The following is a 57,671-nucleotide window of genomic DNA, read 5'->3' on the forward strand; positions in this document are numbered from 1 at the left end:
TCAAAAGTGTTTGACTTGCTCATTTAGAAAAACTGACGAGAAAATTAATTCTCATTTTAATACTCACTCGTTGTTCAGTTTTCAAAGATCAACTTTCTTCATTTCGTCGCAATTTTGTTTCAGCAGCGACCTTTATAATATATCAAACGCTTACCTCTAAAGTCAAGACTTTTTTCATTCAATTTCTTTCGATTAAATTTGAAAGACTTGTCCGTCGAAGAAGCGATTTATAATGTACCATATAAGACAAAGCGCCGTCAACTGTCATATCATGGTTAGTTTTAATCCCAACAATAACCCCACACCCGGTAGTCCAAGTACAAGCACTGTAGAGATAGTCACCGGATTTAACGGAATATAAACTTCCGTCATCAACCCGGAGAAATTGACCACATAAATGCCGAGAGCCGCCAGAACGACATGAAGTCCAAAACGCGTAAGCCATGCAAAACCGAGCCGCCTGGAGACTGCAATGTACAGCAACAATAGTAATGAGACTACCAGTATGCCTATCAGCACCATTTTCATCTTATGCCCCCCGTTCGATTATCCGGTTAAAAATACGACCCATATTTAAAAATATCCCATTGCACTTTCGCCTGCTTGGCCAATTTCAATTGAATCTGGTACCTTCGTTCCGCCGCCTCGAGCGTGTAGATCGCCACGTCAACCTCATCCTCCCCAAACGCCTCTTGAAAAGCCCACCAGGCCCTTTCCCACTCCGCACGGGCTTTGCAAACTTCTCTATAAAGGTGCTCCTTATACTCCATCTCCTGGTCTGGCCACCGGGATTCCTTTTGCGGTTCGGCCCGGGTTCCCCATAGCTTCATATCTGTTCGCCCCCTCCATCCGGTATATTTATGTGTATCAGGGAACGGACAAACTTAGAACCGAAGGCTACTGAAATAAAAAAAGAACTTGACCCCGCATTCTCGCGGTTCAAGTTCTTTAATTACAATTTCTATTTAATGAAGTTCGCGCCGTCCTTCGAGCGCCTTGGAGAGCGTCACTTCATCCGCATACTCCAGATCCCCGCCGACTGGCAGGCCGTGGGCTATCCGGGTCACAAGCAGATCAAACGGCTTTACCAGGCGCGAAATATACATGGCTGTCGCTTCTCCCTCTATGTTCGGGTTCGTGGCCAAAATGAGCTCTTTTACCCGCTCATCACTTAAACGGTTCAACAATTCCTTCAGCCGGATATCATCCGGACCAAGACCTTCCATGGGAGAAATCGCTCCCTGCAGCACATGATAATAGCCATCGAATTCCTTCGTCCGCTCCATCGCAACCAGATCTTTCGACTCCTGCACTACGCAAATAACGGAAGGATCACGGGTTTTGTCCTGACAAATCCGGCAAGGATCCGTATCCGTAATATTGCAGCAGACGGAGCAATAGTGAAGATTGCGTTTCACGCTGACCAAGGCCTTGGCAAAATCAATGACATCATCCTCTTTCATGCGCAGCACATGAAACGCCAGCCTGGCGGCCGTCTTCGGACCGATGCCGGGCAAGCGGGTAAATGCGTCGATCAGCTTTGCGATCGGTTCGGGATAATACAATGGGAGTGTTCTCCTTCAGTCTAAAATTAGAACAGGCCCGGGATTTTCATTCCGCCTGTAAATTTGCCCATATCCTGGTTGGCGAGTTCTTCCGCTTTATTGAGCGCGTCGTTGACAGCGGTCAGCACCAGATCCTGCAGCATTTCAACGTCCTCCGGATCAACGGCTTCCGGTTTAATCGTCAGGGACAACAATTTTTTGTGGCCATTGACTTGAACCGTTACGACACCGCCGCCGGCGCTGCCTTCGATCCTCTTGTCGCCCAGTTCCTCCTGTGCTTTGAGCATTTGCTCCTGCATCTTCTTCACTTGTTTCATCATTTGGTTCATATTGTTCACTAGGCCCACATCTCCTTCATTAGTATCCATTTTAATTATAATAGTTGCACATCAAATCAAAAAGCCTCTCTATTCCTTGATGACTACGAGTTCTTCGCCGAACAGCTGTATAGCCTCGTCAACCCAAGGTTCTTTGCCTCCACCGTTCGCATCATCGGGAGGCGGCTCCAACTCAAAGGGCTCACTCGGCGAATTCGCCGCCCCTTGAATTGCCTCGTTCCAATCTTTCAGCATCATCGTAACCAGGCGGCAAGGGCGTCCCAATTGACGCTCCATCACCTGCTCGATCAGCTGTTTGTTGGCCGGCTTTTCGGTCGTTTCGCGATGGATATCGTTCTTGAAAGCAACCAATACCGCATCCTCCGATACGGAAACAGGCTCCCCGTTCACGAACCAGGCATGGATGGTCACTTTCGCATCCTTGACCGCCTGCAAGATCTGGTTCCATTTCCCTTGGACCGCCATAAACTCCTGGTTGTTCCGCTGGGCAACGTACCGATCCATCCCCGAGGGGAGCTTGGCTGGAGAAGAGATGCGCGGCGCCGGACTTCTCGTCGCGGAGCGACCGCCGGAAGCGGCTGCCCGATCGCCTCCTCCGGCTCCCGCCGCCAATCCGCCCTGTAGCGCCTGCTCTAGCTTACGCTCCAGCTCAGCGAGCTGTCCTTTAAGCTGCTGCACTTCGGAGGCGGAGGCTCCCGGCATAGCGGCAGCCCCTTCCTGATTCTGTAAGGATGGCTCTTGCACCAAGCCATCCCCCTTCGGAAGGCTGCACAACTTCAGCAGCGCTACTTCGAACAGCATTTGAGGCTGTGCCGCGTATTTCATCTCCGTCTGGTAATGATTCAACGTATCGATAATCCGAAACAAGTGCGAACGTGAAAAAGCCAAGGCCATTTCCTTGAAATCCTGCACCTCCAGCACCCGTTCCGTCAGCTTGTCCGCCTGCGGTACCATTTTGATCATGAGCAGGTCACGGAAATAATACAGCAGGTTCTCCATGCATTTATCGGCGCTCTTACCTTCCTGCATGAAACCCTCGATCATCTGCAACATGCCGCCGATGTCATCTTCAAGTATGGTCTTGGCAAGCGCTGCAAATTGCCGGGATGGAATTCCTCCCGTCATATCCAGCACCTGCTGATAGGAGACCTGGCCGTCCGAAAACGAAGCGATCTGGTCCAAAATACTGAGCGCGTCGCGCATTCCACCGTCGGAGAGCCTTGCGATATACTCGATCGCTTCGTCCTCGGCCGCAATTCCCTCCTGCTCGCAAATGACCTTGAGCCGCTGGCTTTGCTCCTCCAGCGATACCCGCCGGAAGTCAAAGCGCTGGCATCGAGAGATTACCGTTGCCGGAAGACGATGCGGTTCCGTCGTCGCCAAAATGAACATCACATGCGGCGGCGGTTCTTCCAAAGTCTTGAGTAGCGCATTGAACGCTTCCGTAGTCAGCATATGAACTTCGTCGATAATATACACTTTTTGCCGCACTTCCGTTGGGGCATACTTCACTTTCTCGCGGAGATCGCGAATTTCGTCGACCCCCCGGTTGGAAGCGGCGTCAATTTCAAGGACGTCCATGACAGTACCCGCGGTAATCCGCCGGCATGCATCGCATTCATTACACGGCTCCGGGGCAGGTCCGTTTTCGCAGTTAACTGCTTTGGCCAACAGCTTCGCCGCCGTGGTCTTCCCGGTTCCGCGCGGTCCGCTGAAGAGATAAGCGTGTGATAACCGCTGTTCGCGGATCGCATTCTGCAACGTACGGATGATATGCTGTTGCCCTACCATATCTTGAAACGACTGCGGCCGCCAAGCACGGTACAGTGCGATATGCTCCATTTGCGGCACCTTCTTTCTATCCATAAGCGGCTTTCGCCGCTTTCTTATTATACTATACTCGTCGCGTCAGAAAAACTCATTCTCAGGAAATAAAAAGCATCTCTGCCCGAGAGCAGAGATGCGTTCTCATTCATTGTAATACCGTGCACCTGTTATTGATCATTGCGATCCAAGCGGCACCTCTACGGCGCAACTCGGGACAGGCTCCCCTCCGGCACAAGAGTGGGACTGCTTATGGCTGCTTCCTTCCGGACCTGACCAGGTTCACAATTACTCATTGCGGAGGACCCGTCCGTCAACGTCTGCCGTAAAGACCGGACCTCACATCGGCAAGACCGCTAACAGGACTTCAACCTCGCTACAGCGGATTGCGAGTTACAGGGCACCGCTACCTCCCCATCTAGCACGGTGAAATTAAGTATAGCCCATGCCTGGACAAAATGCAACCTGGGGCAAAACTTGGCTCTATCACCAGTTCGAACCCTCTTATATAATACTGCAGTCGAACAACGCTATTCGGTTACGGCCTTCTCTCCATCCTCATTATCGTTTTTGCTTGATATCATCGAATAGCCTATGCCCGAATAGGTTCTGATAACCTCAAGATAATGGTCGCACCCGGCTTGCTTCAGCTTTTTGCGAATGCGGGCAACCGCCACTCTTAAATATTCGATTTCATTGGAATAATCCAGCCCCCAGACCGTCGTCAAAATTTGATCATGGCTAATAATTTTGTTCATATGCATCCCCAAAAGTTCCAGGATCAAATATTCGATATTGGTCAGCTTCACTTCTTTGCCTTTGACATAAACGCGCTTCTGGGCAATGTTGATCTCGAGATTATACGTTGTTATCCGGCTCTCCTCGCGGCTAAGCTCATAATGGACCTTCGTTCTCCGCAATACGGCCTTCACCCGTGCAAACAGTTCATCCAGGGAAAACGGCTTTGTCAAATAATCATCCGCCTCCAGATCGAAGGCCTGCAGCATATCATCCGAAGCACTGCGCGCGGTCAAGAAGATGACCGGAACCTTGCTGAACTTCCGAAGCTGCTTCAACACCGTGAAACCATCCATATTGGGCATCATGACGTCCAAAAGCACCAAATCGGGCTCATGCAAATCAAATTGCTCCAAGAACTGCTCTCCGTTTGAAAAGGTACAAACTTGATAGTTGAAGGACAACAGGTTCGCTTTAATGAAACGAACGATCTTAGGTTCATCGTCTACTATAGCAATTTTATAGTTATTTCTCATCTTGCCTCCTATGGAGCTGGTATGATCGGCAATTTTACGGTGAAAGTGCTCCCTACATTCAGTTGGCTTTGTACATAGATATCCCCGCTATGCTCGCGGATCAATCCCTGGCTGATCGATAAACCAAGGCCGGAGCCTCCGCTCTTTCTTGCCGCCGAAATATCGACCCGGTAGAAGCGTTCAAATATTTTCTTCTGATTTTTTTCTGAAATACCAATACCGTTATCATTAACTTCTATAATAATAAACTGATCGTCATGGTGAATATTGACGATAATTTTCTTTTCCTCAGCAACATTATAGGTGAGTCCGTTGATGATCAAATTGATCAGGACCTGTCTGAGCCGGGCTTCGTCTCCATATAGTAACGGAAAATTCGAAGTCGTATCGTAATTAAATACAATCTCTCCTTGGCACATCACTTTCTCTGGCAGTTGATTGAGCGTTCCCTTGATCAGGCGGAATAACGGAAAAAAATCCTGATGCAACAGCAAAGTGCCGGTCTCAATCTTCTTTACATCCATCCAAACATCAATCAGTTCTTGCAAATGCAGCACATCCTCATGAATCCCTAACAATAAATCATTGGAAAAAGATTCGTCCCACTTATTGGATATGCCCCTCAGAAGGGTTTCGACGCTTCCCCTGATATTCGTTAGCGGGGTCTTGAATTCATGGCTGGCGATCGAAATCAGATTGCTTTTGATTTGATCGATCTCATATTCCTTGGTGATATCCCTGATACTATACACATTGCCCAATGACTCACTATTCTCGTATACAACAAATTTTTTGATTTCAAAATAGAATATTTTCCCCGGACCCTGCACTTTGATCCTGATTTGAGCATCGTCTCTCGCGGCAAATTCTTCAATGTCCGCCGATTCAAGCTCATTGATCTGTACGAACATCTTGATTAATTGGTTTTCATTAATGACCATCTTCCCGTCATTATAAGCTTTAATAAAATTAACGAATGCCTCATTCTGATGGATCACATTCTTCCGCATATTCAACAAGACGATCCCGTCGGACATGCTATTGAGCAAATTATCCAGTTTATACAGCCAATCCCGGTATCGATCGGAATTGAACTTTGCCTGATAGAGAGAGCTGAACAGATTGGCAAGAGAAACCAATCGCTCGGGCGGCAAACTTTCGATGTCGTTCCTCCCGCCATCGTCAAATACTATTTTTCCGTTCTCTACCTCGTGGATATGGATCGAATGAATCACCGGACTCGGGTTCGGGATGCGATTTCGTAGAAATTCATCCCATTCTTCCCCTTCATGAACGGCACCGTCGGAAGTTATTGAATAATTGGGAAACCAACAGCTGATCCGATAACGGGTCGAACTCTGCAATTCTCTCAGGCACTCCTTCAGAAACAGCTCCTTCCCGATATAGTTCTGCGCATTGGAGTTGAATCGATCATCGGTGTCGCCAAATTCGCTGAAAGCGCTCTTTTTTTGAATCATCATCCGGTCTCCTCTTAAAGCAATTTGATTCATATCCATATTAAAGCATCCGGAGTCATTCTGTTAAGTATAAGAGAAATGGAAAAACTCCATATTCCGACTTACAGAATATGGAGTGCCAGGTTTGCCCTAAGCGTTAATTTTTACGTTTTTTACCGTTTCGACGGTTACTTTGCCGTTCTTGACGACAAACAATCTGGCCGGCATATCGATAATCGCATTCGTAACCGTATGCGTATCCAACAAGACAAGGTCCGCCTTATTCCCAACCTGGATCCCGTAACCCTTCAAATCGAGGGCCTTGGCAGGGTTTGTCGTAATCATCGGCAGAACCGTATGCAGATCGTCTGCGCCGCCCAAATGGGCCGCCGGAATTGCGATCATCGCTGTCAGCATCAAATCTCCGTTGCCATAAGGCGTGAATGCGTTACGGATATTATTGGTTGCGATACACATGTTTACGCCGCCGTCGCGAAGCAGACGAATCGGAGTTACGGTACGGCGCACATTGTAGGGATCGTTTCTCGCCCCAAGATGCAGGTCCGTACACGGAAGGCTCATTACGCTGATCTGGGCTTGTTGCATTTTCTCGATGATCGGCATCAATTGTTCGCGCGGCATCGCGGCGATGCTGGTCAAGTGACCTACCGATACTTTGCCTACGAACCCTTCTGCAATCGTCTTCTCCGCCACATAATCAATGGTCGTGCCTTCGGCATTATCCTTGAAATCCTGATGGAGATCAATCGGCTTATTGTATTTCTTGGCAAGCTCGAATACAAAATCGATATGCTCCTTGGCATCACGATCATTATACGGAACTCCGCCGACGATATCGCAGCCCATTTCCATGGCTTCATGCATCATTTTGTCCGTACCCGGCGCCTTGAAGATTCCCTCCTGCGGGAACGCAACAACCTGGATATCCAGCAGATTCTTGTACTCCTCGCGAAGCTCCAGAATAACCTCAAGTCCGGCAAAGCCCTGGGACGGGTCGAATTCGGAGTGCGTCCGCAAATGCGTCGTTCCGTTCTTGACCAGCATGTCCAAGGTTCTGCGGGCCCGGTCACGGATGTCGTCTTTGGTGAACGTAGGTTTTAATTGAGCCGTAACGCTGATGGCCTCTTGCAATGTACCCGATTTATTCGGCAAGCGGTCAGCGATCAGCGCCTTATCCAAATGAAGATGGCTTTCTACCAAGCCCGGGATCAGCACTTTCCCGTCGGCTTCGATCACCCGGCCGGCTTCGCCTTCGATATTGGCCTCAATTCCGATAATCTTCCCATTCTCGATCGCAATGTCGCGGAGTTCCGCACCATCATTTATTCTTGCTTTTTTAATCAAGATATCCATAGTTTGCCCCTCCTGCTTGAATGTCTGAATGATTGCTTATCCAAAAATCAATGAGAGAATCAAGAGAATTCCCATCGCGAGACCGACCCATTTCCCATTGCCTTTAACAACTTGAAGAATCGGAATTTGGAAACCGGAGGAAAGGGCCTGCATCGTAATATTAATAAAGCTCAGCTGGCTTCCCAGACCAACCCCCATCGCAACGAAACCGAAGGCCATAGGCGAAAATCCCAGAGTAACTGCTATTGGCAATACCAGAGTCAGGATGGAGCCAACATAAGCCCCTGCCGGAATACCGACCAGAATACCCGCCAGTACGGCTACGGGAACCACGATGGCCGATGGAGCCTGTCCTGCTACGCTTGAGATCGCTGCAAACGCACCTGTTTGACCGATCATATTGATGAATGCCAAGAAGATCCCTACACTGAACAACCGGGTCAAAATATACGTAGATCCGTCTACCATCGATTCAAGCGACTTATTAAGCGTAAACTTGGTGCACAAGAAAATCAAACCAACCGTAAGCATTGTATATACAAGCGGCGTAAACAAACTGTAGCCGATCATTTTGTTAATCATCGGTCCCAGGATAACGGAACCCAGCAGGAAAATCGCTGGAATTGTCATCTTGAACAATTGCTTATTGGTCATTCCCGCAAACTCACTGCTCTCTTCACCGACGAATAGGGCCTTTCTCCGCTTGGCTCCCCAGAACGCTATCGCGATTCCAAGGATGACGAAGCCCAAGGTGAACAAGCGCATTTCCGCAACATAATCCGCTACCGGGATCCCCGAGAGCTTGGAAACAATCCCCGATTCAAGCGATGCAGGAGATGTTGTAAAGCTGACTGCCGATACGATAGACATCGCGGCAATGACCTCCGGAATCGCTCCCAGAGCCGCAAACGCAAGCGGTGCAATAACCATCGCGCTTCCGCCGCCGATTCCCGACATATAGGTTGCTGCTGCTTGCAGCAAGACGATGAATGCCGCGAAGTATTCCACGCGTCCCTTGATTCCTCTTCGAACCAAGGTCAGGGCCGAGGTATAGCCCCCGGATTTAAATACGGCCATCGCTACAGCCGAGTTAATAATCGGTACGGTGATCGAAAGCATACCGGGAATCGAATCCAGGAAATGCTGGTTAGCTTCCTGAAGCGATATACCGCCGATAATCATCGCCATGACACCGCCGACCAAACCGGCTGCGATCATGTCTACCTTTAAGAAGAGCAGTACCAGAATAACGATCAAAGGTACAATGGTTAATAAGGCATACCATCCGGTTGGGGTTGCAACTTCCGCGCTGACGGCGTCTGCCGCAAAAACTTGTAGAGGCAGCATTAGCAACAGGAATGCTGTAAAGATTAAGGCTGGGAAACGAAATTTTTTCGTCTTCATAGTTCGCACCTTTCTATGCCAGTTTATGATTCATTGAATCTGCATTTGGAACTATCAAGGTACCTGATTTTCCTTCCAGTGCATCAGTCAATTTATCGATTGAAGTAATGATGACATTCTTGCCGCCGTTCTTCAGGAAGAGAATTGCCGCTTCAATCTTGGGGCCCATGCTGCCTTTCGGGAACTGTCCCTCATTCAAATAACCGACAGCCTCGTCCAGCGTCATTTTGTCCAGATTTCTCTGATCCGGTTTCCCGAAGTTAACGGCGACCTGGGCGACACCGGTTAGAATGAACAGATAATCTGCGCCAATCTCTGCGGCGAGTAAAGCGCTAGCAAAATCTTTGTCGACGACAGCCTCTACTCCCTTAAGCTGTCCGTCATGGTTGACTACGGGAATACCGCCTCCGCCTACCGTGACGACCGTCAGATTCTTGGACAACAACGCTTCTATCGCATCCTTCTCAATAATCTGGGATGGGATCGGCGATGGAACAACATGTCTGTAGCCTCTGCCGCTATCCTCCACGTAAGGGAAAGATTCTCCTTCGGCGAAGGCCTTGTCCAGCATTTCCTTAGTATAGAACGGACCGATCGGCTTGGTTGGCTGGTTGAAGGCAGGGTCATCTTCAGACACTTGCACTTGCGTAACCAACGAAACCGCTTTCTTGTCCAATCCTCGGCTAGCCAGCATATTTGTAATCGTTTGCTGAATTAAATAACCTAAATTTCCTTGCGATTCAGCTCCATATACATCAAGAGGAAACATGGGAAGAACATCCGAGGACATTCTTGCTTTGACGATGGAATTACCTACTTGCGGACCATTGCCATGCGTGACGACGACCTGATGGCCTTGCTCGATCAAATCGACAATCGGGGCACAGCTCTGTTCAATATTCGCTTTCTGCTCCGCAATCGTTCCTTTTTGACCCTCTTGAATAATGGCGTTTCCGCCAATTGCAATAAGCATTTTACTCATAATAAACCTCTCCATTTGAAACTAAATAAGATAGCTATCTATACCTTTATCATACGGACCGAATACCCTGAAATCTAATCAAAAGTTCATTAAAATAATCGCCTTTTCCGGTTCAAAAAAATAAAATAAACATAACAAAACTTGATGCCAAACGGACGACAGTTTACTATATAAGATTAATGACAAACACAGCATTTAAAGCAGGTTCCGGGGTTTTCTGATGCGCAACAGAAATTGACCCCCGGATAACCCGCTCATTATGCGTATTAAAAACCTATAACATTTCGCAAGACAAAATCGCAAACAGGAGACCGTAATACGTATCGATTCCGGAACGGCTGCCTACATTCAACAACGCTTCCGCACATACTTCAAAATTAAATTCCGTTTCATTCAGTAGTGCAGCAAGCATATCCAATATAACTGTGCTGAAATAACCCTCGGTTGCATTGTAATAATAATTGGCACTAACCTGTGTCGTTAAGCTGGGCAGTTCTCTCGAAATCACCCTTATGGCTTGGGAAACACCGGAGCCGGCTTTGCCTAACAAATGTTCAACCGCCATAATGCCGACGAGGAAATCATCTCCGCTTGGCGTCAGACCTTGTCCCCGTCCTATAAAATATTTGATCAAATTGCTATCCATCGCTTGTTGCGGATCCTTCAGCGCATTCGATAGAGTCAATAAATTCCGCTCCAACACGGAACCTCCCTCGCGCCCGTCCGTCAGCGACAGTGCATCCGTCAAAGATAAACCTAAACCCGGCTCTTTATCCATCCGTAAAGCTAACTCGCGCATTCGGGGAGCCCAACCGGCTAAATGATGATCCGGCCCGGCCCGCAGCTCCAGACGGCAATTAAACTCGTGCATCAACAAAATATGGATATGAACATTACAGTTAGCGAAGGAGAGCAATTTCCTGTCACTGCTCCATTCGACCTCTTCACCGATAAATGTTTCGGCAACCAAACGATCATATAAATAGGATTCGATATGAATGCCGAACGGTACTCCATTGCCATATTCCGTTCCTACGAATACAAGATACTTGCCGAAAGAAATATTAAGCCCGTTCGCAAAAATACTCTGAACAACTCCGAAGCTCCTGGCCTGATTCAGGAAAATGACCGATGAGCTATATCTCCCTCTGGATATGAATGTCGCAGGATAAAGCATTAAGCTTCAATTCCCAACTTTTCCGCATAAGCAATCAATGCCTGTTCAAAGCATCCGAACGGTACCCGGACGGTACCCGCGCCTACTTGGCCAACGCCGGCTTGCTTATGGGCGATGCCTGTATTAATGATCGGCGTGATTCCCGTCTCTACGACCTTACGAATGTCGATCCCGAGACAGGTGCCTTGGAAGTTCCATGTAGGGATAGCATAATTGGAGTTGTAGGCGATGCAAATTTCGCTCATCTCATTGCTGATCGCAAGAGCATTATCAAAACCGCCGGCACCGATGAAGCGGGTAACCCCAGGCGCAGCAACCATGGCCATCCCGCCGACGCCGAAGGTTTCGGTGATTGCGGAGTCGCCCATATCCGGATTGGCATCATCCTGCGAATAGCCGGTGAAGAATAAGCCCTCAGGCGTATTCACCGGAGCGGTAAACCACCGGTCGCCAAGCCCCGAGACACGGATGCCGAATTCGTGGCCATTACGGGTCATCGCAGTTACGATTGTGCCGTACTCTACAGAACGGGCGGCATCCATCGCCGCTTTGGACGAAGCCATCATGATATTCAGGAAAAACTGATCCGTATCGGCAAGGAACTTCATAACATCGTACTTGGTTTTCTCATCCAAATCGGCAACCGTCAAGTGTGGGGCAATCTCCTTCAGGAATACAAGCGAAGCCGCAATGTTACGCTGATGAAATTCATCACCCATCGTAATCGCTTTGCCGATAATCACGTTAACGTTCAATCCGCCATCCATGGATTTAAGAACCTTGGACAATGAAGGTCCGAGAACATCTCTCATCCAGTTCAAACGGTTAATAACCTCTTCGCTATAGGCGCCAAAGCGGAGTACCTTACCGATGCCTTCGTTCATCGTGCAATAAGCCCGGTTGCCATGTTCCTTGTTCTCGACGACCAGCACGGGCATATTCCCCGACGTGATTCCGCCCATCGGACCTACGGCCGAAACATGATGGCACGGAATGAACTGAATCTCTCCTCCCTCCAACATTTGCCGCGCCTTGGCCTCGTTATCGGCCCAACCTTCAAACAATACGGCGCCGACGCAGGAACCCCTCATCGGATCTGTCATCTGTCCCCACTCCATCGGCGGACCTGCATGCAGGAGAACCTTGCCGTTCAGCTCGGAAATGACCGATTTCGCCGGTACAATGTCCAGCAGAAAGGGCTGCGAATTTTTTACCTTCTCAATGACCGCTTGATTTGCCTCATCAATTTTAGAAAACACTCTCATCACCCCGTATGTTGTATTTACATTTTATTGAGTATGCTCAAAATTTTTCTCAGCTTTTCGTTACCGCCTGCCACCGGTCTCCAATCGAACTGTACGACTCTGCTGCCCTCCGTTTCCAAATTGTCGGCAAAGCTGCTTAAGCCGATATTGATGACTTTTGGCTTGGAATCGAGCAATTGCTTGACCGCATCTGACGGAGGAGTAACAACCGTGCTCGGCATAGCCTCTTCTTGGACCGGAAACTCCCTGGAACCCACTTGAACTTCATGACCGATCATGCGCAGTGCGGTGCGGACAGCGCTGAAATTGCTGTCTGTCATAATGGCTCCCGCTTCAAGCATTAATTTAAGCTGCGAATCATAATTCTGGGGATCCTTCTTCGTACCGCAGATCGAGCCGACGAAATACAATTTACGCCCTTCGCTCGCCGCTCCGGAAATTGCCTTTTTAATAGCTTTCGATAAAGATGCCGCCATATCCTCATGCGCTCCGTAACCGAGCACCAGGTCGAACAGTACTACCGCTACCTCCGGCTGCTTGGACGTTTCTTCGATGAACTGAAAACGGGTAGTACCGTCGATCATCGGGTGCGGACGGCCTTGCGTATACATATCATCGCCGAGGTCGATGACCTCATGCCCGTCATATTGAAGCAAATAGCCTTCATCGTATTTCTTGAGCTTATCAACCTGCAGCGCTTCTTTCATTAAAGTCGCAGCTTCATAAGCCAGCGTTCCGCCCGTATAGAGACCACGGATTTTAGTCTGACTTGCGGTGAAGCCCAAATCGAGCGGAAGTTTAGCCTCAGGAGCCGGTTCCAGTTTCGTCCCTTGCGCCAGTTCAACTGCCAGAATCGCCGCTTCTTCCAGCGTATGAGCGAATTTAACGGACGGCAAATAGGATTCAGGCTTTTCTCCCATGAAAATGGCAACCACCGGCTTCCCGATATTGGCCAATAAAGTTACAACCTGCTCTCTTACTTTTGGTGCCGGCGGTTTGGAAATTACGACTACAACCTCTGTATCCGCGTTATCAGCTAGAGCCCGAATACCATCCAACATCGTAACTGCCTCAATGCTCTCCGACAGATCCCGTCCACCCGTTCCGATGGCATGGCTGATGCCAGCGCCCAGCTTATCGATCAGCGTGATCACTTCCTGGATGCCTGTGCCTGATGCACCGACTACGCCGATATTCCCTTTACTAACGATATTGGAAAACGCAATCGGTACTCCGCCGATTACTGCGGTTCCACAATCCGGGCCCATCACGAGAAGACCCTTCTCTTTTGCAAAATCCTTAACCCGTTTCTCTTCTTCAATCGCTACGTTGTCACTGAACATAAATACATGGAGCCCGTTCTCAAGCGCGCTCATCGCCTCATCCGCAGCATATTTCCCCGGGATGGAAATGACGGCCAAATTCGCCTCGGGCATAGCTTGCATTGCGCGATCCCATGTTCTGACTTTCTCGACTTTTTTACCGGCGGAAGCCGTAGCCTGATTCTTCAAAAATTGCTCGACTTCTTCAAGAACGGTGCCGACGATTTCTTCGCTCTCCGCATCGATTGCGATACACAAATCACTAGGGGCTGCCTTGTCCAGATCCGTCGTATACATCCCCGTATTTTTCATAATGTCAATGTTGGCAGGGGTTCCCATCATGACAGAAACTTGATTCACACCGTCAATATCGGACAGCTTATTGGACATAAGCATCAGACTTACCGAGTCTTGATATAAGTTTGGCTTAATGATAATGTGCAGCAAGCCAAATCCCTCCTAATTTCATGTAGTTAGCGTTTACAGAACAATTGTACTTGGAGAACCATAACATTCGCATAAATTCTATGAGCAGGACATTAAAAATAGATAACAATGGAGGGGAAATCTTCGAAACTACCCCATACAGGGAATCTTTGCTATATTTATAGAATGGAATATTTCATAGGTTGGAATATTTCATAGAATAGATAGGGGAGGTTCTCGTTTAATTATGAAAAAGCTAGGAGCGCTCGTATTGGGGATTTCCATATTTGCTGGAGCCTTGTCGGGTTCGTATCCAAACAGAGCCGAGGCAGCATCACCTGTGCAAATTTTACTCGACGGCTACCCGCTGTCCTTCTCAGGCGATCCCGTCGTTATCAAAGGGACGACTATGGTTCCTTTTCGTTCTATTTCCGAAGCGTTAGGAATACCGGTCACCTGGAATCAGGCACAAAAAACAATTACGGCCGTGAAAGGCGAAGGGGATGCGGCGGTACGCGTTAAGCTGACCCTGAACAATCCCACGGCTACCGTGAACGGATCCTCCGTTAAACTGGCCGTCGCGCCTAAATCGCAAAACGGTAACACCTTGATTCCACTCAGCTTCTTTAGCCAGCAATTCGGGGCAAAGGTCAATTGGAATCAAGCCAATCAAACCGTTTCCATTACATCGCCAAAAGAAAAAATGTATACGCTCGGCTTCTACGCCATCTCGGCTTTCTCTGAAGTATCCCGGGTACAAAGTCTGGATTCGGTCGCTTTCGGCTGGAGCCGGATCGACGAGAGCGGAGTCTTCTCGACTTCGACCAAGCCTTTCAGATGGCCGCAGGCTGCCGGTGACGTCACCCCGGACAGCCTTGTAACCGATGCGGTCAATTCCGGTACCACTCCTTATTTAATGGTTTACTCCAGTGACGTTAAAGGCGAGCTCACCAAAATCGTCGAGAATCCGGAATCCCGAAAGAAGGCTATCGCCGATATTATTACGGCCGCTACCGGAACTCCCTTCGAAGGTATTATGCTGGATTTCGAAGGGCTCGGCCTGACTACGGACAAAGCAAGTACCCGGGCTGCCTTTAACTCCTTTGTTAAGGAACTCGGTGCCGAAGCCAAAGGTGCCGGCCTAAAGCTCGGCCTCGCCCTGCATCCATTGAACTCTTCCTATCAAGGCTATGATTATAAAGCGCTTGGAAATATCGCCGACGAAATCGTCATCATGGCCTACGATTACCGGACAGGCACCGGATTCAGCGAAGAAGGCGGAAAGCAGCCGGAACCCGTCTCCAAGGTAGACGAGGCCATTCGTCTGGCCATTAAAGAGACAAGCAAAGACAAACTTATACTGGGCTTGAACATGGATAACGAAAATGCGAACTCGGTTAGCCTATTAACGGGCCTCGCGAAACGCTATGACTTGAAAGGTATCGCTCTCTGGCGTCTTGGCATTATTAAGGAAGACGAGTGGAAAAGCCTGGAGCAAAGCATAGAATTTAAACAGTAACAAAAAAATCCCCCGCTTAAAAAAGCGGGGGATTTCGCATTTATCCGAGATGCTGCGGGGCAGCATGTCTCATTAGATGCCGTATTTTTTCTTGAATTTATCCACACGACCACCAGCATCCAGGAATTTCTGTTTCCCTGTGAAGAAAGGATGGCAGTTGGAGCAAATTTCGACGCGCAGATCTTGTTTCACGGAACCCGTTTCGAACGTGTTTCCGCAAGCGCAAGAAATCGTAGTCACGTGATATTTGGGTTGAATGGCTTCTTTCATGACTTTCACCTCTTTCCGCCCTGAGCCTCATGCGTGCACAGAGTTATAATGACACATAAAAACATTATAGCACGGGTGTTGTAACTGCGCAATTGTATACTTCAGGGTATCAGGTTGTCCCTCTCATCTGTAAATGATTCGGCATACCCTTGAAGTTACAGTTTCTTTTCCAACTCCTAATGGTATAATCAGGAATATATCCATTCTATTTTTTGAGTGAAGCACACTCGCGAAGCATTTGTTTTTGCTCGCAGTGTGCTTTTTTGTTGTTTTTAAATAACTTAGAAAAGGGGCCTACGATGGAACGGACCACTCCGCATGATGAAGCTTTTAAGAAGTTACTGCAAACCTTTTTCGCGGAATTTATCGCTTTATTTTTCCCCGAGCTGGACAAACTCCTGGATCATCGGCACACCCGATTCCTTATGCAAGAGCAGCTTGTAGATATCATCGGCGAGGAAAAACGTACGTTGGATCTGCTGCTGGAAACAAAATATAAGACACTAAACGCCTACATTCTCATTCACCTGGAACCCCAATCCTATCACCAAAAGGAATTCCACGAGCGAATGTTCATTTATTTCAGCCGGCTATATGAAAGACACCGGAAAGAGCATAAATTGATTATTCCGATCGCCATCTTCACAGAACCCCATCTTATAGGTGAAACAGATACCTTATCCATGTCTGTTCCCGGACACACCATCCTTCGATTTCAGTTTTTGAAGGTCGAGATTTTTAACAACCACTGGCGAAAATTCATAGATTCCGACAACCCCGTTGCCGCTGCTCTTTTAGCAAAAATGGGTTATAATAAAGGAGAAGAAAGAGAAATACGATTTGCTTTTCTACACATGATGCTAAAGCTAAGAAAGAAACTAGATGACGCTCGAATCGCGCTTATTATGTCTATCGCAGACTTGTACTTCGTACCCGATCAGAAACAGGACGAAGCTATATTATATGAACTAACCCGAATATATCCGAAGGAAGGTGAAGCCATTATGGAGTTGATGCCGGCTTGGAAGCGCTGGGGATATGAAGAAGGCTTGGAAAAAGGAATTGAGAAGGGGATTGAGGAGGGAATGGAAACCGCTCGGCTAAAAGTCGCCCATAAATTGCTCGTTAAGGGATTCTCCTTCGAAGAGATCGGTGAAACCCTCGACCTCCCCGCCGAAGAAGTACGGAAGATGATAAAATAAATCTCAACAGGACCAATGATTCTATATTGTTAAAAGTCCCTCAAGCCATGGCTTGAGGGACTTCTTCGTTTTAGATCAAAACTTCTTTACTGCCGCACTTTTACTCGCGCCAGTTCGGCAGGAGGGACATGGGTATAAGAACCAATGACCACATCCGGCAGCTCTTCCTGGAAAATTTCAATCATTTGTTTCATGCCGAGCACATCTCCCTTGGCTTTGGGAATCAGCTCCAAATAGCTTTCGGGATCGATATTGAGGTTACGGAATTGAATCAGCTTCAATTTGGTCCGGCGGACAAATTCCACCATCGCCTCGATCTCTTCCTCCCGGTCGGTTACCCCGGGGAAGATCAAATAATTGATCGAGGTATAGACGCCTTGTTCGCCAGCATATTTCAAGGATTTCTCCACGTTTGCCAAAGTATAACCGCGCGGCTTGTAATATGCATTGTAATGATCATCCAGGGCGCTAATCGTACTGACTCGCATCAGGTCAAGTCCGGCATCGACGATTCCGCGGATATGATCGCTGAGGCCGGCATTCGTATTGATATTGATATATCCCATAGCGGTTTTCCGGCGAACCTCACGGATCGATTCAATAATCAACTTGGCCTGAGTAGACGGCTCCCCTTCACAACCTTGCCCGAAGCTAATGATGGAGTCCGGTGTCTTCAGATGCTCGAGCATAATCTCGACCAATTCTTCCACGCGCGGCCGAAAGTCCATCCGCGTCTGCGGCGATACAAAGCCGCTGTCATCCGGTTGTTCCGAAATACAGCCGAAACATCCCGCATTACAGGAATAAGAAACCGGTACGGCTCCTTCCCAGCGGTTCAAGAACGTATTCGAAGCGGTCAAGCATTCGTAACCGAGCGCACAGTTGGAAAGATGGTCATAGAGCCGGTTCTCCGGATAACGTGATTTCAAAGTTTTTACCTGATTTTTCAGTTCGAGCGGATCACAATTCAGCGGATTCCACTTCTCCGGATCATCCGACAGACGGGCAGTCACAAAAAACTGTCCGTCCTTCCATACAACCGCTGAATAGCCAAACAACGGGAGCTTATAATCCTTGTCCGTCTTAACATAACCGGGCAGGCAAAGCCGCGTAAACCCCTGGGGCAGCAAAGCCCCCACAGCCTGTACGTTGCCGGGCAGCGGCTTCATTTCCCCGGTATCGGGATCCATGCCGATCGGACGGGTGCAAGGCAATCCGACCAGCGTCGCTCCTTCCGGCAGCGGAATCAGCTCATCTTCCATGATCTCAACGATCATATCCGCACTACGGGCCAACCCATATAGCGAAGGATGATCGTACACTTGTCCTTGCTCATCTGCGTATACTAAATACATGGTGTACTCCTTTTCAAGTGTTCGGGTCTTTAAACGCCCGAACCGTTTCCAGATCCGGAGGTCGATGATACGGTCCGGGCCGGACGCCGCGCACCGGTGCCACTACTGGAGCTTCCGTTGCCCGAAGCGGCATTTCCGGCGGCATCGAACGAAGCCAAAAACTCGGCGTTATTCTTACTGCCCCGCAGCTTTTTCAAGAACCCTTCCACAAAATCGTAGGAATCATTCATGTTTTTGCGGATCGACCAGATCGTATCGAGTTCTTCCTTCGTCAACAGAACTTCTTCGCGACGCGTTCCTGAACGGCGGATATCGATCGCCGGGAAAATGCGGCGTTCCGCCAGCTTGCGATCCAAATGAAGCTCCATATTCCCGGTTCCCTTGAATTCCTCATAGATGATATCATCCATCCGCGAGCCCGTATCCACAAGTGCAGTAGCCAAAATCGTCAAACTGCCACCCTCCTCCACATTCCGGGCCGAACCGAAAAAGCGTTTTGGCCGGTGGAATGCGGCCGGGTCAATCCCCCCGCTAAGCGTACGTCCGGACGGCGGAACTACCAGGTTGTATGCACGGGCAAGCCGGGTAATACTGTCCATCAGAATAACGACATCTTTCTTATGTTCAACCAAACGCAGCGCGCGCTGAAGGACAAGCTCCGCCACCTTGATATGATTCTCCGGCAATTCGTCAAACGTGGAAGCGATCACTTCGCCTTTGACGGAACGCTGCATATCGGTTACTTCCTCGGGACGTTCATCGATTAACAGTACGAATAACTCGATATCGGGGCGATTGGTAGAAATGCTATTGGCAATCTCTTTAAGCAGCAGCGTTTTCCCTGCCTTTGGCGGCGCTACGATCAAACCGCGCTGCCCCAGGCCGACGGGAGCGAGTACATCCATAATGCGGGTGGATAAATGGGTTGGGGATGTTTCAAGCACGAGCTTTTCCTGCGGATATAGAGGAGTTAATGCCGGGAAATGCAGACGTTCGGCGGCAATCGTAGGATTCTCGCCGTTTACCGCATTAACCTGCAGTAAGCCGAAATACCGCTCATTCTCTTTAGGAGTCCGACACTTGCCGGAGACCAAATCGCCGGTTCTAAGATCGAACTTGCGGATTTGCGAGGCGGAGATGTAGATATCCTCCGTACTCGGCAAATAGTTGATCGGTCTAAGGAAGCCGTATCCTTCCGGCAGAATCTCCAGCACGCCTTCCATGAACATTAATCCGCTTTGCTCTGCCTGAGCTCTCAAAATGGCGAAAATTAATTCTTTCTTTTTTAACTGGCCGTAATAAGGAATTTGATGCTGCTTCGCGAGCTTGTACAGCTCAGTCAGCTTCAGCTCTTCCAAATCGGCAATTTGCAGATCCATGTAAAAACCACCTATTCAATTTGATCGTTTCGAATAATGCAATACCCTATCATTTTCAAGAATGAATCTATGAAGAATTAAGATTGCTAGAACTAGACTTATTATCATAGTATTACCCGTTCTCTGGGAACTTATGCCGAAAGAAGCGGGCTTATTCCACCTGACGCCATACGTCCGCACCCAACGCGCGAAGATTCGTAACCAGGTTGTCGTATCCGCGGTCGATCAATTCTACGCCGGATACTTCGGTTACACCGCCATCCACGGTCAGACCGGCAATGACCAGCGCAGCTCCGGCACGCAAGTCGGCGGCCTTTACCTTTGCAGCGTTGAGCGGTCCGCCCTCTATGACAGCCGAGCGTCCTTCGACGCGAATTTTCGCGCCCATTCTAACCAGTTCCGGCACGTGTTTGAACCGGTTGCTGTAGACAAAATCGCTGAGAATACTCACACCGTCAGCCTGGGTCAGCAAACTGGTCATCGGCGACTGCATATCGGTCGGGAAACCGGGATAAACCAGCGCCTTTACATCCACATGTTCATATTTTGCCGCGCCAATAACACGAATTGATTCGTCCAACTCTTCAACACTGACGCCCATTTCCAGCAATTTCGCCGTAAGGGCCTCCAGGTGCTTCGGAATGACTCCGTCAATGATAACGTCCCCGCGCGTCGCTGCCGCAGCAATCATATAAGTTCCCGCCTGAATGCGGTCCGGGATAATCGAATGTCGGCAGCCCTTCAGTTTGGCTACTCCCTCAATGCGGATCGTTTCGGTACCGGCGCCTTTTATGCTCGCGCCCATGGAGTTCAATAAAGTTGCTACATCTATAATCTCAGGCTCTTTGGCCGCATTTTCGATAATTGTTAAGCCTTTGGCTCGCGTTGCAGCCAGCATGATATTAATAGTCGCCCCTACGCTGCAAACATCAAGATAAATCTTCGCGCCGCGTAGTTCCTTGGCATGCAAATGAATCGCCCCGTGTTCATTACTTACGGTAGCGCCTAAAGCTTCAAAGCCTTTGATATGCTGATCGATCGGCCGTGGTTCAAAATTGCAACCGCCAGGCAATCCGATCGTCGCTTCGTTAAAACGTCCCAGCAGTGCCCCCATCATATAGTAGGAAGCACGCAGCTTCTTGACGGGCCCGTTCGGCATAGGAATCGATTTTATATCGGAAGGGTCAATTTTCATCTGACTGTCTTCCCAAGATACGCGGGCACCCAGCTCTTCCAGAATCACCGAATACACGGCGACATCGCTGAGATGGGGCAGGTTATCAAGCACTACTTCGGATTCAGCCAAAATTGCGGCAGGTATGAGCGCGATCGCACTATTCTTTGCACCGCTGATCGATACTGTGCCGTGCAGCGGCCGTCCGCCGCTGATCATTAATTTCTCCATAAGCTCAAGGGTCCCCCTACGTATAATGCAGCCGAAAATCGGCAAGTGACTCTTTACAATCTAGAGATAATTCAAAATTAGGACAAGTGGAAACTTTTAGCTGTGAAAATGGAAAGACACCGTCTAGGCGGTGTGCTCTCCAAAATCACCCTATTTAACTGGAATATTCAGCAGTAAAATTACGCTTTGTTGTTGGAACCAAACTCGCGAATTTTACCGACAACGGTCGCTTTGATAGCATCGCGGCCTGGAACGATAAATTTACGCGGATCATAAGCATCCGGCTTAGCAGCCAATACTTCGCGAACTGCTTTAGTGAATGCAATTTGGTTCTCGGTATTTACGTTAATTTTGGAAGTACCGAGCGAAATGGATTTTTGGATATCATGCGTAGGAATGCCTGTACCACCATGAAGAACGAGCGGAAGCTTAACAGCATCGCGAATTTCTTCCATTTCTTTAAAGCCCAGGTTTGGTTCGCCAAGGTAAGGACCATGAACGGAACCCAGAGCCGGAGCCAATGTATCGATACCTGTTTCCTTCACGATGCGAACGCATTCTTGCAAGTCGGCATATTGGATACCACCGATTACGTCGTCTTCCTGTCCGCCAACCGTACCTACTTCAGCTTCAACGGAAACCCCTTTGGCATGAGCATAATCAACGACTTTTTTCGTCATTTCGATGTTCTCGTCAATCGGATGATGGGAACCGTCGATCATAACGGAAGTAAAGCCTGCGTCAATCGCCTCTTTACATTTGTCGAAGCTGGAACCATGGTCAAGGTGAATTGCAACAGGAACTGTGATTTTCATGTCATGCAACAAGCCTTCCACCATTTTAACAACGGTATAGAACCCGCCCATATGGCGTGCTGCGCCTTCGGAAACACCGAGAATTACAGGCGATTTTTCTTCTTCTGCTGCAGCAAGGATCGCTTGCGTCCACTCGAGGTTGTTAATATTGTATTGACCTACTGCGTATTTCCCCTCAAGCGCTTTGTTCAACATGTCTGTCATAGATACTAATGGCATGGGTTTCAATCCTCCTAAGGATGTTGGATTATCTTTCTTAGCCGACATTCACACATTTTTTATTATACCACACCTTGACAAAATTACTAATAGAGGTTGGCCAAAAGTCATCTTTTGATCACTAGGGAAATTCAAGTCGAATATTCTCTCTTTCTTAATAGAACTTTTATTGCAAATAAGGGTCCGCTAATGAAAAAAAGAACCCCGATAAAGGGGTTCTCATAAATTTCTAGAGCACAGAGCCGCTCTTCAACTGCATATTTACCGCCACTCGCATTTCATCAATATCAAATGGTTTGGTAAAGTGCATTAACGCTCCGAGTTCGGTGGCTTCCTTGATCATATCCAGCTCTCCGTATGCCGTCATCATAATCACCTTGATAGCCGGGTTGACCTCCTTGATGTGCTTGAGAATTTCAAGCCCGTCCATGCCCGGGATTTTCATGTCGAGCAGCACCAGATCAGGCGAATCGCTGCGGACAATTTCCAGGGCAAGCTTGCCGTTGGCCGCTTGGTAAGTCTTATACCCCTCACTGCTGAATACTTCCATCAACAAAATACGGATACCGTTTTGATCATCGACAATCAACACCTTCTTCTCTTCCACAGAAAACCCTCCTACGAGTTCCACCCTTGTAATTCTTATATTGTAATAATTCGCCTTCATTTTGGAAATCCCTTCTAAATTGGAAAAAAGAGACTCAAAAAACATATCAACGTTATTTACAACTAAAAATTACATCGTTTTAAGGAAGAGAACGTACTGCGGCATTAGGACAAATGCGCGATCGATGCTTTTACGAACTCTCTGAACAGCGGTTGCGGACGGTTCGGTCGGGACGTGAATTCCGGATGGAATTGAACCGCAAGGAACCAAGGGTGCCCAGGCAGTTCGACTATTTCAACAAGGCGTCCATCCGGCGAAGTACCGGAAATGCGCAGACCCGCCGCTTCGATCGTTTCGCGGAAAGCATTATTAAATTCATAACGGTGCCGGTGTCTTTCATATACCAGTTCGTCATCATAGCATTGCATGGCGAGCGAGTCCGGCTGAAGTTTGCACGGATACAGGCCAAGACGCATCGTCCCGCCCAAATCCTCAATATCCTTCTGCTCGGGAAGCAGGTCGATGACCGGGTATTCGGTGGAAGGATTGATCTCCGAACTGTTCGCACCTTGAAGTCCGGCCAGGGAACGTGCATATTCGATAACCGCTACTTGCATGCCAAGGCAGATGCCGAAGAAAGGAATGTTATTCTCGCGGGCAAACCGGATCGTCGTAATTTTGCCTTCAATACCGCGATCTCCAAATCCTCCCGGCACGAGAATGCCGCCAACGCCTTTCAGGCGTTCGTTCACATTATCACCCGTAACTTCTTCCGCGTTGACCCAACGGATTTTGACATCCGCATTTGTATCGAAACCGGCATGAGAAAGGGATTCTACAACGCTCAAATAAGCATCGTGAAGTGCGACGTATTTGCCGACAATAGCGATTTCCACCGTTTTGTCCAGCTTGTTGATCCGTTCTACAAGGTTTTCCCATTCGCTCATGTCCGGAGCCGGCGTAGTCAGCTTCAGATGGTTTACGACGATTTCGTCGAGGCCCTCGTCACGTAAATTCAAAGGCACTTCGTACAAAGTGTCCGCATCGCGGCATTCTACTACCGCGTTCGGATCGATATCGCAGAAGAGCGCAATTTTCGCCTTCATGTCATCCGAAAGTTCATGCTCCGTACGGCATACGATTACATTCGGCTGGATGCCGATACTGCGGAGCTCCTTGACACTGTGCTGGGTCGGCTTCGTTTTCACTTCACCGGCTGCTTTGATATAAGGAATCAAGGTAACGTGGATGTACATCACATTCTCACGGCCGATATCGCTCTTGATCTGACGAATGGCTTCCAGGAAAGGAAGACTCTCGATATCGCCGACGGTCCCCCCGATTTCCGTAATGACTACATCGGAACCCGCTTCGCGTCCGGCACGGAATACACGCTCTTTGATTTCGTTAGTAATATGCGGAATGACTTGAACTGTTCCACCTAAATATTCTCCGCGGCGTTCCTTGCCGATGACGGAGGAATAAATTTTACCGGTCGTTACGTTGCTGTTCTTGGACAGGTTAATATCGATAAACCGCTCATAGTGGCCCAAATCCAGGTCCGTCTCCGCTCCGTCGTCGGTAACGAATACCTCCCCATGCTGGTAAGGGCTCATCGTGCCCGGATCCACATTCAGGTAGGGATCGAATTTCTGGATGGTTACCTTGAGACCTCTGTTCTTAAGCAGTCTGCCGAGCGATGCGGCCGTAATCCCTTTTCCCAATGAGGATACGACCCCGCCTGTCACGAAAATATATTTTGCCACAGTTCAAAAACCTCCTAAATTAGTACGGGTTCCTTCAAAAATGTCTTGCTGCCCGAATGCCCCCGGCAAAGCCTCAGGCAATTCGGATTTCAGGCGACTTTAGATCAATATAGCGTAACCCATTCTGCAAAAAAACATAGCGAAATGGGCATAAAAAAACAAAAAAGTGACACCCGAACAGGTCGGGGCACTTTTGAATGAATACATATTTATTGGTTTGAATCATAAGCCCATGCAATAGTTTACCCGTTACCCACCCCTCTGTCAAGTGAAGGGCGGGGTGCAAAATGGTGAACATTTGACCGGGCCTCTTATTTATTTGTTTTCTTCGTCCTCGGCAAATTCTTCTTCCTCTTCGGCGTCGTCCGAGTCTTCTTCTTCCTCGTCCAACTCCTCATCACCAAGAATCGTATCTTCCTCTACTTCTTCAACGTCATCATCGTCGTCGTCGGAGAACAAATCGTCGTCCGAATCTTCGTCAACAGCGTCGTAATCATCATCTTCCTCGTCAGAAGTAAATGTATCTTCTTCTTCCGTGAAATCATCGTCCAGATCGTCATCGTCATCGTTAATAATGCGCGGACGCTTGGCATTGCCGACTGGATCTTCGGAACGTTCGATCGGATACCAGCGTTTAAGGCCCCACAAGTTGGTGCCGACGCAAGCAAAACGGCCGTCGATATTAATTTCCGTATACAGTTGCGCAATCGCATTGTTGATTTCTTCCTCGGACATGCCGCGGACTTTTGCTACCTCATTCATAAGGTCACGGTAATAATGCGGCGTATTCGCAGCTTTCAGAATCATAAAGGCCAAGTCGACCATCGGAACCTCGTGCACTTTTTCCGGGTCAATTTTCAAATTGAGTGGGGTACTCACGTAACGGACACTTCCTCTCACGCATTGTTCACAAAAAGATTGATTTCCTAACTAACATATCCATATCACAAAATAGTAAACCTTATTTGCCATTAAAAAGCAAGTTTTTAGTTGTGCCCATACCATGTCATATTCCATTCAAACATCCCGGAAATTAAAAAGGGGCGTGAACTTTCGTTCGCCGCCCCCTGACTGTATCCACTTCGAACGGAATTGAACCTTCCCTCCGAAGGATGTTGAAAGCCTAAAAGACCTTCACCATATCCTATGTCCAGTTTTCTGCTTTGACACGGTGAATGAGGGCCCAACTTGATAAATAAAAGCGATTTCTTTACGCACACATGCAAGTGAGGCCCATTTTGCAAGGAGCAGGGCCTCTTTCCCATTCAGGCTGTAGGGTGCTGTCATACAATACTGCAACACGCTTCGTCAGGAGGGCTACTCATAATGGACTACTCCAGCTTCCTGCGGTATTTGAATGAACACATCGACACCTCCGGAAAAAGCGGCCGCCGCATTATCCGCTTTCCGCATCCTACGCTATTTGCCGAATTCGTGAAACAACTTCGAGCACGAAGACGCCAATATCCGGCCTTACGGCGGGTACGCACCTCCTCGTTGCTTCAGGCTTTTTTTTGCCCCTTGCCTCTGCCGGGGGGAGAAGCCTGGAGACGATTCGGTCTGCTCGTCGAGGAAGATGCCCGGGTTGCCGTGCACTCCGCCGCGGTCCCAAGCAAAGAACTACCCACAGGCACCCCATGGGGGGTGCGGCATATTGGCGCTCCGGACGCCTGGTCGGTCTCGACAGGCAATCAGGTCCGCATCGGTGTCATTGATACGGGAGCCGATTTTAATCATCCCGATCTCCGGCATTCGCTTGCAAGAGGCGTCAATCTGTTGAACCAAATGAGTCTTCCTTTCGATGATAACGGCCATGGCACGCACATCGCCGGAACCATCGCCGCCTCGGGCGGCTCCAAAAGCATGATGGGTGTTGCTCCCCGTTCCCTGATCTATCCTGTAAAAGCGTTTGATCACAACGGCTCCGCCTATGTATCCGATATTATCCTCGGCATAGACTGGTGCGTTCAAAACCGTATGAACATCATCAATATGAGCTTTGGCATGAAGAGCAAAAGCCAGTCCTTGCAGAACACCATTCGCAAGGCCTACAACGCAGGCATTGTCGTCGTAGCCTCCTCAGGCAATGACAAAAAAAGCAGAGGCGCCGATTATCCGGCCCGGTATCCCCATACCATCTCCGTCGGGGCTACCGGCAAGGACGGACGAATTGCGCCCTTCAGCAATCACGGCCCCCGCATCGATATTTACGCACCGGGGGAAAAGGTCAAATCATGCTGGCTTGGCGGAGGCTATCGCGAGATGAACGGCACCTCCATGGCGACCTCCCATGTCAGCGGATCGATCGCCCTGCTTCTGGCCCATCGGCCGGGGTTGTCGCCGGGGGAGATCAAAAGGCGGTTGCGTCGCACAGCCCGCCCTCTATATTCCCCGTCGTCCAAGACGAAGCTCGGCGCCGGAGAAGTCAACGCCGCCCGCCTGTTGCGCGGCAAGCCGGCCGCAGCCAGCAAAAAACCGTCAGGGAGATCCTAGTCCCTGACGGTTTTTGTCAATCACGGCTGCCACAGGCGCGTGATGGGCTACATCCGCTCCGGCGCGGATACGCCGATCAGCTTCAGCACATTCGCGATGACCGTGCGAACGGCACCCAACAGCACGAGGCGCGCTGCGGTTTGCTCCGCGTCTTCCGTAATGACGCGCTCCGCTCTGTAATAGCTGTGGAGCATGGCGGAAAGCTCATACACATAGCGCACGAGGCGATGCGGAGCATAGTTCTCGGCCGCGACGCCGATTTCTTCCGGTAGCTCGCCCATTTTCCGCAGCAAATCATATTCGTGTTCCGCCGTCAATTTTTGCAGGTTTACGCTATCTGGAGCCGGAATCGCAACGCCTTGTTCTTCCGCTTGACGGAAAATGCTGCAAATCCGTGCATGGGCATATTGCACGTAATACACCGGATTCTCATTAGATGTCGAAATGGCAAGGTCCATATCGAAATCAAGATGCGAGTCCATGCTACGCATCGTAAAGAAGTAGCGGATAGCGTCGACGCCAACTTCATCCATCAGGTCGACCATCGTCACCGCTTTACCGGTCCGTTTCGACATTTTCACCTTTTCGCCGTCTTGGAACAGGCTGACCATCTGGGCGATCAATACCGTCAATTTCGCCGGATCGTTGCCGATGGCCTGCATCGCCGCCTTAACGCGGGGAATGTAGCCGTGATGATCGGCGCCCCAGATGTTGATCATCTGATCAAAGCCGCGGTCGTATTTATTCCGGTGATAGGCAATATCCGGCGTCAAATACGTATAGGTGCCATCGTTCTTGACGAGAACGCGGTCCTTGTCGTCCCCGTATTGTGTCGTCCGCAGCCAGGTCGCACCTTCCTGCTCGTAAGTCTGGCCTTTGTCACTCAGTTCCTTCAACGAGGCCTCGACTTGACCGTTCTCGTACAGCGACGTTTCGCTGAACCAGACGTCAAAACCGACGCGGAATCGTCCGAGATCGCGCTGAATCTTCGCCAGTTCTTTCTCCAAGCCGTATTTCCGCAAGAAGGCCTCGCGTTCTTCGGGAGACTGCGACAACAGCAAGTCGCCTTTCTCGGCAGCGAGCTCCTTGGCAAAACCTTTAATATCCTCGCCGTGGTAACCATCCTCCGGCATTTCGGCATCCTGGCCCAGCTCTTGCAGATACCGCGCTTCAATCGATTTGCTCAGGTTGGCCACCTGATTGCCCGCATCATTAATGTAGTATTCCCGGGTTACTTGATAACCGGCAAAATCAAGCACGTTGCAAAGCGCATCGCCCACAGCGGCCCCGCGGGCATGTCCAAGGTGCAGGCTGCCCGTAGGGTTGGCGCTGACGAATTCGACTTGAACCTTTTGCCCTTTGCCGGCGTCAATGCGGCCGTAATTCTCTCCTTGAGCGTAAACTTGGAGAGCGATCGGGTAGAGATAGCTTTTGCCGAGCGTAAAATTGATAAAGCCCGGTCCTGCAATCTCGGCTTTCTCGATTCCCGCCTTGGCATAATCCAGATGGCTTAGGATTTCCTCCGCGATTTGGCGCGGATTTTTCTTTGCGATCCGGGACAGCTGCATGGCCGCATTTGTAGCCAGATCTCCGTGGGCCTTGTCTTTAGGCACTTCAAGCACGATGACCGGTATTTCTTCGCGCTGCGCCAGCCCGGCGCCGGTAATGGCTTCAATAACGGCCTCTTTCAAGGTCTGATTGATTTGTTCCAACGGATTTTGACTCATGATTTAAACTTCCTCCTGTATATGTAAACTATTGGCGAAATGTCCCGACAATTCTTCGTACACAAATAAATCGTATTCCCAAGCGATATGTCCATAAGGTCCGTTAAGCCGCGTCTCCAGAGTTCGCGTATGCGTGGACAGATTGAACTTCGTAAACGGTGCACGATAAAATCCGGGCAGCTTGCGTCCAACCTGAAACGTCTGCTCCGACTCCACTTCGCCGTGACGCATAATTTTCAGTTCGCCACCGGAGATTTTAATCATCGTTCGCGTCGTACCCCCGTTCGCCCCTGGCTCGGGTTCTTCATATTTGATGTAGGCCGCATCCCCTCGGACAAAGACCTCTCCCGTCACTTCCTGAAGAGTTTCCTCCCCGTTCTGGCGGCTCGTGACCACAATTTTGGCTCTGCTCTGATCCGGCATATCCCAAATCCCCATTCTATATATTACATTGTATCCTATTGTACTACTATATCCAGTTCATTGTTTCAATTCAATACGATGAGGTTCTGCCTAAGTGAGAAGAAAAAAGAAACCCGGATATAAACCGGATTTCCTTTAAGTGCTTATCTTGACCTGTATATGAATGGTTTACGTTACTTTCCGTTTAAATGCGTGTTCAAAAAGTCGACTTTTCAGCACCGAGAAGGTTGGATGAAGGAGGGACTGAGGAGCGGAGCGTAGGCAAAACCTACGTGAGCACCGGAAGGCCCGCCTGAATTCAAGATTCGATGTCGGTTAAGGATCCTGAAATGCTTCGTGATCAAAAGATGACTTTTTGAACAACCTCTATAAATCAAACTTGATATTCCAGCTAGCCCCGCCGTCTTTGGTGAGGTAAATCGCCGCGTCATCCGGGTTGGTGACGACGAGCCAACCGCTTTTCTTCGCCGGAAAGGCAATTATTGCCTCAAATCCGGCAAGCGTCGCCGGGACGTTACTCCAGGTTTTGCCTCCATTATAAGAGCGTCCCACACCGACCTTGCCCGCTGCCGGAGAACCGCCGGCCAGGTAAGCCGCCCCATCCGCGATGGCCAGATTCCCGAGGTGTCCGCCGGGATTCGCGGGTCCCCGCTCCGCTACGGCTTTCCCCGAACCGGGTGCCGGTCCGCCACCGGCCGTGTTTTGCGCGATGACCCGGGTCCAGGTCTTTCCGCCGTCCCGGCTGGCGTAAAGGGAATACGATACCTGCGACATGCCGGATTCCCCGCGCACAAGCACCCATACCTGATCGCCGCTGCTATAGATTTCGCCGCCGATGCCTCCGGAAACGGTTAACGACTCCCGCCAATGGCGCCCACTGTCAGCGGTCCTCATCAATTGGATTCCACCGCCCGGCTTCACCGTCATGGCCCATCCCCGCTTAAGGGCTCCATCCTTAGGGAACAGCGCAGCCCGCGTATTGGCCGGCGTCGGAATCCGGGCCCAAGCACTTCCGCCGTTTTTGGTCACATAGGCCGCGTTCCTCGTATACCCGACCACGGTCTCGGCATCATGAACATCGATCCGTTGCAACGATTGGCCAGCCGTATAAACAGTAGACCATTTCGAGCCGCCGTCTTTGGTACGAAGCAGGTTGAAATTCGGAGATTTCCCACTTCGGGCCAAAGCCCAGCCCTTCACATTGTCCGGAAACTCGATTTGTTCAAATTGCCACTGCCCCGTATAAATATCCTGCCAATGGCAGCCGCTGTCCGACGTCCCGATCAGAAAACCGTTTCCGGCTGCACGCCCTGTCGATGTACTCAAAAAATCGATATCGCTGAATTTAAGGGGATCCTGATCGGCACCCGCCCGTTCCTCCTTCAGCTTTTTCAGCAATCCGTGATCGCCCTGCCCGCACTTGCCGTCCTCGGCTGCCGCAGCTTTGGATACCGGTGGACCGGGGAGAGCCCACATGCCGACGATCAAGCCAAGGCATAGCATCGGGACGAGCCAAAACCGGAATTGTTGTTTGTTCATTTTCAACACCTCCATTACATTACTATTACCCGTTTCGGAGAAAGGCTCCAAACCCGGAGATCCGGTGGATATAAAAAAACCTCCTACCCGCAAACCAGGTTTACGAATAGGAGGTGCTTACCTTCAGTATATAAAGTAGCTTACTGCGCTTTACTTCACGAATCCTAGCAACATTTCGCGGATCAGCTTCGCCGCCACGATTTGTGTTTGCTCGGTCGGATCGTAGATCGGAGCGACTTCCACGAGGTCGCAGCCGACGACGTTTACGTCGGAGCCCGCGATCAGATGCACGGCTTCAAGCAATTCCTTCGACGTAATGCCGCCGGCTTCCGCCGTCCCTGTGCCGGGAGCGCAGGACGGGTCGAGCACGTCAATGTCGATCGTCACGTAGACCGGACGGCGTCCGAGCTTCGGCAGCGCGCTTTTCAACGGCGCGGCTACATCGAAAGGATAGAAATTGATATTTTCGCGTCCGTATTGGAATTCCTCCTTGGAACCCGAACGGATGCCGAACTGGTAAATGTTCTTCCCGCCCATCAGTTCGGCCGCTTTGCGGACCGGCGTCGAGTGGGATAACGGCTCGCCCTCGTAATGCTCGCGCAAGTCCGCATGCGCGTCGATATGGATCAGCGCCAGATCGGGATACTTCTCATACATCGCCTGAATCACCGGCCAAGTCACAAGATGCTCGCCGCCGAGACCGATCGGGAATTTATCGTCGGCCAGCAAACTGCGGACATACTCGCCGATCACTTCCAGGCTGCGCCCGGCGTTGCCAAACGGCAGCAGGAGATCGCCCGCATCGAAATAAGTGGCGTCGAGAATGCTCTTGTCCAAGTAAGGGCTGTATTCTTCCAGTCCTACCGAGGCTTGGCGAATACGGGCCGGACCGAACCGGGAACCCGGACGGTAGCTGACCGTGAAATCCATCGGCATCCCGTATATGACCGCTTTGGAGGACGCATAGTCCTCGGAACTACAAATAAATACGTTGCCTGAATAAGCTTGATCCAGTTTCATTCTTTTTCTCTCCCTCTATTTCACAAGATCTTCCACGAATTTCGGCAGCACGAAGGCTGCTTTATGCAAACGTGGCGTATAGTATTTCGTATCGAGCTCCGGGATCTTCGTCTCGTCGACTTCGAGCGGATCATGCTTTTTGCTGCCCATGGTGAACGTCCACAAACCGCTAGGGTAAGTGGGAATGTTGGCCCCATACACGCGGACGATCGGGAAGATTTCTTTGACGTCCTTGTTGACCTTTTGAATCAGGTCGGCCTTGAACCAAGGGTTGTCCGTTTGCGCAACGAAAATGCCGTCTTCCTTCAGCGCTTCGTGGATGCCCTGGTAAAATCCGCGTTCGAACAGCGGAGCCGCCGGGCCCACCGGTTCGGTCGAGTCGACCATGATCACGTCGTATTTGTTCTTGCTTTCGATAATATGCATATATCCGTCGTTCACCTGAACCTCAACCCGGGGGTTGTCCAGTTCGCCGGCGATTTCCGGTAAGTATTTTTTCGAATATTCGATCACTTTTCCGTCAATTTCAACGAGAACGGCCTTTTCCACCTGGGGATGCTTGATCACTTCGCGGATCACCCCGCCATCGCCGCCGCCTACGACAAGCACGTGCTTAGGATTCGGATGGGTAAACAGCGCCGGATGTGCCACCATCTCATGATAAACAAACTCGTCCTTGACCGTGGTCATCACCATGCCGTCGAGCACCAGCATCCGCCCGAACTCCTCGGTATCGATCATCGCCAGGTCTTGAAAATCCGTCTTCTCCGTCACTAAAGTTTCACGAATTTTTGCTGTGATGCCGAAGACGGGCGTTTGCTTCTCCGTATACCACAATTCCATCGTACAACCCTTCTTTCCGCCAGAATAGTGTTTGAATCATTATTCACCCCTGCCAAACAAAATTGATAATAACACAGTTGGTGTTCGCTGTGCGAGTCATTACCGCCAAATGTTTCCGGTATATAAGGTGAACCATTAATTGGATGTGGGGCAAGTACGTAAAATGTTCCTACGATCGCTGTTGGTTCCAGATTTCTTGATCTTATAGAATCTAATACGGCGGAAATCCGGAACCAAAGGCGAACGCAGCCTATGCTTCCGATGCAGCTTTCTTGCAGAAAGCTTTCAACTTCTTCGGAATCATTTTACTCCCTTGCCTGCATCGCATTCTTTAGTTCGTCTTATATTATTTACGCAATAAAAAAACGGCCAGCTCCCTATTAGTGCGAGTTCAAAAAGTCAGGTTTTCAGGACCAAGAAGGTTGGATGAAGCGGGGACTGAGTAGCGGAGCGTACATGGGGTACGTGAGCAACGGAAGGCCCGGCTGAATTCAAGATTCGACGTCGAATCCTCATCCTGATCTGCTTCGTCGTGGAAAGATGACTTTTTGAACAACCTCTATCATCGGAAGCTTCACCGTTTCTATACCCAATTATGCATCCTCTACCACGCCCAAAGCGCGATTCTTCTCTTTAAAGCGGCTGTTATGGGAGGAAACGTAGGCCACCTTTTCGGCATCCGGCTCCATGTACAGCTTGGCGCTATTGACGGCTAAAGCTGCATCCGTAAAGGCTCCGGCGATCAGCCGAACCTTGGTCTCATAGTCGACGAAATCGCCGGCCGCAAAAACTCCCGGAATATTGGTTTCCATTTTCCCGGAAACCTCCGCCGTCCACTCGCCCATGTTCAGCCCCCATTCCCGAATCGGGCCGAAGTCGCTGCGCATCCCGTGATTGACGATAACGGCATCCACATCGATCGTATCCTCGGCGATTCCGTCGACCTGACAGATCGTGACTTGCCCGATCGTTTCGCCGTCCTGGCTGTGCAGTTTACCGACGAGGCAAGAAGTCCGCACATCCACGGAGGAAGCTCGCATCCGAGCCACGTTCCGTTCGTGTCCGCCGAACTCCTCGCGGCGGTGAACGATCGTGACCCGGGCCGCAATGCTCTCCAGTTCGTTGGCCCAATCCACCGCGGAATCCCCTCCGCCGGAAATGAGTACCTTCTTCCCGCGAAATACCTCCAGCTCCTGCACCGTATAATGAAGGTTCGTTACTTCATACCGGTCGGCTCCTTCAATTTCAAGCTTGGCCATTTTCCGGATCCCGTATCCGATTGCCATGATCACCGTGCGCGTCCAGTGACGTTGGCCCGATTCCGTGATGAGAATAAACGTGCCGTCCCCCTGCTTCTGTAGCCGGATCACCTGCTCGCCAAGCACGATCGTCGGATCGAAGGTTTTCGCTTGCTGTTCCAACTGCTTGATCAGCGTCCTGCAGAGCGTCGGTGTTACGCCGCCTACGTCCCAGATCATTTTCTCCGGATAGATCAGCATCCGCCCGCCCAGTTCCGGGTTCGCATCGATCAGCTTCGTTTTGAGATCCCTCATCCCGCTGTAGAAAGCGGCATACATTCCCGCAGGTCCCCCGCCGATGATGGTCACGTCATATAAATCCAAAGGTATCGACATCTTATATTCCTCCAGTGCAAATTTTCTCTATATATCGCTGCTCCTCCTGTCCTCAGGAGACTTGCTCCGCCATGCCGAATTGGGCCCGGTGCAGACGGCTATAAGCCCCTCCTGCTTCCATAAGCTCACGATGAGTGCCCTCCTCGGCGATCCCCTGCTCGGCGACCACGACGATCCGGTCAGCGTCCTTGATCGTCGCCAGACGGTGCGCAATGATCAGCGTCGTTCTTCCCTTCGCCAGCTTGGACAAGGCCAATTGAATGGCGGCTTCCGTCTCCGTATCCAAAGCTGATGTCGCTTCATCCAAGATAAGAATCGGCGGATTCTTCAGGAACATGCGCGCAATCGACAGGCGCTGCTTTTGACCGCCCGAGAGCTTCACGCCTCGCTCGCCGATCATAGTGTCCATGCCCTGCGGCTGCTCGAGAATCAGCTCTTCCAGCTGCGCCATCCGGGCGGCCTCCCAAATGGCTTTCTCGGTCGCGCCCAGATCGCCGTAGGCGATATTTTCACGGATCGTTCCGTCAAACAGAAACACGTCCTGCTGCACAATCCCGATATGCGACCTCAGCGATTCCAAGGTGATGCTCTTGATATCCCGCCCATCCATCGAGATGGTCCCCTCATCCACGTCGTAAAAACGCGGCAGCAAACTGCATAACGTGGTTTTTCCGGCCCCCGAGGGACCTACCAAAGCGACCGTTTCTCCCGCCGCAATATCCAGATTCAAGCCTTTCAGTATTTTTTCTTTATTTTCGTACCCGAAGGTCACATTTCTGAACGAAATATCCCCTTTTACGTTTTGAACGGGTCCCGCCCCGGGCTCATCGGCCACATCGGGCGCAAGCTCTAGCAGTTCCAGGTACCGTTTAAATCCGGCGATGCCTTTGGGGTAGGTTTCAATCACCCGGTTGATCTGCTCGATCGGCCCCAAAAACACGTTCGAAAGCATCACGAAGGCAATAAATTCCCCATAAGTCATCTGTTTCTGAATCACGAACCAGGTTCCGCACATCAATACAAACAACGAAACGAATTTCATCAAAATAAAACTAAGCGATGAGTTCCAGGCCATAATGCGGTAAGTAAGCAGTTTAGTTATCCGGAAGCGTTCATTGTTTTCGGCAAACTTGGCGATTTCATGATTTTCGTTGGCAAAAGCCTGCACGACGCGGATTCCGCTTACGTTGTTCTCCACCCGGGCATTGTAATCGGCGATATCGGCGAACATTTTTTTGAAGGCCCGGGACATTTTCCGGCTGAAAAAGAGCGACAAGTAAATCATCAACGGCACGATGATAAAAGTAAGCACCGCAAGCTGCCAGTTGATTCCGAGCATAATGCCGAACGCCCCGGCCAGCGTCATGACGGCGATGAACAAATCCTCCGGCCCGTGATGGGCGATCTCGCCGATATCCATCAAATCGTTGGTCATGCGTGAGACGAGATGTCCGGTTTTGTTGTTGTCAAAGAATCGGAAGGACAGCTTCTGTACGCGGTCAAACAGCTTCTTCCGCATATCCGACTCGATATTGATGCCCAGTTTATGACCCCAATAGGTGACGACGTAATGAAAGAACGAGCTCACCGCATAGATCCCCAGCAAGGCGAGGCAGGCGTAAAAAATCCATCTCCAGTTCCCGCTCGGCAGCAGCGTATCCACCACTTGATTCACGGCCAGTGGAAATGCCAGCTCCAGCAAAGCGGCAAAGATGGCGCAGGAGAAATCCAGAACAAACAATCCTTTATAAGGGCGATAGTATTCAAAAAAACGCCTCAGCATGTCGGTGCATCCCTTCTTTCCCGATGTTTGTTAAGTTAATTCTTGGTCTTGACCAGCAGGTACAAGAAATAAGGGGCGCCGATTACGGCTACCACGATCCCCGTTGGCACTTCCGTCGGCTGCAAGATCCATCTGCCGATCGTATCCGCCGTAAGCACCAGCAGCGCTCCCGCCAAAGCCGACGCGGGCAGCAGCCATTGATGCTTGGGACCGACCAGCCTGCGGGCCAGATGGGGACCGATGAGGCCCACGAACCCGATGCCCCCGCTGACCGATACGCAAGAAGCGGCGAGACCTACGGCGGCGGCCAGCGTTTTTAGCTGTTCGCGGGAAACGAAGGTCCCCAGGCCGGTTGCCGTTGCTTCACCCAGGTTAAGCACATTCAAGACCCTTCCCTTATAAAAGACATAAGGGAGCAGAAAAACGATCCACGGCAGCAGGCTTAGTACGAACTTCCAGCTTGTTCCCCAAATGCTGCCGGCCAACCAAGTGGCGACGAATTGATATTTCTCCGGGCTGAGCCTTAGCGTCAGGACGATCATGGCGGAGCTGATCGCCGCGGCCACGGCAACCCCGGTAAGGAGCAGTCTTGTCGGCATAATGCCTTTGTGCCGGCTATAGGACAGGGCGAACACCACGGCTGCCGTCAGCGCTCCCCCTGCCATAGCCAGCACCGGCAAGAGCATCGCCGGTACGGCGGAGGCGCTGGGGTACAGGAAGATGAACAGCATCACCATCAACCCCGCGCCGGAATTAATCCCCAAGATGCCGGGGTCGGCGAGAGCGTTGCGCGAAATGGCCTGCATCACGCAACCGGAAACCGCGAGTCCGGCGCCGATCAACACGGAGATCACGATCCGCGGAAGGCGGAAGTCGAACAAGATCAACTCCTGTTGGGCCGTGCCTTTTCCCAGCAGTGTATGCGTTAAATCCACCGGCGAAAGCCGGATGAAGCCCGTATTCATGCTGATCATGAACGAGACGAGGATCAGCAGGCCAAGTATGGAAAGGACAAAAGCTCCCTTTTTGTTTTGTTTTTTGCCAAGCGGATTCACCGGCAGGTTGTTTTCCATCTCCATGTTTAGAGCTCCCTCCTTTCTTTGCGGGCCAAATACAGGAAGAAAGGAACGCCGATCAAAGAAATGAGAGCCCCTATCGGCACCTCGTATGGAGGATTGATCATCCTGGCGGCCAAATCGGCCAAAACTACCAGCAAGCTTCCCAAAACGGCCGAACAGGGGATGATCCACCGGTAGTCCACGCCGACCAAGTATCGCGTTAGATGAGGAATGATCAAACCGACGAAGCCCACCGGGCCGACCACCGAAACCGCCGAACCGGCCAGGACCAGCACAATGACCGTCGCGGCAAGCTTAACGAGTCCGGTCCGTTGGCCCAATCCTCTTGCAACGTCCTCCCCGAGACTCAGCATCGTAATGGAGCGGGATAAGACAATAGAGCCGAGGAGGGCGCCCCCGACCCAGGGAACCATGGTTTTGAGCTGATACCACTTTGTACCGGCTACGCCCCCGGCAACCCAGAAGGCGATATCCTGCCCCACATTGAAGTGAAGCGCAATCCCTTCGCTCAAAGCGCTAAGCAGAGCGCTGAGCGCCGAGCCGGCCAGGATCAGCCGGATCGGCGTCAAGCCCCCTTTGGCCAGGGAACCGACTCCGTACACGACGCCTGCGCCGAGTCCTGCTCCGACGAAGGAATACAGGATCAGATACAAAAACGGCAGGCCGGGAAAAAAGGCAAAGCACAGCGCAAGCGCGAAGCCCGCCCCCGCATTCAGCCCCAACAGGCCGGAGTCGGCCATGGGATTTCGGGTCATCCCCTGCATGATCGCTCCGGCAACCGCGAAGGAGGCGCCGACCAAAGCTCCGCCCAATACGCGAGGCAAGCGAAGCTCCCAAATGATCTGATGCTGGGTCGCCGCCGGATCAAAATGGAATATAGCCGACCATACCACGGGGAGCCGGATATCCGCCGCCCCGAAACAGATGGATAAGGCGATGCTCAAGAGAAGGACCGCGGCCCCCCCGATCAGAATGAGGGTGGCTGCCAGCGGCCGTGACCGCAAAGTCTTGGTTTTCCGCGGAAGCTCCCTCGTTAAAGATTGGACATGGGTGTTCATCGTTCGTCACCTTTCATTCCGCTTGCTTGGCGTTTCGCGTAACGAGCAAATCGGCAATTTCTTCGGCTTGTCCAATCACGGCCGCCGGATCGTAATAGTAGTAACGGTCACTGTCCAGCTCATAGACACGGTTATTTTTCACTGCCTCAAGCGACTGCCAGATCTTATCGCCTTGATAACCCATCTTTTCCTTTGGAATGGCCAGGAAAATATGATCGCCCGCATACTGGTTAACCGCCTCAAGCGAGAGGCTCTTCACCTGCGTATCTCCAAAAATTTCGTTCTTGATGATCTCCGGAGGCGTAAGCTGAAGCACATTGTAAATCGCTTGGCCGCCGCGGCCGTAATTATCCGCGAAAAGATTCATTTTCTTCTCGTCGATGGACATCAGCGTAAAGGTCTCCTCCGGACCGATAATCCCGTTCAATTTAGCCCTGGCGGCTTCTGCGCGCCGGTCATACTCCTCCAGCCAGGCTTTGGCTTCTTCTTCCCGGCCGAGCATTTTCCCCAGGCCTTCTATTTCCTCATGCGCGTTTTTGTAAGTATTGTAGGGAACCACGATCGTTGGAGCGATCTTGGAATAACTCTCATAAGCGCTCTGATCGTTGTTGAACGTAAGGATTAAATCCGGCGAGAGGGCAACGATCTTTTCCATGGACGGATCCCAGTCGCCGACGCTTTCAATGCCTGCCGTTTTATCGCCCAGATAAGGGTTATCAATAAAATATTGCGGCGCTCCCACAGGTTTGAATCCGAGAGAAACGACGGCGGACAAGTAATCCAAAGCGACGATCCGCTGCGGTTGAAGCGGAATTTCAACCTCGCCGAATACGGTATCGACCCTTTTGGTTCCGGCGGAAACGCCTGCATCGGCCTGCCCGGCCGTATCCGGTTCCCCGGCGCCCGAGGCGGATTTATTCGCTGAGGAACAAGCGCCTAATACCAAGGACATTACAAGCAGAAGTGTCAGGATCAGCGGCGTTGTTGGTTTTTTATACATCTATTAGTCCCTCCTCCTTTTACATTCCAAACTAGTTTTTCGTGTTCCCAGCCAGCTTGTCCGCAATTTCTTCCGCCTGCAAGAGGGCCGACATCGGGTCGGAGGCAAAATATTTCTTCATCTCGATCTCGTACACGCGATTATGGGTCACTGCCGGAAGCGAGGTCCAGGTCGACGGAAGCTTAGGCGGCTCTTGGCCTTCATTGACCAGAACGATCACGTAATCGCCGACGTAATCGCCGACGGTTTCCCAGGACAATTCAACCCGGCTCTCCTTCTTGTCGATCAGCTCGCTTTTCACCTTTGGAGCAGGCGTGAGTCCCAGAATTTGATAGATGGCTTTTCCTCCGCGTTCTCCCAAATCACCCACAACCATTGCGAATTTCTCTACCGTAACGTAATCCACGATGGTAAAAGTGGCTCCTTCGGGTATGACCTGATCGATTTTGCTGCGCGCAGCCTCTTTGCGGCGGTCAAAATCGGCAAGCCACTCCTTGGCCTTGTCCTGCTTGTTCAAGATTTCGCCCATCGCGGTGATCTCTTCATGAATATCACTGTATTGGGTCGAATCGAAGACGACCGTAGGGGCAATTTTAGAGTAATTCTCATACGCCTCTTGATCCCAGGTAATAATCAGGTCCGGGGCAAGCGTCATTACTTTTTCAAGAGACACCTGACCGTCCCGGCCTATATCCTCCACGCTAGCGGGGACAAGCGGCTTCAGGAACGCACCGTAATCCAGCAGCGTTTTGCTGACTCCCACTGGCATCACATCCAATGCCAAAATATCGCCGAGATACCAATCGGCTACTACCCGTTTAGGCTCCGCAGGCACTTCGACTTCTCCCATCACCGTAGATACTTTCCGTGTACCGGCAGTATCCGAGGCTTGTGACCCGTTATTTTCCTGCCCGGTCGTTTCCGCTTCCTGTCCTGCGGCATTAGCCGCCGAATTCCGGTTCTCGGCTGCTCCCCCTCCCGAACAGGCGGTAAGCATTAATGTAAAGCAAAGCATGAAAGTCAGCAGCCGGGTTGATCTCGAACCGTTAAACATGTATATATCCCCTTTTTCATTATATTGATAATGATTATCATTATTAATATAACGATGCTGGGACATCCCGCCAATGGAGGATATGAATGTAATCCATGGAGAATCTGAATCCTCGTTGCCTAAAGACGCTTCGGCTTTATACTGTCCGGGAGTCAGCCCGGTCTGCTTTTTAAACACCCTGTTAAAGTAAAATACATCCGTATAGCCGACAGCGGAAGCGATCTCCTGCGCGCTCGCCCCGGTGCCGGACAGCATCTCCTTCGCTTTGTCGATCCGTACCTGGATGACATAGTCGATGGGACTTTTCCCCGTACGCTGCCTGAACTGCTTGGAAAGATACTGCATGCTGTAGTTCCACTTCTTGGCGAGCATTTCCAGGGAAATGGGCTCATTGTAATGCTTGTGAATGTAATGAAGGATCTGTTCCGCCACATCGAGAGGTTTGGAGGGACTTTCCCCTAGCTGAAGCTGACGGATATGCTCGTAAACGAACTCATAAAATCGGGATTTGGCGTAAAGTTGGTTCAGTGCGGGCACATACCCCCGATCCCAATCCGAATACATCGCCCGGACAATCTGAAACAGAACGACGGGGGCTTCCGGGATCCAGACGCTGGTTTGCTTCATCGGGTTCTTGGATGGCGAAAGTTTCTTGACCTTGCCAGTCCGCGCATAAATTTCTCCTTGATAATATATGGCGTAATATTCGATTTCTTCGTCGCTTGCTTCTATGGATAAAAAGGCGCCCTTACCGGCATGCAATAGACAGAACCCGTCAATGCCATGATTGGACTTATCCAGCCGCAGGCTGCCTTTCCCGCGCACCATAAGCAAATACCCGCTGGACGCGAACAAAGAAGTTTCCTGACCCCATGGCCTTACCGCCGAATGCCGGATTTCCGTAATCTGGATCAGCGCATGATTCCAGAAATCCGCATATTCCTCCCAATCCAAGGTCAACCCTCCCAAGTACCGTATAGTAATTAAGCTTCATATTAATCAAGCCTGATAGGTAGTTAAGCTTCATAAGTAATAAGTTCCATAAGTAATAAGCTTCATTCTAATTGATAACGATTATCATCGTCAACGAAACAAGATAATTGGTCCTTTTGCCCTTTATGAATAACCTTAATAATCTGTCCCATACTAGAATTATCCAGCATCTACATGTTGCGAAATTAACGCTATATCCGGCGTTTTTCCCTTTAATTATCCGGGCCGGGAGTAAAAGAGGAGGTCCCTAATGCATAAACTTGTCCGCAGCCAGCGCAAACCGCCACGCAGCCGGCTTCTGAGGCTGATGAAATATACCTTGTACTCCGGCTTATTTGGAGCGGCGTTTCTCGGCATTGTACTGTTATATTTATCGCAAACCAGCCTTCCTCCGGCGGATTCGGCCAAAAATTCGCAGCTGATCGACCTCAACGGACAGGCTGTTACCGTTTTTTCAAGCAGCGAGCGCAACCGGAAGTATGTGGATCTGGATGAGATATCGCCGTGGTTGATCAAAGCGACTTTGGCGGTGGAGGACCGGAAATTTTATGATCATTACGGTTTTGATATTAAGGGGATGCTGCGGGCACTGTTGGTCAATCTGAAAGAAATGGACAAAGTCCAGGGAGCCAGCACGCTTAGCCAGCAATTGGCCCGGAATCTGTATCTCTCCCACGAACGAACCTGGTCACGCAAGCTAAAAGAAGCCAAACTCACGGCGCAGCTTGAAATGAAATACAGTAAAGATGAAATCTTGAATATGTACCTTAACGAGATTTATTACGGGCGCGGAGCGTACGGCATTGAAGCGGCGTCACAAATGTATTTCGGCAAGTCCGCCAAGGATCTCGATCTGGCCGAAAGCTCTATTTTGGCCGGCATCCCCAAAGGACCTACCTATTATTCTCCCTACAACCATATGAAAAACGCCAAGGACCGGCAAAAAATCATTTTGGCCGCCATGGTCGAGACTGGATTGATTACGCAAGAACAAGCCGACGAGGCCTATAACCAGCTGTTGTCCTTCCAATCTCCGCAGCAGCGGACCCGCACCGAGGAAGCCCCCTATTTCCGGGATTACATCCGGAACATTGTGGTGCATGAGCTGGGTTTTGAAGAAAGTATGCTGGAGCATGGCGGGCTGCGTATCTATACGACGCTGGACATGGACGCGCAGCGCGCCGCCGAGGCCGCCGTAGCTTCGGAGCTTCAGAACAGCCCCGACTTGGAGGCGGCGCTCGTATCCATCGATCCGCGGAACGGGTATGTGAAAGCCCTCGTCGGCGGGGCGAATTACAGAGTGAGCCAGTATAATCACGTGTTTGCCACCACCCGGCAGCCCGGCTCCAGCTTCAAACCGATTATGTATCTGGCGGCGCTGGAATCGAAAAAAATGACCGCTGTCAGCACATTTAACAGCCAGCCCACGCTGTTCCACTATGACGATAACCGGAAGACGTACAGTCCGAAAAACTATGGGGACAAGTATCTTGGGGAAATCGATATGCGCAAAGCGATTGCGGCATCGGACAATATTTACGCGGTTAACACCATTCTAACCGTGGGGGCCGAACAAGTGATTCAGTTGGGCAAAAAAATGGGAATCACCAGCCCGCTGGAACCCGTGCCTTCATTAGCGCTGGGCACTTCCCCGATCAGCCCGTTCGAAATGGCCGCCGCGTTTTCCGTCATCAGCAATCAAGGGCGAAAGGTAACGCCTGTCGCCGTGCTGAAAATTACGAATGAGGAAGGGCATACGCTCTATAAAGCTCCTCAAATGAAGGAGCAGGAGCAAGTGATCGAGCCGGCCGCCGCCTATGTGCTTACGCAGCTGATGGAAAGCGTGTTTGAAATCGGCGGCACCGGCAACCGGGTATCCGCCGAGATTAAGCGGCCTGTGGCCGGCAAGACCGGAACGACCAGTACGGACGCGTGGCTGGTCGGCTTTACGCCGGAGCTGTCGACGGCCGTTTGGGTCGGCTACGACAAGGGCAAGACGCTCGGCACGGCTGAGTCGCGCCGGGCTGCGCCGATCTTCGCCAAGTTTATGGAGAACGCGCTGGAAAAGGTGCCGCCGAAAATTTTTCCGATACCGGACGGCGTAGTTAGCGTCTACATCGACTCCGCCACCGGCAAGCTCGCGACCGCCGACTGCCCGGACAAGAAGCTGGAGGTATTCTTGCAAGGTACGGAGCCGACCGAATTCTGCACCGAACACGGTGAAGGCGAACAGCCTGCCGAGCCGCTGCCGGTCAAGGACAAATCGGAAAGCCACTCCTGGTGGAGCGATTTGAAACGCTGGTGGATGGATTAGAACGGCGAGGAGTACAGTTAGAGTTTTGCCGAAGTGAGAAGTTGGTGCGCGTTGAATGAACTCACTCGTGGTGAAGTTACTTGTGCTATAGAATAAATACCTTGCCTGGAATGGTAGTTGGTGTGCGGCAGTTGAACTCTCTCGAGGATAGGTTGCTTGTGTGCTGAATTAAGTACCGTCCGCAAGCGCCGCAACATTAAATGGATTTCCTACAGTTAATTTGACCCGATTCGGCTGCTGGATTGGATTAGATGGAGAACCTCCATCTAATTCGGAGTAAAGTCAGCCAAATCAGCAAAAACGCGGAATTAACTGTAGGTTTTCCAGTTAATTGACCTTCGAGGGCCTTTTGCTCAAAATTAACTGCATATTTTCCAGTTAATTTTGCATCACAGGCGGCTCTCCGATTGCCGGGGCAATCGGGGGGGCAGTCGCTCGACTTGCGCTCCAAACAGCAGTTTTTATAATATAAAGGTAAACCTGACAGGGGTTGAACGTCATTCCGGGGTCTCTAAGCAAACACTTCCGGAATGGCGAAAATCCGAGAGAGAGGAGGCCTGAGTCTATGAAGTCTATGCCTAGCAACTTTAGCGCGGGAGGCCTACTCCCGCTTTCTTTTTATGCCGTTTCGGCGCTGAAGGCGGCGCCCCGGTTGCTGGGGCAGACGCTCGTCCGCGAGACCGAAGAAGGCGAGATCCGCTGCCGGATCGTTGAGACGGAGAGCTACGGCGGCGTAGAGGATAAGGGGAGCCATGCGTACGGGGGCCGGAGGACGGCCCGTACCGAGATTATGTTTGGCGAGGGCGGAGCCGCCTATATTTATTTGATTTACGGCATGTACCACTGCCTGAATGTGGTCACAGGGCCGCAGGACGACCCGCAGGCCGTCCTGATCCGGGCCGTGGAGCCGCTGACGCCGGGAGACGAGGACCTTATGCGCGCCTATCGCGGATCCCTTGCCCGCCGGCCAATGGACTTGTCGGGGGGACCAGGCAAATTATGCCGGGCCCTTAACATCGACAAGTCGCTTAATGGCGTGCTGCTGCACAGCGGCGACAGCCCGCTGCGGCTGGAAGCAGCGGGCACCCCGGCCGAGCCGCCGGCCCGGGACGACGGCTCGGATATCATCCTTGCGGCGCCGCGCATCAACATCGCCTATGCGGCGGAATACGCCGAAGTGCCTTGGCGCTTCTATTACCAGGACAACCCGTATGTCTCGGTTGTCGACAAAAACAGGGCATTCCTTATTAACTAAGGAATGTCCCCGTTATCAAACCTTTGTCAATTGCCGGATTTTTGCGGCAATTACGGTCACAGGCACGACGTGGTCGACGCAATTGAGACTGATCGCCGCCCGCGGCATGCCGAACACCACGCAGGTGTCCTGGGCTTCCGCAATTGTGGATTCGGCCCCCTGCCGCTTGGCCTGCGCCATCGCCCTTGCGCCGTCGCTGCCCATGCCGGTCATCAGCACGTAGTGCTTCTTTAATCCCGGCAAAGCGGATACCGAGTCGAACATGACGTCCACCGAAGGACGATGGCCGTTTTGTGGTGGTTCCTGGTGCAAAACAATACGAAACTCGTCTTTCTTCCTAACCAGCGTCATATGATAGCCGCCGGGTGCAATATAGGCGGTTCCCCCTTGCACCAGCTGCCCGTCCTCCGCTTCCACGACCCGGATCCGGCATAAGTTGTTCAGTCGCTGAGCTAAAGACAGCGTGAACTTCGGCGGCATATGTTGTACAACAAGAACGGGGTACGGAAAATCCGCCGGCAGTCCCGTCAGCACCGTCTCCAAGGCTTTCGGACCGCCCGTCGATGTGCCAATCGCCACGATTTGACGGAACTCTTTGGCCCCATCCGAGACAACGCGCTTGGGCTCCCATGCGGCCTGCGGGGTTCCCCCGCGGCGTGCGGCAATCAACACCGAAAGCTGCGTCCGGGCCGCTGCCTTGATCTTGCCAACGATCTCTTCCCGGGCCCCGACCAGACCCGTGCCGACGGCTCCGGAAGGCTTCGGTATAAAATCAACCGCCCCGCTTTGTAGCGCCGTGATCGTTTCTTCGGCTCCTTCCCTAGTGAGGGAGCTGAGCATAATGACCCGCGTCGGCAGTTCCTCCATGATTTTTCCCAGCGCTTCGATTCCGTTCATTTCCGGCATTTCAATATCCATCGTCACTACATCGGGCCGCAGCTCTTTGACCATCCTGACGCCCTCGGCCCCGTTGCGGGCCGTGCCGACGACCTGAATATCCTCATCCTCTTCCACCAGCCGAACGATCATCCTGCGCATAAACAACGAGTCGTCAACGACGAGTACTTTAATTTTCCCCATGACTGGTATCTTCCTTTAGTTAAATTGAATTATTGCTTTCTGTAAAAAAAGGTTTCCGTTGCTTCCAACCCATACAGATGCGGTTGAAAAATCTGCTCCGTTCCCCCGATGAATAAGTAACCGCCCGGCTTCAAAGCCTGGCTAAACTTAGCAAAGATACTCTCTTTCGCTTCATCCGTAAAATAAATCAGCACGTTCCGGCAAACGATCAGGTCGAACCCCGTTTCATAACGGTCGGCAAGCAAGTTATGCTGCTTAAACTGCACGCAACGCTTTACTTCATCCGAGATCAGGTACCGTTCGTCGTATTTCCTGAAAAAATGGTTCAAATGCGCTTTGGGTACATCCTTGACCGCTGCCGCCTGATAGTTCCCGATTTTCGCCCTTCCAATGGCATTCTGATCCAAATCCGTTGCCAACAGCTGAATTTCCTTCAAATTCATAAATTCGGATAACAGCATCGTTATGGAATACGGCTCCTCTCCCGTTGAGCAGGCCGCACTCCAGCATTTCAGCCTCGGGCTGCGTTTCAGCAGTTCGGGCAGGACTTTACCCCTCAGCACGTCCCATCTTTGCGGGTTCCGAAAAAATTCCGATACGTTGATCGTCATCTGATCCAGAAATTCGCCATACAGTGCAGGCTGGGCTGAAAATGCATTATAAAAGTCAACAAAACTGTCATAGCCTCTTCTCTCGCGCAGGCTGCTCAATCTACGTTTCATTTGCGGTTCTTTATATAAAGCCAAATCAATGCCGGACTTTGTCTTTACGAGCTGGACAAACCGTGCAAAATCTTGATCCGGCTGCAGAGAGGTTACCATCCTCGCCTTCGCCTCCTTTTTTTATGACACGGTTTTACCGCCGATCTTACTGATAATTCCCACTATTTCCATAATCAGCGCAACGCTTCCGTCACCGAGAATCGTTCCGCCTGCAATGCCGGTCACTTTGCCTATATAGGAGCCAAGCGACTTGATTACGATTTCCTGATTACCGATTAGTTCATCCACTACCAAAGCCAGACGCTTCTCCGCCGATCCAACAATGACAAGGGAAATATTCTGCTTGGAGTGTTCCGTTACCGGCAAATGAAAGTACTCATGAATCCGGGCGACCGGAATGACCTGATTGCGAAGCAAAATGACCGATTGTCCCCGCACCGTAACGATATCCTCCCGCGTGACTCTGACGATTTCCGAAATATTGCTCATGGGGATAATGTAAGTTTGTCCCGCTAGTTTGACAAGAAGCCCATCAATAATGGCCAGAGTCAAAGGCAGTTTGATTTTGAATGTTGTCCCCTTGCCGATTACCGTATGAATTTCGATCAGTCCGTTCAGCTTCTCAATGTGGCTCTTGACGATGTCCATCCCGACGCCACGGCCGGAAACGTCGCTGACGACCGCTGCCATAGAGAACCCCGGCCGGAAAATCAATTCGACCGCTTCCGGCTCCGACAAATACGAAGCCTCCTCTTGCGTAATTACACCTTTGGCCATCGCGGAAGCTTTGACTTTCTCCGCGTGGATTCCGGCTCCATCGTCTTCCACGTAGATGACGACCTGGTTATCTTCATGAGCAGCCCGTATGGTTAGCGTCCCTTTCGGCGATTTGCCGGCTGCCTCGCGCACCCCGGGAGCCTCGATGCCATGGTCTACCGCATTTCGAATTAAATGGATCAACGGATCGGCAATTTCTTCAATCAGCGTCCGGTCGAGCTCGGTATCCTTTCCTTCGATGACCAGCTCGATTTCTTTGCCCAAATCCCGCGACAGATCGCGAATCATCCGCGGAAACCGGTTAAAGAGCTGCTCAATCGGAAGCATCCGGGTCTTCATCACGCTCTCCTGCAAATCTCCGATAATTCGCGATAAATGGTCGGAAATATGCCCCAGTTCCTCCACCGAGTCATCCGTAAACCGCCTTCTCTGGATACGTTCTACTTGATGAATCCGGGTTTGGTCAATGACCAGTTCACCGACCAGATTCATTAAATGCTCCAGCCGCTCGACATTAACTCGAATCGTCTGCTGCTTGGTCTTTGCAGGAGAGGAAGCATCCTCTTGCCCCGCCGTTTTAGGAGCGGATAACACCGGAGAAGGCTGAACGAGCTCGATTTCTTCCGTGGATACGGGCTCGATCCGCACCGTTTCCACATCCATTAAATCCATGGTTAGTGCCCGCAGTTCTTCCCGGTTGCGTTGGCCCGCATGGAGGTAGGCGATCTCGGTCGGTTCCGAGCTATGCTCCTCCATATCTTCCAGCTCCGGATGGGTATATAACACTTCGCCCCACTCGGCCAGACTGGACTGAATCACAAAGGCCCGCGCGCCCTTGATCGGGCAGGAGCTTGAAATCCGAACAAAGATCCAGTTTACCTGCCGGCCCTGATCCTGGCATTCACTTACTTTGAGCCGGGTATCGAGTAAAAGAACCGGCTTTACGGAACTCGTCCGCAAAGGGGCGGATTCCATTTTGTCAGCCACCGGTTGAACCGGCGAAACAGCTTGTTCGACTCCTTGCCTCACCTCTTCCGCCCCGTTTGCAAAACTATGCAATTCCTGAACACAGGCAGAGATATCGATCCCTGTGCCGCCTCCGCCGTCCACGATGTCTAATTTCAGCAGCTTCAGGTGATCTAAGGCATGGAATAAGCGATCGATCAAGGCTCCGGTTACGGCACGTTTTCCGCTTCGGACCAGATCCAGCAACTGCTCCATCTCATGGGTCAACTGCTTCATTACATCAAAGCCCATGGCCGCCGAGGAACCTTTTAGCGTATGCGCCGCGCGGAACAAGCTCTGCACGACGCCATGGGAATTCTCTTCCCGCTCCAGCTTCAGTATTTCCTCATCCATCAATTGCAGCTGTTCTTCAAGCTCCTCCAGAAAAACCTCTCTATATTCAGATAGCACGACAATATGCCTCCTTATTCATGCAAAAGAACTTCATCCAGCCTCAAGATGCCGACCAGCCCGCTCTCTGCAAGCCCGATTCCCGTGAAAAAGCTCCCTTGTACGCCTCCAACCCGCTCCGGGGGAGGTTGAATATCGAAAAACGTCGTCACCTTGTTTACCCGGTCGACGACAATGCCGACCGCTTCTTCTTGATGATGAATGACAACGATCCGGCTGCTTTTGGTATATTCCGCTTCGTTACTGCCGAATAAACTGCGCAGACTGATTACGGGAACGATCCTTCCCCGCAGATTGATGACACCCTTAACATATTCCCTGACATTCGGGATGGCGGTAATTTCCTGGATTTTGATAATCTCATGTATATCCTGAATCCGGATCGCGTATTGCTCTTGTTCAATTCCAAATTCAACGTACTGCTCTTGACCGCTTACCTGCATGTTTCCACCTCCTGCGTAATCAGACTTTAAACGCCGCTACCATGCGGTTTAATTCATCGGCAAGTTCGGCTAAAGCCCCTGCAGTCGATGCCGTTTCCTCACTGCTTGCCGCTGTCTCTTGCGTCGCTGCCGAGATGTTCTCGATCGCGGCCACGACATCGCTCGATTGGGCTGCCTGCTCTTCGCTCGCCGCCGCTATCTCCATCACCCGGCTCGCCGATTCGCTTACCATGGCAACAATATGGTCAAAAGCTTCTCCGGATTGCTCCGTGGAGAGCACTCCTACTTCCACTGCCTTAACGGTTTCCGCCGTGTTGTTCTGCATACCTTTAATAATGCCTGTAATCTGCTTCGTCGCTGCCCCGCTCCGTTCCGCCAATTTACGAACTTCATCCGCCACGACGGCGAAGCCTCGTCCCTGATCTCCTGCGCGGGCCGCTTCAATGGCGGCATTCAGTGCCAGCAGATTGGTCTGTTCCGCGATATCGTCAATAACCTCAATAATCTCGCCGATCCGGATCGAGTCTTCTTCCAGCCGGAGCACCTGACGGCTTACCGAATTCATTTCCTCCATGGAACGCCCTACTACCGCTCCGCCTTCACTGGCGACCGTCGCGGTTTTGTTCGCCAATTCCGAAGCCGAAGCCGCGCTGGCTGCTACCGAGTTGATCGCGCCGGACAATTCCTTGAACAATTCATTGATCGTTTGGACCGCATACGCCTGGTCACCGCTGCCCGAGGCCAATTCTTGGGCTCCCGCGGAAATCTGCTGCGAGGCGGCAGCGACCTGAGAGGCATTTGCATTAACTTGGCCAAGCATCGATTTCATGCTTTGCGTAATCTCCTGGAACCCCCGGCTTAGGACGCCGATCTCATCATGTCTGCGCAAGACCTGTTCCGGCAAATCTTTCGTAAAATCACCGCGGGCCATATATTCGCCGATATCCACCACCAGCTTAAGCGGCTTCACTATGCTGTTGGTGAGTAAGACAACTACGAGGCCTAATACTAGCAACGTGAGCAAACCGGCAATAATAATGATGGTCAAAACCCGGTCCGAATCGGCTGTGATCTCTTTCAAGGGAACCACCGTAGCTACCGACCAAGGAGTTTCGGTTTGGCCCACCGCAATCGGTGTGTAAATAAGATAAGTCTCATTCCAAATATACGTGTATGAGGCACCCTTTCTGATGAAATCCAAGGTTTCCGTATTCGCATCCGGGAATGCCTCTTTCAAATTTTTGCCGATGATGCTCTTATCCGGATTCGTCACGACGGTACCTGTGTTCGAATAAATATGGGCGAAGCCGGTCGTATACAGCTTGAATTGGTCCATCATGTTCTGAAGATACTCCAACTCGATGTCTATTCCGATAACACCTACCACGGAGCCATTTTCTTTAATCGGAACAATAAGCGACGTCATCATGACATCCTTTCCGTTAATCGAATAATTGTAAGGATCCAGGATAACCTCTTTTCCGCTGTTTTTCGCGAGGTCATAGAACCCGTTTTCTCCTTCAATATCCGAAGCTTGAAGCGCGCTTAGCTCTAGTCCGTTCTCTGTCCGTTTCCAATAAGGAACGGATCTTCCGAGCTCATTTGAACCCGTGGCCCCCCGGAACTCCGCGTCCTTGCCGTCAAAAGCGTTAGGTTCCCAAATCGCCCAAGCTCCAATATAAGAAGGGTTATTCTCTACAGCTCTTCTCAGCATGGTATTCTGTGCTGTTCGATTCGCCGTTTGGGTCTGCTTCAAACTCTCCACGGATTCAGCCAAATTACGGGCTACCGCAATCGCATTCTCGAACTCCAGCTGCACAGTCGCGCCAATTTTCTCACCCGAGGTTTTCGATAAAGACATCGCAGTGGATATCGCTTCATTTCTCGTTGTTACCCCTATAAACGTAAGCATGATTCCCAGCAGAATGACGACCGACCCCAAAATGATAACCAGCATACGGGTCCTTAATTTCATGGAAAATCGGGATTTTGTTATTTTCACCATCGTCGCCACCTAACTATGAATTCACTTTAAACACCGATACGGTATGGTTCAATTCTTCCGCCAGACCTGCAAGAGATTGCGCCGCCGAAGCCGTTTCTTCGCAACTGACCGCCGATTCCTCCGTCACCGCCGAAATATTCTCGACCGCCGCCATCACTTCCGCAGATTGAGCAGCCTGCTGCTGACTTGCTGCTGCAATCTCCGTTACTTTGCCTGCGGACTCGTTAATTTTTGTAATGATGTGTTCAAAAGCTTCCCCTGTCTGCTTGGTGAGGGTCACTCCGTCGCGAGTGGCCTTGACGCTTTGGCGCGTATTTTCCTGCATTCCTTTAATAATATCGGTAATCTGCTTGGTAGCTTCCCCGCTTCGCTCCGCCAATTTCCGGACTTCGTCCGCTACTACGGCGAAGCCCCGGCCCTGATCTCCCGCACGTGCGGCTTCAATCGCTGCGTTCAGAGCAAGCAGGTTAGTCTGTTCGGCAATATCATCGATCACTTCAATGATTTCACCAATCAGGTTCGAATCCTCTTCCAGCTTGGCCACTTGCACATTGATCTGATTGATGCCTTCGACGGAGGAACGGACGACTTTCCCGCCCTGCTCTGCGATGTTCATCGTATCGTCCGAAATATCCGAAGCTTGTTCGGCAATCCGGGCAACCGCATGCGTTGCGGCGGACAATTCTTTAAACAGTTCGTTAATCGTTTGGGCGGCATGGGCCTGTCCTGCGCTGCCCCCGGCAATCTCTTCCGTGCTTGCGGATATTTGCTGAGCGGCAGCAGATACGCCTTCCGCGGTGGTAAGAACCCCGCCTACGATGCCGCGCAGGCTCAGAATCATATCATTCGTCGATGAGGTAAGCCGACCGATCTCATCCTTCGAGTTCACTTCCGTCGTTTCGGTTAAATCGCCCTTGGACACTTTATCAACCAGTTTAACGACACGGTGAAGCGGATTGGATATACTGCGCGAAAGAATTACGCTGAATGCGATACCGAGCAAAACCGATATGACCAGTATAATAAACGTGATATTTCGCGAATCCAGATACAACTGGTCCGCCTGATCGTTGCGTTCCTCCGCAAGCTCTACGTTCACCGCAACCAATTGTTCGATGATTCCCATGACCGTATCTCCGCTCTTGTCGAGTTCTCCCCTCAGCAGCGCGAAAAACTCATCGGTCTTATTCTCAAAAATCAGCGCTTTGGCCTCGTCCAAATCCTGCTTAAAGGCGTCCCACGCCGGGTTGAGGGTTGCCAGGAGTTCCTCTTCCCTGCTGGTCAACTCGGTAGATTGATATCGCTTGATATTGCCCTCCACTTCATCGATGAAGCTATCGATTTTCTGATTGTAGTCATCCCTGACCGCCTTGCTTTCATCCATGATTTCCATATCGCGGATATTCACTCGAATTCTCTGATACAGCCCCGAGGCGGCAGATATATCCCGAATCGTCACCAGATTGTTGTCATACATGTCGGACATGCTGTCGCTCAGTTTATCAATGCTGTTCAATCCAAAGTACCCTATGAACACCAATAAAGCGGCCATAAGAAAAAAACCAAAGTATAACTTTACCGATATTTTCAAGTTCCGAAACCATCCCATCGTTATCCCTCGCTATCTCTGTCATTAATTTGTTCCAATTCTGCTTCAAGATGTTCCAAAATCCGCTCTAAATCTTCCCCTGATAAACGATCGCCATGATGAACCCTGATGAACTTCATTTCTCTTACCACCTTCATTTTTCTAAGCCCCTATTGCTTTTCGTATGGATTCCAGAACCCGCTCCTCTTGAAACGGTTTGACGATAAAGTCCCTGGCTCCGGCTTGCAAGGATTCCACAACCATCGTCTGCTGTCCCATAGCCGAACACATAATAATTTTCGCTTCCGGATCAATTAGCTTGATCTGCCTGACTGCCTCTACCCCTTCCATTACCGGCATCGTGATGTCCATGGTCACCAGATCGGGCGACAGGGCACGATACTTTTCTACCGCGTCCTGCCCATTCTCGGCTTCACCCACAATCTCATATCCGTTTTTGCTCAAAATGGTTTTTAACATTAAACGCATGAAAGCCGCGTCATCAACAACCAGAATTTTAGTCATAATGAATCCTCCTAAGCTTGTAACAATAAAATGGTGTTCACCGGGCCGATGGCTTCCAAATGAACCGTAACCCGAATACCGCGACTAAACCCGTACATCTGAAGCTTTCCTACCATCACTGTCGGCGGAGTAATATCGATATGTCTTCCGCGGTTCGACAAAAGCGTGGACGTATTCCCGGCAATCATATTCGCCATCTCCCCGACGAAACTGTGGAGCATTTCTCCTTCCAGCGGCATGCCGTACATACTCTGGCTCAGATTAGAGAATATCCGGCCCTCTCCTTCTATAATCAGGCGTCCTTCCATGTCTCCAACAATGCCTACCAGCACGCCGATGTCACTTTGTATCAAAGTTTGCTCGAATAAATGGGGAGCTTCGACTTGCATAGGACGACTAAACACATGCTTTATCGATTCTATGGCGCTGTTCAGTAAATCTGTTGCCCCGTCATACTTTTGCACTAAACCAAATCCTTCCTTGTGTGATTAATGTCCTATTTTTTTAGTACCATCATCATATATGCACGGAGAAGTACGGTAACCGAAAAAGTATTGCGGGAGCCCGCAAAAATTTTGCGGAATTATGTAGATTATTGTAGTTTGATGTCGAAAAACAGCAAAAAGAACACCTTTCGGCGTTCTTTATGGAAACGTCTATGCTATTGACTCACGGGTCTTTAGACCTAAGTTTTAACTCGAGGGCTTTGAGAAGTCCGAGTCGGACAACAAGCCTAGCGTCTTCGCCTTCATGGCGGCTTCAATCCGGGATTTAACCCCTAACTTATGAAACAAACTGGTCAGGCTATATTCCAAGGACCGTTGGCTTACCAGTATATTTTCGGCGATCGCTTTATTGCTTTTCCCCCTGGCGATTTGTTTCAAAATATCATATTCCTTATGGGTAATGACGCCCGTGTCCTGGCCGCCTGTCTTTTCCGTCTCCTGCCCGGATGCTCTCCTCAATTGTCGGACCAGGGACAGAGGCAGCACCGCTTCCCCACGGAGAGCGCAGCGTACGGCAGTCACAAGCTGTTCCTTATCCGCCGTTTTTAGCACAAAACCCGATATTCCCGCCTCCATCATGAGGTTGAAATGGTTCGTAAATTCAAATCCGGTGTAGATCAAGATCACCGCCTCCGGTACTATGGTAATAATTTGCTTGGCCAGGTCAATTCCGTTCATCTTCGGCATATGAAGATCGAGCAGCATTAGATCGTAATGATTATGCCGGACCAGTTCCATCGCCTTTTCTACGGTTTCCGCGATCGCCACAACGATATCCCCTTCTTGTTCCAGCAGTACTTTAGTGCCTGCCATGACCGAAGGATGATCATCCACGAGCAAAATATGGATCATCACTGTACCCCCCTTGTTCCTGTCTTATTCGTTACCGGGCCGGAATGGAAATGGTGATGGATAGCCCCTCTTCCGAAGATGAGCTGAACTCAATATGTCCATCCATGCTGCGGACCCGCTCTTTCATCCCGTAAATCCCCATGCTGTTAAAGGTATGAGTTGTCTCCCCGACATCCATTCCGACTCCGTTGTCCTCATAATGCAAATAGATGTGGTCGCCACCAGAATATAATTTTATCGTTACCAGTGAGGCGTCGGAGTGTTTGGTCGCGTTGGCCAGCATTTCTTGAACGATCCGATATAACCCGATAATGATGTCATCGTGGATCACGAGCCCAAGATTGGAGTAATCGAATTGGATTGCGTAATTCGTTCGCAGTTGCGCAAATTCAAACAAGGTTTCCAGGGAGCGTTCCAGCCCCTCCTCCTTCAATAGCGGAGGTCTTAATTCATTACACGTAATTCTTATCTGGTAAATGACGTCAAGCAGCCCTTGCTCGATTTCAGACAGTTGACACCGGTACTGGGACGGAAGCTCCGGATCCGCCGTGATCTGGTTCAATTTGCGGTACCAGACGATCTGCTCCTGGAGCGCCGCATCATGAAGATCCTGCGATAAACGTTTCCGTTCATTTTCGGATAGATGAAATATAAACCTCAACAGCCATTGCGGCATTATTCTTCCGGATGCCAACATGTCTATATCCCGCTTTAAATCCTCAATAACCCGGAAATTATCATATAAAACGCTGACGTAGCGCGAGAGCGTCTCAAGCCAAACCTTTTGAGCCTGAACCAGCAGCAACGGCGAACTCTCCCCCACGCAAAGAATCCGGCTTTCCCCGTTGACTTCCCCGATTTTGACATAGTGTCCATCCAGCGTATCGATCAACCGGCATATAGGAAGCCTGTCGGCTCCATGTTCCCGGATACTTAGCAGCACATCATCCGGGATGTCCTTCCCGCCGTGTGTCACAACGGTCAGCCCATCCGGGCCCGCCTTCATCAGGCTGATTTTGCCTGTCCCAAGTACCTGACGCACTTCCCTCACCAGCCGGCTGTTTAATTCATCCACCTTAACCACGCCGAATAGATCCGATGAAAATTGATCCAGGCTGATTTGGAGCCGGAAATACCTGTCTTCGCTTTGCCGGATCAGTTGCTCGGCATTCCACCGCTCTTTCTCCGCTTTCTTGCGTGAAGTGATATCCCAGGCCAAAGTCATCGCCGCTCCCTGACCCAGATGAGGGAGCGGCGTGGTAATCGCCTCGACTTCAATCACGTTGCCGTTCAGGCAAACGACCTTGTGCTGAGTCATCGGGGTGCTCCCAAACTCAGGGTCCAGCTCCGTTTCGCAGGTCATGACCTCCTCGTAGATCTCCTGGCCCAGTATGTCCCAATATGCGAGCCCAATGATCTCGCTCTTATCCTTCGCCCCATATAACGCAACGCTTGCGGGATTAGCGTACGTGAATTTCTTATCTCGATGAAGAAGAATCGCGATCGGAGACAGCTCGACCAGTTGGCGGTTGAATTCCTCACTGGCCAGCAACGCGCGTTCCGCCTGCTTCCGGGAGGTAATATCCTCGAAGACGATTTCAACCGTCGAGTTCGTATTGTCGAAAATTCCGATAACCACGGCATCAAATTTCTCTCCGTTTACCCGCACTAGAGCCATCTCCTTAGGCGGAAGAGAGCCTGCCTCCATCAAATCCGCGAATAGCGCTCTGCACCATTCCACATCTTCTTCGATTACCCAGTCCCAAGGCGTCGTCCCGATGATATCCGCAAGATCCCTTGCCCCAAGAATCCGCATACCTGCCGGATTTACATAGACAATCATTCCTTTATGACATAGCGCGATCGCAACCGGGGACAGCTCCACGAGCCTCCGGTACCGTTCCATGGTTTCTTTCAGGGCCACTTCTATCTTTTTGCGTTCCGTAATATCGTAAAAAACGTGTACCGTCGTCTCCATATGCGCATCGTAAATGCCGATGACCTCCGCGTTCACCACTTGCCCGTGCCGACCGATTACCTCGTACTCCAGGGCCGCCCCAAACTCGTTCTCCGCGATAAAAGAGACCCTGTTCCGTGCCTTGTTCCATTCATGCGGCGGCAGAATCCGGTATATTTCCTGCCCAACGATCTCCTCCAGCGTATCGACGCCCATTAACCGCAGACCTGCCGGATTTACATAAACGAATCGTTCGTCTTTCTGTACGATCATCGGATGCGGCGAGATCTCGATCAATCTGGAGAAGCGCTCCTCGCTTTCCTGCAATTCTTGCTCCGCTTTCCTCTTGCCGGTAATATCCAGCACCATCCCGTCGAGCCGGGCCAGATTACCGGATTCATCGAGGGTAGGGATAATCCGGACCTCTACCCAGCGGATCTCCCGATTGACGTGAATAATCCGGTATTCGCTGGTATCCGCCTCCCCTCGACGCAGACCTGCGGCTACGGTACGGAAATGATGGATGTCGTCCGGATGAACAATGTTTTCCCAAGCCATTTTACTATTAAAATTATCCGGGCTATATCCCGTAATCGTTATGAATGCTCTCGACGTAAACACGACGCTACGCGATTGATCA

General features: G+C 50.8%; 48 protein-coding genes and 1 other RNA gene (1 of these 49 running past the window's edge). 5 read left to right on the forward strand and 44 right to left on the reverse strand.

The features are described from left to right. Nucleotides 1-264: 264 nt before the first annotated feature. From DFP94_RS23240 to fdrA, 14 genes are all read right to left on the reverse strand, one after another. Nucleotides 265-528, reverse strand: coding sequence for a pro-sigmaK processing inhibitor BofA family protein (locus DFP94_RS23240; protein ID WP_114498864.1), 264 nt, complete (start codon nt 526-528; stop codon nt 265-267). Between the two features lie 26 nt (nt 529-554). Next, nucleotides 555-770 (reverse strand): DUF2508 family protein, encoded by a 216-nt coding sequence (locus DFP94_RS23245; protein ID WP_425459276.1) that lies wholly within the window; start codon nt 768-770, stop codon nt 555-557. A 195-nt stretch (nt 771-965) separates the two neighbouring features. Beyond that, nucleotides 966-1,565 carry a recombination mediator RecR gene (gene recR / locus DFP94_RS23250; protein ID WP_114498866.1) on the reverse strand — a complete coding sequence of 200 codons (600 nt, stop codon included), beginning with the start codon at nt 1,563-1,565 and terminating at the stop codon, nt 966-968. Between the two features lie 26 nt (nt 1,566-1,591). Continuing rightward, complete coding sequence (locus tag DFP94_RS23255) at nt 1,592-1,903, reverse strand: YbaB/EbfC family nucleoid-associated protein (RefSeq protein ID WP_114498867.1); 312 nt, start codon at nt 1,901-1,903, stop codon at nt 1,592-1,594. 69 nt (nt 1,904-1,972) lie between these two features. Continuing rightward, nucleotides 1,973-3,745: a DNA polymerase III subunit gamma/tau gene (gene dnaX / locus DFP94_RS23260; protein ID WP_114498868.1), complete on the reverse strand. Its 1,773-nt coding sequence runs from the start codon at nt 3,743-3,745 to the stop codon at nt 1,973-1,975. Nucleotides 3,746-3,886: 141 nt separating this feature from the next. After that, nucleotides 3,887-4,154: signal recognition particle sRNA large type (gene ffs / locus DFP94_RS23265), an RNA gene on the reverse strand. A gap of 103 nt (nt 4,155-4,257) precedes the next feature. Beyond that, nucleotides 4,258-5,001, reverse strand: coding sequence for a response regulator transcription factor (locus DFP94_RS23270; protein ID WP_114498869.1), 744 nt, complete (start codon nt 4,999-5,001; stop codon nt 4,258-4,260). 8 nt (nt 5,002-5,009) lie between these two features. Next, nucleotides 5,010-6,482, reverse strand: a complete 1,473-nt coding sequence (locus DFP94_RS23275; RefSeq protein ID WP_181873272.1) for a sensor histidine kinase — start codon at nt 6,480-6,482, stop codon at nt 5,010-5,012. Between the two features lie 126 nt (nt 6,483-6,608). Further along, nucleotides 6,609-7,832, reverse strand: coding sequence for an amidohydrolase family protein (locus DFP94_RS23280; protein WP_114498871.1), 1,224 nt, complete (start codon nt 7,830-7,832; stop codon nt 6,609-6,611). 36 nt (nt 7,833-7,868) lie between these two features. Next, nucleotides 7,869-9,236, reverse strand: coding sequence for a citrate transporter (locus DFP94_RS23285; protein WP_114498872.1), 1,368 nt, complete (start codon nt 9,234-9,236; stop codon nt 7,869-7,871). 13 nt (nt 9,237-9,249) lie between these two features. Continuing rightward, nucleotides 9,250-10,218, reverse strand: a complete 969-nt coding sequence (gene arcC, locus DFP94_RS23290; RefSeq protein ID WP_114498873.1) for a carbamate kinase — start codon at nt 10,216-10,218, stop codon at nt 9,250-9,252. A gap of 274 nt (nt 10,219-10,492) precedes the next feature. Further along, on the reverse strand, nt 10,493-11,395 hold the full coding sequence (locus DFP94_RS23295) for an oxamate carbamoyltransferase subunit AllH family protein (protein ID WP_114498874.1): 903 nt from the start codon (nt 11,393-11,395) through the stop codon (nt 10,493-10,495). Then, nucleotides 11,395-12,654 (reverse strand): YlbE family protein, encoded by a 1,260-nt coding sequence (locus DFP94_RS23300; RefSeq protein WP_245955076.1) that lies wholly within the window; start codon nt 12,652-12,654, stop codon nt 11,395-11,397. Before DFP94_RS23300 ends, DFP94_RS23295 begins: the two co-directional genes overlap by 1 nt. Nucleotides 12,655-12,677: 23 nt before the next feature. After that, complete coding sequence (gene fdrA / locus DFP94_RS23305) at nt 12,678-14,429, reverse strand: acyl-CoA synthetase FdrA (RefSeq protein WP_114498876.1); 1,752 nt, start codon at nt 14,427-14,429, stop codon at nt 12,678-12,680. Between the two features lie 226 nt (nt 14,430-14,655). On the opposite strand from fdrA, the gene DFP94_RS23310 reads away from it, so the two are divergent. Next, a complete protein-coding gene (locus DFP94_RS23310) occupies nt 14,656-15,927 on the forward strand; it encodes a stalk domain-containing protein (protein ID WP_114498877.1) in 1,272 nt (423 codons plus the stop codon). Between the two features lie 72 nt (nt 15,928-15,999). Here the strand turns inward: DFP94_RS23310 and rpmE are convergent, their stop codons facing one another. Continuing rightward, nucleotides 16,000-16,197 (reverse strand): 50S ribosomal protein L31, encoded by a 198-nt coding sequence (gene rpmE / locus DFP94_RS23315; RefSeq protein WP_114498878.1) that lies wholly within the window; start codon nt 16,195-16,197, stop codon nt 16,000-16,002. A 299-nt stretch (nt 16,198-16,496) separates the two neighbouring features. Here rpmE and DFP94_RS23320 point away from each other — a divergent pair, with 299 nt between their 5' ends. After that, nucleotides 16,497-17,399 carry an Rpn family recombination-promoting nuclease/putative transposase gene (locus tag DFP94_RS23320; protein WP_114498879.1) on the forward strand — a complete coding sequence of 301 codons (903 nt, stop codon included), beginning with the start codon at nt 16,497-16,499 and terminating at the stop codon, nt 17,397-17,399. 86 nt (nt 17,400-17,485) lie between these two features. On the opposite strand, the gene DFP94_RS23325 is transcribed toward DFP94_RS23320, so the two are convergent. From DFP94_RS23325 to rpoE, 7 genes are all read right to left on the reverse strand, one after another. Then, on the reverse strand, nt 17,486-18,754 hold the full coding sequence (locus DFP94_RS23325) for a radical SAM family protein (protein WP_114498880.1): 1,269 nt from the start codon (nt 18,752-18,754) through the stop codon (nt 17,486-17,488). 29 nt (nt 18,755-18,783) lie between these two features. Then, the gene (gene rho, locus DFP94_RS23330; RefSeq protein ID WP_114498881.1) at nt 18,784-20,133 is read right to left on the reverse strand and encodes a transcription termination factor Rho; all 1,350 of its coding nucleotides are present in this window, start codon (nt 20,131-20,133) and stop codon (nt 18,784-18,786) included. Nucleotides 20,134-20,284: 151 nt separating this feature from the next. Then, nucleotides 20,285-21,538, reverse strand: a complete 1,254-nt coding sequence (locus tag DFP94_RS23335; RefSeq protein ID WP_114498882.1) for a UDP-N-acetylglucosamine 1-carboxyvinyltransferase — start codon at nt 21,536-21,538, stop codon at nt 20,285-20,287. Nucleotides 21,539-21,717: 179 nt separating this feature from the next. Next, entirely contained in the window at nt 21,718-22,572 is an 855-nt protein-coding gene (fba, locus tag DFP94_RS23340) for a class II fructose-1,6-bisphosphate aldolase (RefSeq protein ID WP_114498883.1), read from the reverse strand. 229 nt (nt 22,573-22,801) lie between these two features. Then, the gene (locus DFP94_RS23345) at nt 22,802-23,179 is read right to left on the reverse strand and encodes a response regulator (protein ID WP_114498884.1); all 378 of its coding nucleotides are present in this window, start codon (nt 23,177-23,179) and stop codon (nt 22,802-22,804) included. A 164-nt stretch (nt 23,180-23,343) separates the two neighbouring features. Then, nucleotides 23,344-24,945, reverse strand: a complete 1,602-nt coding sequence (locus DFP94_RS23350) for a CTP synthase (RefSeq protein ID WP_114498885.1) — start codon at nt 24,943-24,945, stop codon at nt 23,344-23,346. 315 nt (nt 24,946-25,260) lie between these two features. Further along, a complete protein-coding gene (gene rpoE, locus DFP94_RS23360) occupies nt 25,261-25,824 on the reverse strand; it encodes a DNA-directed RNA polymerase subunit delta (RefSeq protein ID WP_114498887.1) in 564 nt (187 codons plus the stop codon). A 447-nt stretch (nt 25,825-26,271) separates the two neighbouring features. On the opposite strand from rpoE, the gene DFP94_RS23365 reads away from it, so the two are divergent. Beyond that, nucleotides 26,272-27,438, forward strand: coding sequence for a S8 family peptidase (locus tag DFP94_RS23365; RefSeq protein ID WP_114498888.1), 1,167 nt, complete (start codon nt 26,272-26,274; stop codon nt 27,436-27,438). 47 nt (nt 27,439-27,485) lie between these two features. Here DFP94_RS23365 and argS read toward each other — a convergent pair whose 3' ends face one another. The 11 genes from argS to DFP94_RS23420 form a co-directional block, all read right to left on the reverse strand. Further along, nucleotides 27,486-29,165 (reverse strand): arginine--tRNA ligase, encoded by a 1,680-nt coding sequence (argS, locus tag DFP94_RS23370; protein WP_114498889.1) that lies wholly within the window; start codon nt 29,163-29,165, stop codon nt 27,486-27,488. 3 nt (nt 29,166-29,168) lie between these two features. Further along, complete coding sequence (locus DFP94_RS23375; protein ID WP_114498890.1) at nt 29,169-29,588, reverse strand: YwiB family protein; 420 nt, start codon at nt 29,586-29,588, stop codon at nt 29,169-29,171. A gap of 366 nt (nt 29,589-29,954) precedes the next feature. After that, nucleotides 29,955-31,127, reverse strand: a complete 1,173-nt coding sequence (locus DFP94_RS23380; RefSeq protein WP_114498891.1) for a WD40/YVTN/BNR-like repeat-containing protein — start codon at nt 31,125-31,127, stop codon at nt 29,955-29,957. 150 nt (nt 31,128-31,277) lie between these two features. Continuing rightward, the gene (speB, locus tag DFP94_RS23385; protein WP_114498892.1) at nt 31,278-32,147 is read right to left on the reverse strand and encodes an agmatinase; all 870 of its coding nucleotides are present in this window, start codon (nt 32,145-32,147) and stop codon (nt 31,278-31,280) included. A 15-nt stretch (nt 32,148-32,162) separates the two neighbouring features. After that, nucleotides 32,163-32,990: a polyamine aminopropyltransferase gene (gene speE / locus DFP94_RS23390; protein ID WP_114498893.1), complete on the reverse strand. Its 828-nt coding sequence runs from the start codon at nt 32,988-32,990 to the stop codon at nt 32,163-32,165. Nucleotides 32,991-33,583: 593 nt separating this feature from the next. Continuing rightward, nucleotides 33,584-34,624 carry an NAD(P)/FAD-dependent oxidoreductase gene (locus DFP94_RS23395; RefSeq protein ID WP_114498894.1) on the reverse strand — a complete coding sequence of 347 codons (1,041 nt, stop codon included), beginning with the start codon at nt 34,622-34,624 and terminating at the stop codon, nt 33,584-33,586. Between the two features lie 52 nt (nt 34,625-34,676). Continuing rightward, a complete protein-coding gene (locus DFP94_RS23400; RefSeq protein WP_114498895.1) occupies nt 34,677-36,407 on the reverse strand; it encodes an ABC transporter ATP-binding protein in 1,731 nt (576 codons plus the stop codon). 35 nt (nt 36,408-36,442) lie between these two features. Continuing rightward, the gene (locus tag DFP94_RS23405; protein WP_114498934.1) at nt 36,443-37,480 is read right to left on the reverse strand and encodes a FecCD family ABC transporter permease; all 1,038 of its coding nucleotides are present in this window, start codon (nt 37,478-37,480) and stop codon (nt 36,443-36,445) included. A gap of 8 nt (nt 37,481-37,488) precedes the next feature. After that, nucleotides 37,489-38,544: a FecCD family ABC transporter permease gene (locus DFP94_RS23410; RefSeq protein ID WP_114498896.1), complete on the reverse strand. Its 1,056-nt coding sequence runs from the start codon at nt 38,542-38,544 to the stop codon at nt 37,489-37,491. A 13-nt stretch (nt 38,545-38,557) separates the two neighbouring features. Further along, nucleotides 38,558-39,544: an ABC transporter substrate-binding protein gene (locus DFP94_RS23415; protein ID WP_114498897.1), complete on the reverse strand. Its 987-nt coding sequence runs from the start codon at nt 39,542-39,544 to the stop codon at nt 38,558-38,560. Between the two features lie 31 nt (nt 39,545-39,575). Next, nucleotides 39,576-41,552 (reverse strand): AraC family transcriptional regulator, encoded by a 1,977-nt coding sequence (locus tag DFP94_RS23420; protein ID WP_114498898.1) that lies wholly within the window; start codon nt 41,550-41,552, stop codon nt 39,576-39,578. A 289-nt stretch (nt 41,553-41,841) separates the two neighbouring features. On the opposite strand from DFP94_RS23420, the gene DFP94_RS23425 reads away from it, so the two are divergent. Next, nucleotides 41,842-43,905 carry a transglycosylase domain-containing protein gene (locus DFP94_RS23425; RefSeq protein WP_114498899.1) on the forward strand — a complete coding sequence of 688 codons (2,064 nt, stop codon included), beginning with the start codon at nt 41,842-41,844 and terminating at the stop codon, nt 43,903-43,905. Between the two features lie 565 nt (nt 43,906-44,470). Continuing rightward, a complete protein-coding gene (locus DFP94_RS23430) occupies nt 44,471-45,160 on the forward strand; it encodes a DNA-3-methyladenine glycosylase (RefSeq protein ID WP_245955077.1) in 690 nt (229 codons plus the stop codon). Nucleotides 45,161-45,175: 15 nt separating this feature from the next. On the opposite strand, the gene DFP94_RS23435 is transcribed toward DFP94_RS23430, so the two are convergent. The 11 genes from DFP94_RS23435 to DFP94_RS23480 all read right to left on the reverse strand — a co-directional run. Continuing rightward, on the reverse strand, nt 45,176-46,240 hold the full coding sequence (locus DFP94_RS23435) for a protein-glutamate methylesterase/protein-glutamine glutaminase (protein ID WP_114498900.1): 1,065 nt from the start codon (nt 46,238-46,240) through the stop codon (nt 45,176-45,178). A 29-nt stretch (nt 46,241-46,269) separates the two neighbouring features. Next, nucleotides 46,270-47,061: a CheR family methyltransferase gene (locus DFP94_RS23440; RefSeq protein ID WP_114498901.1), complete on the reverse strand. Its 792-nt coding sequence runs from the start codon at nt 47,059-47,061 to the stop codon at nt 46,270-46,272. A gap of 21 nt (nt 47,062-47,082) precedes the next feature. Beyond that, nucleotides 47,083-49,155, reverse strand: coding sequence for a chemotaxis protein CheA (locus DFP94_RS23445; protein WP_114498902.1), 2,073 nt, complete (start codon nt 49,153-49,155; stop codon nt 47,083-47,085). 14 nt (nt 49,156-49,169) lie between these two features. Further along, entirely contained in the window at nt 49,170-49,598 is a 429-nt protein-coding gene (locus tag DFP94_RS23450) for a chemotaxis protein CheW (RefSeq protein ID WP_114498903.1), read from the reverse strand. Nucleotides 49,599-49,617: 19 nt separating this feature from the next. Continuing rightward, nucleotides 49,618-51,603, reverse strand: a complete 1,986-nt coding sequence (locus DFP94_RS23455; protein WP_181873273.1) for a methyl-accepting chemotaxis protein — start codon at nt 51,601-51,603, stop codon at nt 49,618-49,620. A 13-nt stretch (nt 51,604-51,616) separates the two neighbouring features. Then, nucleotides 51,617-53,212: a methyl-accepting chemotaxis protein gene (locus DFP94_RS23460; protein ID WP_114498904.1), complete on the reverse strand. Its 1,596-nt coding sequence runs from the start codon at nt 53,210-53,212 to the stop codon at nt 51,617-51,619. Nucleotides 53,213-53,214: 2 nt separating this feature from the next. After that, nucleotides 53,215-53,349 (reverse strand): hypothetical protein, encoded by a 135-nt coding sequence (locus tag DFP94_RS26355; RefSeq protein ID WP_281269525.1) that lies wholly within the window; start codon nt 53,347-53,349, stop codon nt 53,215-53,217. 4 nt (nt 53,350-53,353) lie between these two features. After that, nucleotides 53,354-53,719 (reverse strand): response regulator, encoded by a 366-nt coding sequence (locus tag DFP94_RS23465; protein WP_114498905.1) that lies wholly within the window; start codon nt 53,717-53,719, stop codon nt 53,354-53,356. Nucleotides 53,720-53,727: 8 nt separating this feature from the next. Continuing rightward, the gene (locus tag DFP94_RS23470) at nt 53,728-54,180 is read right to left on the reverse strand and encodes a chemotaxis protein CheX (RefSeq protein ID WP_114498906.1); all 453 of its coding nucleotides are present in this window, start codon (nt 54,178-54,180) and stop codon (nt 53,728-53,730) included. A 228-nt stretch (nt 54,181-54,408) separates the two neighbouring features. Next, the gene (locus tag DFP94_RS23475) at nt 54,409-55,074 is read right to left on the reverse strand and encodes a response regulator transcription factor (RefSeq protein WP_114498907.1); all 666 of its coding nucleotides are present in this window, start codon (nt 55,072-55,074) and stop codon (nt 54,409-54,411) included. Nucleotides 55,075-55,105: 31 nt separating this feature from the next. Beyond that, nucleotides 55,106-57,671 carry the 3' portion of a PAS domain-containing sensor histidine kinase gene (locus tag DFP94_RS23480; RefSeq protein WP_114498908.1) on the reverse strand. The gene runs 179 nt beyond the window's last position, so 2,566 of the gene's 2,745 nt are visible here — the last part of the coding sequence; its start codon lies off the right edge, out of view — the gene reads right to left on this strand; its stop codon occupies nt 55,106-55,108.

The organism is Fontibacillus phaseoli, from assembly GCF_003337355.1.
GTDB lineage: Bacteria > Bacillota > Bacilli > Paenibacillales > Paenibacillaceae > Fontibacillus > Fontibacillus phaseoli.

What these genes read in the sequence shown, in the direction of transcription:
- DFP94_RS23310 (WP_114498877.1), top strand. Translation starts at nt 14,656, where the DNA reads ATGAAAAAGCTAGGAGCGCTCGTATTGGGGATTTCCATATTTGCTGGA.
- DFP94_RS23275 (WP_181873272.1), bottom strand. Translation starts at nt 6,482, where the DNA reads ATGATGATTCAAAAAAAGAGCGCTTTCAGCGAATTTGGCGACACCGAT.
- speE (WP_114498893.1), bottom strand. Translation starts at nt 32,990, where the DNA reads ATGGAATTGTGGTATACGGAGAAGCAAACGCCCGTCTTCGGCATCACA.
- DFP94_RS23270 (WP_114498869.1), bottom strand. Translation starts at nt 5,001, where the DNA reads ATGAGAAATAACTATAAAATTGCTATAGTAGACGATGAACCTAAGATC.
- DFP94_RS23295 (WP_114498874.1), bottom strand. Translation starts at nt 11,395, where the DNA reads ATGCTTTATCCTGCGACATTCATATCCAGAGGGAGATATAGCTCATCG.
- argS (WP_114498889.1), bottom strand. Translation starts at nt 29,165, where the DNA reads ATGAGTCAAAATCCGTTGGAACAAATCAATCAGACCTTGAAAGAGGCC.
- DFP94_RS23410 (WP_114498896.1), bottom strand. Translation starts at nt 38,544, where the DNA reads ATGAACACCCATGTCCAATCTTTAACGAGGGAGCTTCCGCGGAAAACC.
- DFP94_RS23240 (WP_114498864.1), bottom strand. Translation starts at nt 528, where the DNA reads ATGAAAATGGTGCTGATAGGCATACTGGTAGTCTCATTACTATTGTTG.
- fba (WP_114498883.1), bottom strand. Translation starts at nt 22,572, where the DNA reads ATGCCATTAGTATCTATGACAGACATGTTGAACAAAGCGCTTGAGGGG.
- DFP94_RS23455 (WP_181873273.1), bottom strand. Translation starts at nt 51,603, where the DNA reads ATGGTGAAAATAACAAAATCCCGATTTTCCATGAAATTAAGGACCCGT.
- DFP94_RS23450 (WP_114498903.1), bottom strand. Translation starts at nt 49,598, where the DNA reads ATGCAGGTAAGCGGTCAAGAGCAGTACGTTGAATTTGGAATTGAACAA.
- DFP94_RS23400 (WP_114498895.1), bottom strand. Translation starts at nt 36,407, where the DNA reads ATGCTGAGGCGTTTTTTTGAATACTATCGCCCTTATAAAGGATTGTTT.
- DFP94_RS23430 (WP_245955077.1), top strand. Translation starts at nt 44,471, where the DNA reads ATGAAGTCTATGCCTAGCAACTTTAGCGCGGGAGGCCTACTCCCGCTT.
- speB (WP_114498892.1), bottom strand. Translation starts at nt 32,147, where the DNA reads ATGAAACTGGATCAAGCTTATTCAGGCAACGTATTTATTTGTAGTTCC.
- rpmE (WP_114498878.1), bottom strand. Translation starts at nt 16,197, where the DNA reads ATGAAAGAAGCCATTCAACCCAAATATCACGTGACTACGATTTCTTGC.
- DFP94_RS23475 (WP_114498907.1), bottom strand. Translation starts at nt 55,074, where the DNA reads ATGATCCATATTTTGCTCGTGGATGATCATCCTTCGGTCATGGCAGGC.
- dnaX (WP_114498868.1), bottom strand. Translation starts at nt 3,745, where the DNA reads ATGGAGCATATCGCACTGTACCGTGCTTGGCGGCCGCAGTCGTTTCAA.
- DFP94_RS23245 (WP_425459276.1), bottom strand. Translation starts at nt 770, where the DNA reads ATGGAGTATAAGGAGCACCTTTATAGAGAAGTTTGCAAAGCCCGTGCG.
- DFP94_RS23280 (WP_114498871.1), bottom strand. Translation starts at nt 7,832, where the DNA reads ATGGATATCTTGATTAAAAAAGCAAGAATAAATGATGGTGCGGAACTC.
- DFP94_RS23325 (WP_114498880.1), bottom strand. Translation starts at nt 18,754, where the DNA reads ATGTATTTAGTATACGCAGATGAGCAAGGACAAGTGTACGATCATCCT.
- DFP94_RS23335 (WP_114498882.1), bottom strand. Translation starts at nt 21,538, where the DNA reads ATGGAGAAATTAATGATCAGCGGCGGACGGCCGCTGCACGGCACAGTA.
- rho (WP_114498881.1), bottom strand. Translation starts at nt 20,133, where the DNA reads ATGGATCTGCAAATTGCCGATTTGGAAGAGCTGAAGCTGACTGAGCTG.
- DFP94_RS23320 (WP_114498879.1), top strand. Translation starts at nt 16,497, where the DNA reads ATGGAACGGACCACTCCGCATGATGAAGCTTTTAAGAAGTTACTGCAA.
- DFP94_RS23375 (WP_114498890.1), bottom strand. Translation starts at nt 29,588, where the DNA reads ATGCCGGATCAGAGCAGAGCCAAAATTGTGGTCACGAGCCGCCAGAAC.
- DFP94_RS23460 (WP_114498904.1), bottom strand. Translation starts at nt 53,212, where the DNA reads ATGGGATGGTTTCGGAACTTGAAAATATCGGTAAAGTTATACTTTGGT.
- DFP94_RS26355 (WP_281269525.1), bottom strand. Translation starts at nt 53,349, where the DNA reads ATGAAGGTGGTAAGAGAAATGAAGTTCATCAGGGTTCATCATGGCGAT.
- DFP94_RS23405 (WP_114498934.1), bottom strand. Translation starts at nt 37,480, where the DNA reads ATGGAAAACAACCTGCCGGTGAATCCGCTTGGCAAAAAACAAAACAAA.
- DFP94_RS23440 (WP_114498901.1), bottom strand. Translation starts at nt 47,061, where the DNA reads ATGGTAACCTCTCTGCAGCCGGATCAAGATTTTGCACGGTTTGTCCAG.
- DFP94_RS23425 (WP_114498899.1), top strand. Translation starts at nt 41,842, where the DNA reads ATGCATAAACTTGTCCGCAGCCAGCGCAAACCGCCACGCAGCCGGCTT.
- DFP94_RS23435 (WP_114498900.1), bottom strand. Translation starts at nt 46,240, where the DNA reads ATGGGGAAAATTAAAGTACTCGTCGTTGACGACTCGTTGTTTATGCGC.
- DFP94_RS23285 (WP_114498872.1), bottom strand. Translation starts at nt 9,236, where the DNA reads ATGAAGACGAAAAAATTTCGTTTCCCAGCCTTAATCTTTACAGCATTC.
- DFP94_RS23380 (WP_114498891.1), bottom strand. Translation starts at nt 31,127, where the DNA reads ATGAACAAACAACAATTCCGGTTTTGGCTCGTCCCGATGCTATGCCTT.
- DFP94_RS23395 (WP_114498894.1), bottom strand. Translation starts at nt 34,624, where the DNA reads ATGTCGATACCTTTGGATTTATATGACGTGACCATCATCGGCGGGGGA.
- DFP94_RS23415 (WP_114498897.1), bottom strand. Translation starts at nt 39,544, where the DNA reads ATGTATAAAAAACCAACAACGCCGCTGATCCTGACACTTCTGCTTGTA.
- DFP94_RS23365 (WP_114498888.1), top strand. Translation starts at nt 26,272, where the DNA reads ATGGACTACTCCAGCTTCCTGCGGTATTTGAATGAACACATCGACACC.
- arcC (WP_114498873.1), bottom strand. Translation starts at nt 10,218, where the DNA reads ATGAGTAAAATGCTTATTGCAATTGGCGGAAACGCCATTATTCAAGAG.